This window comes from Aeromicrobium endophyticum (assembly GCF_003586285.1).
In the GTDB taxonomy this organism is placed as follows: Bacteria; Actinomycetota; Actinomycetes; order Propionibacteriales; family Nocardioidaceae; genus Aeromicrobium; species Aeromicrobium endophyticum.
Genome location: NZ_QUBR01000003.1, coordinates 113,818 through 168,562, shown reverse-complemented (window position 1 = coordinate 168,562; position 54,745 = coordinate 113,818). Strand labels below are relative to the sequence as shown.

The window sequence follows — 54,745 nt, the reverse complement described above, 5'->3', positions numbered from 1 at the left end:
GCCCGGCGGACGCCGGTGGATCGTCGACCCGATCGACGGCACCTCCAACTTCGTCCGCGGCGTCCCGGTATGGGCCACCTTGATCGCGCTCGAGGAGGACGGCGAGATCGTGGCGGGCTGCGTGTCGGCGCCGGCACTCGGACGCCGTTGGTGGGCCAGCAAGGGCACCGGCGCGCACACCGGCAAGTCGCTGCTGTCGTCGCGGCAGATCCGCGTGTCGCAGGTGAGCGACCTCGAGGCCGCCTCGCTGTCGTACGCCTCGCTCGGCGGGTGGGACGCCATCGGACGCGGTCAGGCGTTCGCGGCGCTGATGCGACGCTGCTGGCGCACGCGCGCCTACGGCGACTTCTGGTCGTACATGCTGCTGGCCGAGGGCGCGGTCGACATCGCCACCGAGCCCGAGCTCAACCTGTGGGACATGGCGGCGCTCGACGTCATCGTGCGCGAGGCCGGTGGCACGTTCACGAGCCTGGCGGGAGCGCCGGGACCCTGGGGCGACAACGCCCTGGCCACCAACACGCGCCTGCACGACGCCGTCATGGCGTACGTCGGTCACTTCCCCGACGACGGCCCGCTCGACCTGTCGTGGACCGACGAGCCGGAGGACGACGGGGCGACCGCGCCCGAGCGCGACAACGTCCGTGCCTTCGACTTCACGCGCGAGCCGGCCGACGAGGCTCCCTGACCCTCGCCTCCGGAGTGTGACCGGGGTTACAGTGCGAGGAGCCGACGAAGGAGCCCCGCATGCGCGTCCACGACGTCCTGGCCTCGAAGGGAAGCACCGAGGTGTTCACGATCGCGCCGACCGTGACGGTGCGTGAGCTGCTCGACGTGCTGGCCGAGCGCGACATCGGCGCACTGGTGGTCAGCGACGACGGCGCACAGATGCTCGGCATCGTCTCGGAGCGCGACGTCGTCCGCAAGCTGCGCGACGTCGAGAACGCGCGCGACACCCGGGTGGCCGACATCATGACCACCGACGTGCGGGTGTGCTCGCCCGACGACGCCTTCACCGACCTGATGGCGATCATGACGCAGCACCGTGTGCGGCACGTGCCGGTGCTCGACGACGGACGGCTCGTGGGCGTGCTCAGCATCGGCGACGCCGTCAAGCACCGCATGGAGCAGCTCGAGTTCGAGCGCGACCAGCTCTCCAGCTACGTCGCCGGCGGCTGACCCACGCCCCGCCCCCTTCCCGCGCCCCGAATCCGCGAGTGGCGCAGTCTCGCGTTTTCGGGACGGCGTGTCTCACGAGGTTGCGCCACTCGCGGGCGGTCTCGCGCCACTCGCGCGGGGAGAGGTTATGCGCACGAGACGCTGGAGTCGTCGACGCAGGGCCCGCTGACCCGCAGCCGAGACCGTGGCCGAGCTCGCTTCCGCACGCCACAGCCCGAGGCGTCCCGGGACGTGTGCCAGCCCCCGCGCCGTCTCGGCATCACGCACGACGAGCTCGGGCGAGTGGATGATCTCGGTGGCGGTGTAGCCGTACCGCTCGATGCCCTCGCGGGCCAAGGCCTTCTCGCGCCGCAGGTCGCGCTGGTGCCGCCCTCGTTCGCGATGGTCCGACCCGTCGTACTCGGCCAGCCGGTTGGTACCGGTGATGCGCAGGTCGCCGCGCGCGACCTCGATGCCTGCGATGTTGCGCACGACGTGCTGGGGCTCGACCTCGAACCCCGAGAGCACGTGGAGCAGGCGCAGCATCGTCTCCCACCACGACTCGCTGCGACCGTCGACGAGGTCGAGCGCCCGCCGGAGCACCCGGACTCCCCTGCGGCCCGGCACCATCGTGGCCCGGATCAGGTCGACCGAGGTGTGCCCGAGGTGCAGCGCCGAGTCGATCAGCGCGACGAGGTCGAGCAGCGCGAGGTGCTCGGCCAGCTCGACGATCGTCCACTCGGCGGAGGCGACCGGCACGCCGTCAAGTCGCTCGCGGTGACCCGGCGGGATGCCGCACCGCCGGACGTACACCCCGCGGCGGTCGGCGTGCGGCGCTTCACGCCAGCTGCAGGCGACGAGGGGCAGGTCGTCCAGCAGCGGCATCCACCACTCGCGCAGCCGCGCGCTCGTCACGTGCGTGAACACCACGTCGTCGGGCAGCACCATCGCGACGGCACGACACGTGGACGCGAGGTCGTCCGCCGTGGAGGCAAGCTGCGCGACCCCCGCGGCGGGGTGGACGAACCACGAGGTGCGCAGCAGGTGGGGGCTGAGGCCGCGCGCCTCGGCATCTCGGTGACGGACGGGATCCATCCCTCCACCGTCACCACGGGGAACGTCGCGCTCCACTGACATTCTCGGGGCTGTGGACACGTCGCCGCGTCCACAGCCCCGCGGTCGAGTGGCGCATTCCAGGCCGCGAGTGGCGCAGTCTCGCGCGACACGCCGTCCCAGAAACGCAGGATTGCGCCACTCGCGGGACGGGGGCGGGACGTGGGGTTGAATGTGATCTGTTTTCGATATATCGTTTAGGTATCGACAACGTGCCGATGACAGATGGAAAGTGGGTCACCCCATGCGAAGCACTGACTTCTCACAGCATCACCACCCGTCCGACCGCCGACGCGGCCGGCACAACCCCGACCGCGGGTTCGGCGGCGACCTCGGCTTCGGGCCGGGGTTCGGCGTCGGCGGCCCCGGCCGTCCCCGCGGACGTCGGCGCGGCGGACGTGGCGGCGACGTGCGCGCCGCCGCCCTGCTCCTGCTGGCCGAGGCACCCAAGCACGGCTACCAGCTGATCCAGGAGATCGGCGAGAGGAGCGAGGGGTCCTGGACCCCCAGCCCCGGCTCGATCTATCCCGTGCTGCAGCAGCTCGAGGACGAGGGCCTGATCTCGTTCGAGCGCGTCGACGGACGCAAGACCGCGACCCTCACCCCCGAGGGCACGACGTACGTCGACGAGCACCGCGACGAGCTCGGCACCCCCTGGGAGGCCGCCAAGGGCGACCAGTCCCACGAGATGCACGAGTTCGCCCACAACCTCAAGGGCTTCATCAACGCCTGGAAGCAGGTCGCGCAGGCCGGCACCCCCGAGCAGCGCGCGAAGGCCACCGCGGTCGTCGACGACGCCCGCAAGGCCATGTACCTGATCCTCGCGGACGCCGAGTCCGACCGACGATGACGCACGACGCGCCCCGGCCGTCGCCGGGCAGGCTCGCCCTGCCCGACGGCGAGCTGTCGTGGCGGTTCTCCCGCTCGTCGGGCGCCGGCGGCCAGCACGTCAACACGTCCGACACCCGCGTCGAGCTGATCTGGTCGCTCGACGACAGCACGGCCCTCTCCCCCGCCCAGAAGGAGCTCGCCGCGAGCCGCCTGGCCGGACGACTGGTCGACGGGACCATCACGGTGGTGTCGTCGCAGTACCGCTCGCAGCACCGCAACCGCGAGGCTGCTCGCGTGCGTCTCGAGGAGCTGCTGGCCCGGGCCGTCGTCCCACCACGCCATCGCCGCGCCACCAAGCCGACCCGTGGGTCGAAGCAGCGTCGCCTGGACGCCAAAAAGCGCCGCGGATCGATCAAGCAGGGCCGCGGCAACCGCGACTGGGAATAGTCTCCAGATGACAACGGTTGTCATGTGTGCCGGTACGTCCCCGGCCCGAGAGGACAGTCATGAAGGTCCGCAACTCCCTCGCCTCGCTGAAGAACCAGCCCGGCTCCCAGGTCGTGCGCCGAGGCGGACGCACGTTCGTCATCAACAAGAACAACCCTCGCCTGAAGGCCCGCCAGGGCTGACGCCGGCGATTGGCGGGGCGACGGCCGGGGTACGGCACCACGACACCGACCACCGGAGGAATCATGACCGTTGCCCCGCCCGAGCCCGCCAACCCCGCCGCCCCCGGCGAGGATGCTCCCCAGACCGACGAGCCGCAGACCGACGAGCCCCAGGCTCCCGCGCTGCCCGATCCCGCCTTCCCCGAGGTGCTTCCCGACGCCGAGCCCGGCACGGAGCCCGACCGGGAGCCGGCGACCGAGCCCGACCCCACCGACGCCTGACCGGCACCGGGTCAGAGCAGCGGCGCGAGCCGCTCGCGGTGCCACGCCAGGCGCCCAACGTCGTCGAACGCGAGGCCGAGGCGTGCGCACGTCAGCAACACCACGACCGCCGCCGCCGAGACGTCGTGCTGACGGGCCAGCGGACGACCTGACCTCGTCGAGCGTGCCGCCACGCCGACCGCGGCGCGACAGAGCTCGATGTCGGAGCGCTCGCTCTCGGTCGTCGCACCGTCGTCGAGCCTGTCGAGGGCAGCCAGCAGGCCGAACACGGTCAGTCGCTCGCGCAGCGCAGCTCCTGCGTCGGCCGAGTGAGCGACCCGTCGCTCGGCCACCTCGACGTCGGCGAACCGGACCTCGGCCGTGCCGGCCCGGTGCCGCACCTCGACGCCGGACGTCTCGGTGGCGACGAGCGCGACCACCGCGTTGTCGCCCTCGTCGACGCCGAGCACCAGCAGCGAACGGGGCACGGGCGACCACGGGGTGCACGACGCGATGCCCGTCAGGTGCCACCCAGGACGCGAGCGCTCCACGCGCAGCGGAGGAGCGCCCCCCTCAGCCGTCACCGGCGCGACCGGGCCGGCCGCGGCCTCACCGAGCTCGTCGCGGACGACCTGCTCGGCCAGCCGGGACGACGACGCCGGCCAGGACGGCACCACCCGGCTGCGTGCGCCCCTTCCGCGCGCGAGCGACGTCGCGGCGTGGATCCAGGCGTGGCGGTCGACCATGTCGGCCCGTCGCTCACCGTCCGACCACGACTCCGGCCACTCCTGCAGCCACCGGGAGCGCTGGAGGGCGACCTCGCCGACCGCCACCTCGTCCACACGGCACCTCCCCTGTCGTCCAGGCCACGGTAGCCACCGGAGCATGCCCCGAGACCTGCGGTGTCGTGACGCCCGGGACAGCAGGTCGTTGGACCTGAGCGGGGCGTCGCCCCGTCCGCACGGTCGTCACCACCTCGTCGCAGGAGCGCCACATGCGCATCAGCCGCCTTCACCGCCTCGTCGCCGCAGCCGTCGTGGCCACGGTCGCCGCTTCGACCGTCGTCGCCTTCTCGCGGGACGACGCCCCCGAGCGTCCCGCGGCAGCGGCACAGGTGCCGTCCAGCAGCCCGGGCGGTCCTGCCTCCATCGACCCGACCCGGCCCGCCGCCCCGGCGCCCAGGAGCGGGACGACCGACGCCTCTGCCCCGCAGGAGCCTGCCGCGACGGTCCGCCCTTCCACCGTCCCGCGCCCCCGGACGTCGCCGACGCGTGCGGCCCGACCGCTCCCCAGCGCGTCCCCCACGCGGCGCCCGTCCACGACCGCCGCGCCGGCGGCCGAGTCGCCCGCGGCCCCCTCCACCCCCGCGGCTCCCGTGCCGTCCTCGACCCCCAGGAACCTGCTCGAGGAACTGCTCGGGCTGTAGCCCTGGACATTTCACATACTCGCGGTACGCTATTGTTCATCGTCGATGTCACATACGTGATGTCATATATCTCCGGAGGCCACGATGACGATCACCGCCGATGAGTTCCGCACCTCGATCGACCCCGACGACGAGCTGGCACGCCTGCTCGTGTCGTCGCAGAAGCTCTCGTACGACCCGCAGACCGAGGTCGACTGGGACACGCCCCTCGACCCGTCCCACTACGGGCTCAACCCCGAGTGGTCGACGCTCTACGGCACTCCCCTCTGGGACGAGATGAGCGAGGAGCAGCGGGTCGTCCTCACCCGCCACGAGGTCGGCTCGATCATGAGCACCGGCATCTGGTTCGAGATGATCCTGCAGCAGATGCTGCTGCGCGAGCAGTACACCGCCGACGTCACGAACTCGTCCTTCCAGTTCGCGCTCACCGAGATCGCCGACGAGTGCCGCCACTCGCTGATGTTCGCCCGTGCCTGCCAGGCCATGGACGTGCCGCACTACACGCCGGCCCGCCCGATCGTCGAGGCAGCGCGCGCGCTCAAGTCCGTCGCCGCCAACGAGGTCGCCTACGGCTCGATCCTGGTGGCCGAGGAGATCCTCGACGTCATGCAGCGCGACTGGATGCGCGGCGAGAACGTGCTGCCCATCGTGCGCACGACCAGCAAGATCCACGTGGTCGAGGAGGCGCGGCACATGAAGTTCGCGCGTCACGAGATCCGCGAGCACCTGGAGGGCGTCAGCGCCCTGCGCCGGCGCCAGAGCGCGTGGGTCATCTCCAGCGCCGCGCTCATCATCGTCCGCAGCATGGTCAACCACGACGTCTACGAGGCCGCCGGTCTCGACCGCAAGCGAGCCGTCGCCGCCGCCAAGGCCAACGAGCACCACCACAACCTGATGCGCCTCAGCTGCGTCCACCTCATGGACTTCCTGTCCGAGGCCGGCCTGCTCACACCTGCCGCGATGCGTCGCTACCGCGCCGCTCACATGCTCTGAGCACGGCCCACCCCGAACGGACGCCCCCCATGACCTACGTCGTCACCCAGGCCTGCTGCGCCGATGCCTCGTGCATGTCGGTGTGCCCGGTCAACTGCATCCACCCCGCACCGGGCGAGCCCGACTTCGGGCACACCGAGATGGTCTACGTCGACCCCAAGAGCTGCATCGACTGCGGCGCCTGCGCCGACGCGTGCCCCGTCTCGGCGATCAAGCCGCTCGAGCTGCTGACCGGCGACGAGCAGGTCTTCGGCGACATCAACGCCGCCTTCTACGACGACCGGACGGTGGATGCGACCTGGTCGGCTCCGACGTTCCCCGTGGTGGAGGCACCGCGCGAGCGGCCGCTGCGGATCGCGGTCGTCGGCACGGGCCCCGCTGCCTCGTACACCGCGCGCGAGCTGCTGACGACGTCCTCGGCCCACGTCTCGATGATCGACCGCCTGCCCGTCGCGGGCGGCCTGGTGCGTGCCGGCGTCGCCCCCGACCACCCCGACACCAAGCGCCTCGCCGAGATGTTCGGCTGGACGTACGACCACCCGCGCACCCGCATGTTCCTCAACGTCGAGGTCGGACGCGACGTCGACCACGACGACCTGCTCGCGCACCACGACGCCGTCGTCTACGCCGTGGGCGCCCGCCTCGACCGGCCGCTCGACGTGCCCGGTGAGCACCTGCGCGGCGTGCACGGATCGCCCGAGGTCGTCGGCTGGTACAACAGCCACACCGACGTCGACCCCGCAGCCGTCGACGTCTCGACCGATCGGGTCGTCGTGGTCGGCAACGGCAACGTCGCCCTCGACGTCGCGCGCATCCTGCTGGGCGACGTCGAGACGCTCGGGCGCACCGACATCGCCGACCACGCCCTCGCGGCACTGCGCGACGCCCCCGTGCGCGAGGTCGTCGTGGTGGGCCGCCGCGGCCCCGACCAGGCGGCGTTCACGCGGCCCGAGCTGCTGATGATGCCGCGCGGCATCGACGTCGTGATCGAGGCCGACGGCCAGGTGGCCGACGAGATCGCCGCCGCGACACCGGGGTCGAAGGCGGCCCTGCTCGGCGCGCTGCCGCTGGTGGACGTCGACTGGTCGAGCCCGCCGCCGCAGGGGCGCCGGCTCGTGCTGTCGTTCCACCGCACGGTCGACGAGGTCACGGGAGCCGAGTGCGTCGAGGGCGTCCGGCTCGGTCGGGCCGGCACCGACCGCCGCGTCGACGTGAGCACCCGGCTGGTGGTGCGGTCGACCGGCCACCGCGGGTCACCCGTCGCGGGTCTGCCGTTCGACGAGGTGACGTCCACGGTCCCCCACGAGGGCGGCCGCGTGGTCGACCTCGCCACCGGTCAGCCCGTGCCCGGCGCCTACGTCGTCGGATGGATCAAGCGAGGCGCGTACGGCGGCATCGGCACCAACCGCACCGATGCGCAGGAGACCGTCTCGACGCTCCTGCAGGACGCCCGTGACCACCGCCTGCCCGAGCCGTCCCGGCCGTCCGCCGGACGCTCGTTCGCCAAGATGCTGCGATCGCGCGGCCTCGACGTCGTCGGTCGCCGCCGCATGAAGAAGATCGACGAGCTCGAGCGCGCGCGGGGCACGACCGCCGGGCGTCCGCGGGTCAAGTTCGCGACGGTCGACGAGATGCTCGAGGGCCGCCGCTGAGCGCCCCGTAGGCTCGGCGGCATGGCCACAGTCATCCTGGTGCGGCACGGCCGCACCACCGCCAACGCCTCGGGCGTCCTCGCCGGCCGCACCGCCGGCGTCAAGCTCGACGAGACCGGGCGCCGGCAGGCCGATCGCACGGGCGAGCGGCTCGCGGTCGTCCCGCTCGTGGGACTGGTGTCGAGCCCGCTCGAGCGGTGCCGCCAGACGTCCCGCGCGATCCTGGCCCACCAGGACGCCTCGCCTGCCACGACCGTCGACAAGGGCATCACCGAGTGCGACTACGGCGACTGGCAGGGTCGCACGCTCAGCGACCTCGCGACCGAGGACCTCTGGAAGGTCGTCCAGGCGCAGCCGTCGGCCGCGGTGTTCCCGGGCGGCGAGTCGATGCAGGCGATGCAGGCGCGAGCCGTCGCGGCGATCCGTCGTCACGACGCCGCCTTCGAGGCCGAGCACGGTCCCGGCGCGGTCTGGGTCGCGGTCAGCCACGGCGACGTCATCAAGTCGATCCTGGCCGATGCCCTCGGCATGCACCTCGACCTGTTCCAGCGCATCGGCGTCAACCCCGCCTCGGTCTCGATCGTGCGCTACGGAGCGAGCCGCCCCGACGTCGTCTCGACCAACACCGATGCCGGCGACCTGTCGTGGCTGCGCGCCGCACCAGCCGCGGGCGACGCCCAGGTCGGCGGCGGAGCAGGCCACGAGGCCACCACACCTGACGCTCCTGGCGTGCGCGACTAAGGTGGATCGCATGCCACCGATCGTCCATGGATTCGACTGGCCCGACCGCGTGGTCGTCGGCACGGTCGGCCAGCCCGGGGCTCGCACCTTCTACCTCCAGGCCCAGCAGGGCTCGCGCCTGGTCAGCGTCTCGCTCGAGAAGGAGCAGGCCGTCGCCCTCGCCGAGCGCATCGAGGAGGTGCTCGACGAGCTGATGGGCGAGCAGGGCAATCCCTACAGCGTGCCCGCTCTGACGCCCGAGGGCCTCGTCGACAACGACCCCCTCGCGCAGCCCGTCGAGGAGGAGTTCAGGGCCGGTGCGATGAGCCTCGGCTGGGACCCGCAGACGCTCCAGATCGTGATCGACGCCTACCCGCTCCTGGTGGTCGACGTCGACGACCTCGACTCGGGCCAGGAGGTCGAGATCGAGATCGAGCCCGACGAGGTGCTGCGCGTGCGCATCCCCGTCGGCACGGCACGCGCCTTCGCCAAGCGCACCCGCGAGGTCGCCGGCGCCGGCCGTCCCCTGTGCGTGCTGTGCGGCGTGCCGATGGACGGCGACGACCACGTGTGCGAGCTGCCCGAAGGGTTCCGGTGACGATCGAGGCCGATCTCGCCAGCGGCGACATCGAGCTCGAGGGACGCCTCATGTCGGCGTCCAACGCCACGTTCGTCGGCACGATCGGCGACGTGAGCGTCGTCTACAAGCCCATGGCCGGCGAACAGCCCCTCTGGGACTTCCCCGACGGGCAGCTCGCACACCGCGAGATCGCCGCCTACCTGGTGTCGGAGACCCTGGGGTGGGACGTCGTGCCGCGCACCTGGCTGCGCGACGGGCCGCTCGGCCCGGGCATGGTGCAGCTGTGGCAGGAGGTCGACCCGGCCCAGGACGCCGTCGACCTGGTGGCGTCGTCCGAGGTGCCCGAGCGCGGATGGCGCCACGTCTTCGACGGCTACGACGCCCAGGACCGTCCGGTGTCGCTGATCCACGAGGACTCCGCCCAGCTGCGCCGCATGGCCGTCTTCGACGTCATCACCAACAACGCCGACCGCAAGGGCGGCCACGTGCTGGAGATGCCCGGCGGCCACCGCTTCGGCATCGACCACGGCCTGACGTTCCACGCCGAGCACAAGCTGCGCACCGTCCTGTGGGGATGGGTCGGCGAGCCGCTCGACCCGTCCGAGGTCGACGGCGTCGAGCGCGTGCGTGGGGCCCTGGCCGACGACCTCGGCGCGTCCCTGGCCCCGCTGCTGACCGGCCGCGAGCTCCACGCGCTCGCTGCGCGATGCGACCGCCTGCTGGCAGCCGGACAGTTCCCGCGACCACGGGGCGAGATGCCCGCGATCCCCTGGCCGCCGTTCTGATGGCCGCCGACACGCTGCTCGTCGGCTGCGGCGACCTGGGCGCCGACATCGGCCTGCGGCTCGCCGCCCTCGGCCACGACGTCGTCGCGATCCGACGGCGCGCCGAGCTGGTCCCCGCTCCCCTGCACGGGCTGTCGGCCGACCTCACGCGCGACCGGCCCGTGCTGCCCCCGCTCGACCTCGAGCACCTGGTGGTCGCCCTGACGGCCCGACCGCGCAGCGAAGAGTCGTACCGCGCCACCTACGTCGACGGCATGGCCCGCGCGCTCGACGCCCTCGACGCCGACGGGCAGGTGCCCCGGCGCGCCGTGCTGATCTCGTCCACCGCGGTGTTCGGCGACTCCGAGCCCGGCGAGCTGCTCGACGAGTCGAGCCCGTGCCGCCCGGGCGACGGTCCGGGCCGGATGCTGCTCGAGGCCGAGCGGGTGTTCGCCGAACGAGTGCCGGGCGGCACGGTGCTGCGCCTCTCGGGCCTGTACGGGCACGGCGAGCCGCGGCTCGTCGACCAGGTGCGTCGCGGCGAGGTCACCGATCCCCACCGCTGGACCAATCGCATCCACCGCGACGACGCGGCGGCCGCGGCCGTCCACCTGCTCACCCGGGCCGAGGCCCCGTCGGGGCTCTACCTCGGCACCGACGACGAGCCGTCGCTGCTCGGCGACGTGGCGGCCTTCGTGGCCGCCCGCCTCGGCCCCGACGCGCCACCCTCGCCACCTCCTGCCAATCCCGCGCAGGGACACGGCAAGCGGCTCGACAACGGCCGTTTGCGCGCCAGTGGCTGGGTGCCGCAGTACCCGACATACCGCGAGGGCTACGGCTCGCAACTCTGAACGGTGTCCGGTTCGCCACACGGCCGTCCGGGAATGGGTCGGCGTGCGCGGTGTTGACCTGTGAGGCACGCGTCCACCGACGGTGCCTCCGCAACGTTCAGGAGCAGTCATGTCAGATGTGTTCGAGCCGATCAAGGTCGGTGCCTGGGACCTCCCGCAGCGCTTCGTGATGGCGCCGCTGACCCGCAACCGCGCCGGCGAGAAGCAGGTGCCGCGCGACATCGCCGTCACCTACTACGGCCAGCGGGCCGGTGCGGGGCTCATCATCACCGAGGGCACCCAGCCCAGCGCAGTGGGCCAGGGCTACCTGAACACGCCCGGCATCCACTCCCCCGAGCAGATCGAGGGCTGGCGGGCCGTCGCCGACGAGGTGCACGCCCGCGGCGGACGCATCGTCGTCCAGCTCATGCACGTCGGACGCATCGCGCACCCCGACAACAAGCACGGCCTCGAGACCGTGGCGCCCAGCGCCATCCAGCTCGAGGGCCAGATCGTCACCGCTGACGGTCAGCTCGACCACGCCGTGCCGCGCGCGCTCGAGACCGACGAGATCCCCGGCATCGTCGAGGAGTTCGTGCACGCCTCGCGCAGCGCGATCGAGGCCGGCCTCGACGGCGTCGAGCTGCACGCGGCCAACGGCTACCTGCTGCACCAGTTCCTCGGCCCGAAGTCGAACGTCCGCACCGACCAGTACGGCGGCTCGCCCGAGAACCGCGCGCGCCTCGTGCTCGAGGTCGCCCGGGCCGTGTCCGAGGCGATCGGCGCCGACAAGGTCGGCATCCGCATCTCGCCCGCCCACAACGTGCAGGGTGTCGTCGAGGACGACGCCGCCGACGTGGCCGCGACCTACGGACGCCTGGTCGACGGCCTCGCGCCCCTGGGACTGGCCTACCTCAGCGTGCTGGCCGATCCGACCACCGAGCTGTTCGCCGATCTGCGCACCCGCTTCGGCGGCATCGTGATCGCCAACTCCGGCTTCGCCAGCGTCACGACGCTCGACGAGGTCGAGCAGATCGTCGACGGCGGACTCGCCGACCTGGTCGCCGTCGGACGCGAGTACATCGCCAACCCCGACCTCGAGACGCGCTGGCGCACGGGTGCCGAGCTGAACGAGCCCAACTCGAAGACGTTCTACGGCGGCGGGGCCGAGGGCTACATCGACTACCCGACGCTCGACGACGCGTCGAAGTAGCGACTGTCCGCGGGCGCGGCCGCATGGCGCCGCGCCCGCGGGGTACCTGCCCGGCATGAAGCTCTCACGAGGGATCGTCGCTGTCGGGGTCGCCAAGAAGGTCTACACCGAGGCGCGCAAGCCCGAGAACCAGGCCCGCATCAGGTCGGCCGTGCAGAAGGTCCGCGACCGCCGACGCTGAGCCGCGCGGCTCACGCCACCAGCACGCCTGACGAGGGATCGGCCAGCAGCTCGAGCAGGATGTCCTGCACGACCGCCAGCACGTCGGCCTCCGGGGCGACGCTGGCCGCGAAGCCGGCCAGGTAGAGCAGGTTCTTGAAGAACAGCACCAGGTCCTTCGGCATCCTGAAGCCGTGGCGCGCCAGCACCTGCAGCAGGCGTCCGAGCGTGGCGCCCAGCTGGTCGAACGTCACGTCGCCGTTGGCCCGCGCCGCCAGCTCGTCGAGCTCGCGCTGCAGCTCGCCCACCAGCGGCTCGATGCTCGCGGCGCGACCGATCGCCCCGAATGCCTGCATGGCCTCGATCTGGCCGCGCGCGTCACCGCCCGCCCAAGCGCCCAGGTAGTGCACGAGCCCGGCGCGCTGGTCGGCCGTCAGACGCCCGGCGATACCGAAGTCGACGAGCGAGAACCTGCCCGTCGCCGGGTCGACCAGCACGTTGCCGGCGTGCAGGTCGCCGTGGAAGACGCCGTGCTTGAGCGTCGCCTCGACGACCCCTCGGATGCCGGTCCGCAGCAGGCGGTCGCCGTCGAGGCCGGCCGCGGGGTCGAGACGTGTGTAGGCGACGCCGGGCAACAGCTCCATGACGAGCACCTGCTCGGTGACCATGCCGGGGATCGGGCGCGGGGCCAGCATCTCGTCCGCGCCCATCGCCTCGAGCACCGCGCTGGAGTCGACCAGGTTGGCAGCCTCGAGGCGGAAGTCGAGCTCTTCGAGCGCCAGCTGCGCGAACAGCTCGACGAATCCGGTCAGATTCGCCGAGCGGGCACCGGCGTTGACCTTCTCGGCCGCGGCGGCCGCCAGCGCGAGCGTCTCGATGTCGGTGCGGAACCGCTTGCGCAGCCCGGGTCGCAGCACCTTCACCACGACGTCGGTGCCGTCGGTCAGGCGTCCGCGATGGACCTGGCCGATCGACCCCGCCGCGAGCGGCTCGTCGTCGAGCCACGCCAGGCGCTGCCGCTCGGGGCCGAGCTCGCGGTCGACGACCTGCTGCGCGACCCCCGTCTCGAGCGGCGGCGCCTCGTCGCGGCACCAGGCGAAGGCCGTGACCCACTCGTCGGGCACCAGACCGTCGCCGGTCGCGATGAACTGGCCGAGCTTGACGTAGGCCGGCCCACTGGCCCGTACCAATCGCTGCACCCGGGCCAGGGTTGCGGCGCTGGCCCGTGGCGGCTCGACCCGGAGCCCGACGGCGGCCGCGGCGACCGCGAGCAGCTGGAACGGAGCGGCCGGGGCGGCCACGCCGACGACGCGCCAGGCCGTGCTCGCGAGGGACGAGACGGTGTCGGGCCACAACCGCGGAGTCGCGAGCCGCTGCGCCTCACGCGCCACGACGGCTCGCCGGTCGACGGCGTCGTGGTGCCAGCGGAGCGCCTGCTCGGCGAGGCCGGGGATCTCGGCCAGCCGGCGCGACTCGCGGATCAGCACGTCGACCCGCGGCAGGGGTGGGACCTCGGAGGGGTTCATACCGTGAGAATCTCACATACTGTGAGTATGGGCGAGCATTCCGCCGAGTGCGTCCCGTCACCTCGCTCACGAAACACGGCGAGATGCACGTCACAGATACTATGCATCGAGTTGCACCCTTGGCCTAGCATGGTCCCGACCGACCGACGACCACCAGAGGACGCCCCATGGCACTGCCCCCGATCCTGACCCAGCCGCTCGCCCTGCCCGTGGTGGCGTCGCCGATGTTCATCGCGTCCGGCCCCGAGCTCGTGATCGCCCAGTGCCAGGCCGGCGTCATCGGCTCGTTCCCGGCACTCAACGCGCGTCCCGCCTCCGAGCTGACGACGTGGCTGACCCGCATCGAGCAGGAGCTGGCCGCCTTCACGGCCGAGCACCCCGACCGGCCCGCCGCCCCCTTCGCCGTCAACCAGATCGTGCACCGCTCCAACGATCGGCTCGAGGCCGACATGGAGGTCGTCGTCGAGCACCAGGTGCCGATCGTCATCACGTCGCTCGGCGCCCGCACCGACATCAACGACGCGGTGCACTCGTACGGCGGCATCGTGCTGCACGACGTCATCAACGACACCTTCGCGCGCAAGGCGATCGACAAGGGCGCGGACGGCCTCATCGCCGTCGCGACAGGCGCCGGCGGCCACGCCGGGACGCAGTCGCCGTTCGCGCTCCTGCAGGAGATCCGCAGCTGGTTCGACGGGCCGCTCCTGCTGTCGGGCGCCATCGCCCACGGCAACTCGGTCCTGGCCGCCCAGGCCGCCGGTGCCGACTTCGCCTACGTGGGCTCGGCGTTCCTCGCCACCACCGAGGCCAACAACCAGCCCGAGTACAAGCAGATGATCGCCGACAGCACCGCGTCCGACATCGTCTACAGCAACCTGTTCACCGGCATCCACGGCAACTACCTGCGAGGCAGCATCGCGGCGGCCGGGCTCGACCCCGACGACCTGCCGGTCTCCGACCCCAGCGCGATGAACTTCGGCTCGGGCAGCACCGGCGACGCCAAGGCCTGGAAGGACATCTGGGGCGCCGGACAGGGCGTCGGAGCCATCAACCACGTCGTCCCGGTCGCCGATCTCGTCGCCCAGATGACGGCCGAGTACGAGCAGGCCCGGGCGCGACTGAGCCTCTGAGGGCCTCGTGAACGCTCCAGAGGCGGTATTTCGGCCCCGTTCGGCGCAATTGCAGGCGCAAAACACCCTCCGTGCCGCCCTCTGGACGTTCAGAGCCGCTAGTGTCGAGTCGGTGCCGTCAGGCACGACAAGACCTACCCTTCAGGAGAAGTTGTGAACAAGAACGAGCTCATCGCCCACGTCGCTGACAAGACCGGCTCGTCGAAGACCGACGCGTCCGCCGCCCTCGACGCCGTGCTCGACGGAATCGCCGACCAGCTCGCCGACGGCAACCAGGTCGTCCTGTCCGGTTTCGGCACGTTCGAGACCCGCGAGCGCGCCGCCCGCACGGGCCGCAACCCCCAGACCGGCGAGTCGATCGACATCGCCGCGTCGACGTCGGCCGCGTTCAAGCCGGCTGCTGCCCTCAAGCGTCGCGTCGCCGGCAACTGAGTCACCCAGCACCACCCGCGACAGGCGGCACCCCTCCGGGGGTGCCGCCTGTCGCACGTCCGGGCCTCATCCGCTGTACGGCACCTCGGTGCGCCAGGCCGACGGGTCCTGCCGAGCCGCAGCGACGATCGCCGCAGCCACGCGGTCGGGCGTGAAGGCCCCCTCGGCGGACAGCACGCCCCGCACCGTCACCGAGACCGCACGGATGCCGTCGGCCGAGAGGCGGGCGTCGACGCTGTGCACGAGGTTGCGGACCCCGGCCTTCTGGACGCCGAGCGACGCGGCACCCGCTGACGGCTCGTCGGCGGCCATGCTGCCCGTGACGGTGATACGCGCACCGTCCGACATGAACGGCCGCGCGGCCTGCACCGACGTCAGCAGCGCCCCGACCCCGACGGCCACGTCGGCGAGCAGCTCGTCGACCGTCAGCTGCAAGGGATCGCTCCCCCGGTAGGCACTGGGGTTGAAGTGCAGCAGGTCGATGCGCCCGAAGCCGTCGGCCAGCCGCGTCACGGCCGCCCGCGCCGCAGGCTCGTCGGTGACGTCGGCCACGGCCCATCGCACGCCGTCGTCGGCGGACGGGATGCTGTCGGCGAGCTCACGCACCGCACCCTCGTCGGACCCGAGCAGCCCCACGCGCCAACCCTGGCTCGCGAGCAGCCGGGCGACCGACCCGCTGACTCCTGGACCCGCTGCGACGACGATGACGACCGGAGAGCTCATGACAGCACCCTAGGTGCGACGAAGACCGCCCGACCGGCGCACGGCCACCAGTACCGCCAACAGGACGACGGCGGCCACGACCGCCGCGACGAGCACCTCGTCGGTGCCGTTCGAGCGGCCCGTCACGGCGATGCCGATCATGGCCCACGTGCCGGCCAGCGCGAAGGCGGTGTTGCCGCGGGTCATCACGATGAATGTCATCAGCGTGGCCACGGCGACCACCACGACCACGAGCTGCCAGCCGACGTCGGCCGCCTCGACCAGGCCCGCATCGACCGACGCGGTCGACGCGTTGAGGAAGAACGCGGCGGTCACCCATCCGGCGTACAGCCCGACGGACACCTGGGTGAGCACCGACAACCAGTGCGGCGCAAGAGACACGTGGCGCACCGTCAGGACGGCGTCGACGGCGGCGACGAGCATCAGCAGCAGGGCGCCTGCGGTCGCGGCACTGCTGTCGAGGCCCGCCAGCGCGATCCACAGGGCGCCACCCAGGTAGAGCACGACCAGGTCGACCTGCAGCCGCGTCGGCACGTCGGCACGCGTGACGAGCGCTGCCACGGCCTGCACGATCGCGAGCGCGTAGATGACGCCCCAGATCGAGAACGCCCAGCCGACGGGCGTGATGAGCAGCTCGGGGCCGGACCCGCTGCCCGGCGAGCTGCCGGGGCCGTTGATCGTCACGACGGGCGCCACGACCTCGATCACGGCGGCCGCGAGCACGGCCCACGCGAGCGTCCGCCCGCTCGTGTCGTGCGTCTTGCTCGTGGTGCTGCTCGTGCTCGTCATGCGACCGCTGTACCCCTCGCCGAACCGTCCATGCCCGCCCGCTCAGCGCGTCTGCCGCAGCAGCTGCGTGAGGCGATGGGCACGGTCGAGCAGCAGCCGTCCGAGCTCGGGCCGCCGCTCGTCGCGGAAGCGCGACTCGACCCCGGTCAGCGACAGCGCCCACGCCGGCGACCCCGCACCGTCGAACACGGCCGCACCCATCCCCCAGCTGCCCTCGACCACGAGACCGGGATTGGTCGCGAAGCCGGCGTCGCGGGTCTCGCGGATCCGCCCGGCCAGCGCCGACCGCGCATGCTGCTCGCCCCACTCGGGCACGAGGTCGGCGCCGTCCAGGAAGGTCGCCAGCTCACGCTCGTTGAGGTGCGCCAGGATGACCAGCCCCGCGGACGCGACGCCCAAGGGGAACCGGATGCCTTCGTGCAGCACGTGCGAGCGCAGCGGGAAGCTGCCGTCCTCGCGGAGCAGGCACACCGTCTCGTCGCCTCGGCGCGCCGACAGGAACGCGCTCTCGCCGGTCGTCTCGGCCAGCTCGTGGACGATCGCGCGCGCGTGACGGCTGATGTCGTAGCGGGCCGCAGCCGATGTGCCCAGCAGGTACAGCTCGGGCCCGAGGTGCCAGCGACCCGTGCGCTCGTCGCGATCGACCAGGCCCTCGCGGGCCAGCGAGCCCAGCAGCCGATGGGCGGTCGGCCTGGCCATGCCGACGGAGCGGGCGACCTCGGTCGTCGAGGCGCCGGACGGCTCGTGGGCGGAGATGCCGCGCAGCAACGCACCGACGCGCGACACCACCTCGATGCCTTCTCCTGCCATGTGCCGATCGTAGCGTCCACTCAGCGGACGCGGAACGCGAATACGTCCAGCCGGTGAGCAGTGGCCGCCAGTCCTCCCGCTGATCGTTGACCCCGCAGCACACCCTGGCTACGTTCGCCTGATGAACGAGATCAGCCAGCTCGTCCGCAACGGCATGACGATCGCCGTCGGCGGCTTCGGGCTCAGTGGCATCCCCTCCGACCTCATCGAGGCCGTGCGCGACTCCGGCGCCACCGACCTGACGATCGTGTCCAACAACATGGGCGTGGACGGCAAGGGCCTCGGCCTCCTGCTCGAGAACCAGCAGGTCGCCAAGGTCATCGCGTCGTACGTGGGCGAGAACAAGCTGTTCGCCCGCCAGTACCTCGACGGCGTCCTCGACGTCGAGTTCAACCCGCAGGGCACCCTGGCCGAGCGGATGCGCGCCGGCGGGGCGGGCATCCCCGCCTTCTACACGCGCACCGGCGTCGGCACGCAGGTCGCCGAGGGCAAGCCCACGGCCGAGTTCGACGGCGTGACCTACGTTCAGGAGCGCGGCATCGTCGCCGACCTGTCGCTCGTGCACGCGCACACGGGCGACCAGCACGGCAACCTGCGCTACCGCCTCGCGGCGCGCAACTTCAACCCCGTCGTGGCGACCTGCGGGCGCGTCACGGTCGCCGAGGTCGAGCACCTGGTCGACGCCGTCGACCCCGAGCTGGTGCACACGCCGGGTGTCTACGTGACCCGCGTCGTGCAGGCGTCCGACCGGGTCAAGGACATCGAGCAGCGCACCACCCGGCCACGTCCGGACGCCTCGGCCGCCTCCACGCAAGGAGCACCCGCATGAGCTGGACGCGCGACGAGATGGCCGCGATCGCGGCCGGCGAGCTGTCCGACGGCGACTACGTCAACCTCGGGATCGGCATCCCGACCCTGGTCGCCAACCACGTGCCCGACGACATCCGGGTCACGCTGCAGTCGGAGAACGGCATCCTCGGCATGGGGCCGTTCCCGTACGAGGGCGAGGAGGACCCCGACCTCATCAACGCCGGCAAGCAGACCGTCACGGTCAACCCGGGCGCCAGCTTCTTCGACTCGGCCGAGTCGTTCGCCATGATCCGCGGCGGCAAGATCGACATCGCCGTGCTGGGCGCGCTGCAGGTCGCTGCCAACGGCGACCTGGCCAACTGGGCCGTGCCGGGTGCCCTCGTGAAGGGCATGGGTGGGGCGATGGACCTCGTGGCCGGCACCAAGCGCATCGTCGTGCTGACCGATCACGTGGCCAAGGACGGCAGCCCGAAGATCGTCGAGCACTGCTCGCTGCCGCTGACCGGCCTGGGCGTCGTCGACCGCATCATCACCGATCGCGCCGTCTTCGACGTCACCCCGGACGGGCTGGTGCTCGTCGATGTCGCGCCCGGCGACGACGTCGAGTCGATCCGCGCCATCACGGGGGCAGCCTTCAGCACGCACGGCTGACGCCGGCGGGAGACGTCCGACACGGGTTCGGCTTCGGGAGCGCGGGTACCGTCCACGCCATGACCTCGACGCATCCCCCGTCCCCCGCCCGCGCGCTCGTCGTCGGTGCCACCGGCATCATCGGCCAGGCCCTGAGCACCCAGCTGGTCGAGGCCGGTTGGACGACGTTCGGCCTGTCGCGCAGCGGTGGCGCGGCCGACGGCGTGACGCCGGTCGTGGCCGACCTCAGCGACCTCGATGGGTTGCGGACGGCGCTCGAGGGCGTCGACCCCGAGCTGGTCGCCATCACCGCGTGGACGCGCCAGGAGACCGAGGCCGAGAACATCGCCGTCAACGGCGCGGCCGTGCGACACGTGCTGGCGGCGCTCGAGCCGTCGCGCAGCGTCCGGCACGTCGCCCTGATGACAGGGCTCAAGCACTACCTCGGCCCCTTCGAGGCGTATGGGACGGGCGACATGCCCGACACCCCGTTCCGCGAGGAGGAGCCGCGCCTCGACCACCCCAACTTCTACTACGCGCAGGAGGACGAGCTGTTCGACTCCGCGCGGCGCACCGGGCACACCTGGAGCGTGCACCGCTCGCACACGGTCTTCGGCTTCGCGACGGGCAACGCCATGAACATGGTGCTGACGATCTCGGCCTACGCCACGATCTGCCGCGAGCTGGGCCGGCCGCTGGTGTTCCCGGGATCGGAGCTGCAGTGGAACGGCGTCACCGACGTCACCGACGCCGACCTGCTCGCCGAGCAGATCATCTGGGCGGCCGAGCACGAGGCCGGGCACGACCAGGCCTTCAACATCGCCAACGGTGACGTCTTCCGCTGGCGCTCGCTGTGGCCCCGCATCGCCGAGCACTTCGGCGTCGAGTGGGAGGGCTTCGAGGGTGCGCCGCGCCCGCTCGAGACGGCGATGGCCGACTCGGCCGAGACGTGGCGCCGCATCGCCGAGCAGCACGGTCTCGTCGAGCCCGACATCGACCGCGTCGCGTCGTGGTGGCACACCGACGGCGACCTGGGGCGGACGGTCGAGAGCCTGACCGACATGAACAAGAGCCGCGCCGCGGGCTTCCTCGGCTTCCGTGACTCGCGCGAGAGCTTCTTCCACCACGTCGAGCGCTACCGGGCCGCGCGGGTGCTGCCGTGACCGACCGACGGCGCGTCCTGGTCACCGGCGCGAGCGTGGCCGGCCCCGCCGCCGCCTATTGGCTCGACCGCGCGGGCCTCGACGTGACGGTCGTCGAGAAGGCGCCCGAGCTGCGACCGGGCGGGCAGAACATCGACGTGCGGGCCACGGGCCGCGAGGTGCTGCAGAAGATGGGCCTGGTCGACGCCGTCCGCGCCCGCAACACCGGCGAGATCGGCACCCGGTTCGTCGCCGAGGACGGAACGGTCGTGTCGGAGTTCCCGGTGCGCACCAGCGAGGGCGGCGAGGGGCGCGACGGTCCGACCGCCGAGCTCGAGATCCTGCGCGGTGCGCTGTCGCAGGTGCTGGTCGACGCGTGCCCCGACACGGTCACGTGGCGGTTCGGGGCGAGCATCGTCGCGGTCGACGACGATCCCGACGGTGTCGAGGTCGAGCTGTCCGACGGCACGCGCGAGCGGTTCGACGTGCTGGTCGTCGCCGAGGGCGTCGGCTCCCGCACCCGGGGGCTCGTCTTCGGCGACGAGCCGCACGAGAAGGCGATCGGCATGTACTGCTCGTACGCCACGATCGACCGGACGCCCGACGACGACGCGTGGTGGAACTGGCTGGTCGTGCCCGGCGGGCGGCAGGCCGGCCTGCGTCCCGACGACGAGGGAACCACCCGAGCGATGCTGAACTTCACGACCGACTCCCCCGTGCTCGACGGCCTGGACGACCGGCAGCTCCGCTCCGCGCTGCGGGAGCGGTTCGCGGACGTCGGCTGGCAGGTGCCGCGCATCCTCGACGGGCTCGACGACTCCGACGACCTCTACGTCGACTACCTGCGCCAGGTGGTCTGCCCGACCTGGCAGCGCGGACGCGTCGTGCTGCTCGGCGACGCCGCGTGGTGCGTGACGCCGCTCGGCGGCGGCGGGACGTCGTTGGCCATCACGGGCGCGTACGTGCTGGCGGCGGCCCTCTCGCGCGCGGCGGCCGGCGACCACGAGCAGGCGTTCGCCGAGTACGACGAGTGGATGCGTCCCCTGGTCGAGGACGCCCAGGACCTGCCGCCGGGCGTGCCCCGCCTCGCCGCCCCGAAGACCAGCGCGGGCGCCCAGCTGCTGAAGTGGGGCACCAAGGTCGCGGCTGCACCGATCGTCCAGACCGTGGCGTCGCGCCTGACGTCGGGCCCCGAGGCGTCCCGCGAGCTGCCCGAGCTGGTCGACGCCGACGGGCGGTGACGGACGCCGACAGGCACCGACGGCGAGGCATCGGCATCATGGGGACATGATCATCATCAACGTCCGATTCCACGTGCTGCCCGAGCACGCCGAGCAGTTCCCCGAGCTCACCCGCGAGTTCACCGAGGCGACCCGCGCCGAGCCGGGCAACCGGTGGTTCATGTGGTCGCGCAGCCTCGACGACCCGAACGAGTACGTGCTGCTCGAGGCCTTCGACGAGGACGCCGCCGAGGCCCACGTGGGCTCCGACCACTTCAAGAAGGCCACCGCCGAGATGCCGCAGTGGCTCGCCTCGACGCCTCAGATCATCAACACCGTCGTGCCCGACGACGACTGGGGGCTCATGGGCGAGATGCAGGTGGAGCCGCGGGGCTGAGCCCGAGCATCCGCTGGGCGGTCTCGCGCATCTCGACCTTGCGCACCTTGCCGGTCACCGTCATCGGAAACTCGTCGACGACCTGCACGTAGCGCGGCACCTTGTAGTGAGCGAGGCGCCCGCGGCAGAACTCGCGGACGTCGTCGACCGCCAGCGGTGCGGCGTCACCGCGCATGCGGATCCAGGCCATGACCTCCTCGCCGTACCGCTCGTCGGGCACGCCGAACACCTGCACGTCGAGCACGTCGGGATGTCCCATCAGGAACTCCTCGACCTCGCGCGGGTAGATGTTCTCGCCGCCGCGGATCACGACGTCCTTGATGCGACCCGTGATGCTGACGTAGCCGTCGTCGTCCATCACGGCGAGGTCGCCGGTGTGCATCCAGCCGTCGGCGTCGATGGCCTCGGCCGTGCGGTCCGGCTGGTCCCAGTAGCCGAGCATCACCAGGTAGCCGCGCGTGCACAGCTCGCCCGGCACCCCCCGCGGCACCGGTTCGCCGGTGATCGGGTCGATGACCTGGATCTCGACGTGCGGACCGGCTCGGCCCACCGTCGACACCCTCCGGTCGAGGCTGTCGTCGGTGCGGGTCTGGGTGGAGACCGGCGACGTCTCGGTCATGCCGTAGCAGATCGACACGTCCTCGGCGCCCATGCGATCGATGACCTGCTTCATCGTCTCGATGGGGCACGGCGAGCCGGCCATGATGCCGGTGCGCAGGTGCGTGAGGTCGTACGACGCGAAGTCGGGCTGGTCGAGCATCGCGATGAACATCGTCGGCACGCCGTACAGCGACGTGCACTGCTCGTCGGCGGCGGCCCGCAGCGTGGCGACGGGGTCGAAGGCCGGCGCCGGTATCACCATCGTCGCGCCGTGGGACGTCGCGGCGAGATTGCCCATCACCATGCCGAAGCAGTGGTAGAAGGGCACGGGGATGCAGATGCGGTCGTGCTGGGTGTAGTCGATCAGCTCCCCCACGAACCAGCCGTTGTTGAGGATGTTGCGGTGCGAGAGCGTCGCGCCCTTCGGGAACCCCGTGGTGCCCGACGTGTACTGGATGTTGATGGGGTCGTTGCCCGACAGCCCGCCGGCCACGTCGTCGAGCACCGCGGCGTCGGCCGCCCGTCCCGACGTCACGAGCGCGTCCCACGACGGCTCGCCGATCAGCACGACGTCGACCAGCGCGGGATGCTCGGCCCGAGCCTGGTCGATCATCGCGGCGTAGTCGGCTCCCTTGAACGACGAGGCCGCGATGATCGTGCGCATCCCCGACTGCCCGATGACGAACGACAGCTCGTGCGTGCGGTAGGCCGGGTTGACCGTCACCAGGACGGCACCGATGCGAGCCGTCGCGTACTGCGTCAGCACCCACTCGGCACAGTTGGGCGCCCACACGCCGACCCGGTCGCCAGGCCGCACGCCGAGGCCGAGCAGCCCCAGCGCGACGGCGTCGATGTCGGCCGCGAGCTCGGCGTACGTCCACCGCCGACCGGACGCGCACTCGACGAGCGCCTCGCGGTCGCCGTGCGCCGCGACCGTCGCGGCGAGATCGTCGCCGATCGTCGTCTCGAGCAGCTCGAGATCGGTGGGTCCTGCTTCACGGCTCGTCATGGGCGCCCCGTCTCCCGTCGTCGATGTGACCGCGGACACAGCCACTCGTCCATCGTGCCACCGCGGCCCAGCGTCGGACGAACCGACTCAGCGGTCGCGCGACCGAGCGGGCTCTGTCAAGGTGGAGGTGCCACCGCGGTTTTCCCACGGTCCATGACTCCCCGCCCGGTCAGCCAGGCCGGACGAACCGACGAAGGAATGACGTCGTGAGCACCTCGCACACGTCCGCCTCGCACGAGGACGACTCCTGCACCACGCTCAGCCTGCCGTTCGAGCCTCGCAGCGTCCGCGTGGCCCGCAAGACCATGGTCGCCGAGCTCGAGCGGCACGACCTTCCACAGCGCCTGATCGACGACGCCGAGCTCGTGATGGCCGAGCTGGCCACCAACGGCATCGACCACGGTCGCGCCAACTCGCACGGCCAGATCGACGTGTCGTGGTGCCTGGTCGACGACGTCCTGCGCATCAGCGTGTGCGACAGCGGTGAGGCGACGACGGTCGAGGCCATCTCGTTCAACGACTACTCGGTGCGTGGCCGGGGCCTGGCGATCGTCGAGCACCTGTGCGACTCGTGGCGGGTCGACACCGACGGCGGCCTGCGCGTCACCGCCGAGCTGCGATACCAGCGGTCGCTCGAGAACGCCTGACGCGGCACCGGGTCCGACGTCACTCGAGGTCCATGCCCCGGATCGTGCAGGCGGTGCGCAGCAGCTGGTGGTCCCACGGGCTGTCGAGGTCGCGCCCCGTGAGCTCGCGGGCCCGGCGCAGGCGGTAGCGCATGCTCTGCGCGTGCAGCCCCAGGGCGCGTCCGGCCTCGACCGACGACCCGGCCGACAGGTAGGCGTCCAGCCCCTGCAGGAGGTGCGCCTGGCCGCGGCCGAGCAGCGGATGCAGCGCGGCTGAGGCGAACGTGCGGGGATCGACGGCCGGCTCGCCCCGCAGGAGCGCCACCAGCAGGGCGTCCGCCTCGTCCAACGAGCGTCCGGCGAAGGCGGCAGCGGGCGCGTGCCTGACGGCGGTGGCCGCCAGGGTGCAGGTGGCCGGCAGGTCGGCGAGGGGCACGTCGGCCACCGTGCATGTGCGGCGCGCCGCCGTCTGCCCCGTCGCGGTCAGGTCGATCGGCCCGGAGTGCAGCAGCACGCCCTGGCCCGCGCGGCACGTCGACAGCACCAGCACCTCGTCCGACGACTCGGCGACCGCGGCTGCGAGCCCGTCGACCTCGCCGACCGTCACCTCGCCCGCGACGGATCCGACGACGGTGATCGACAGGGCCGCCGGCAGGGTGATGCCGAGCTGCGCCGACCGGTCCTTCAGCGCAGCGGCCGAGGTCTGGCGTCCTGTCACCAGGTCGTCGGCCAGGTCGCGCACGACCTGGGCGCGATCGGCCGCCAGCCTCTCGGTGGCCGAGGTGTAGCCGGCGAACAACGCCTCGGAGAGCTGGTCGAGGCTGGCGAGCATGACCCGGTTGAGCGACAGCGCGTCGTCGATCGTGAGGTCGGCCGCCGCCTCGCCGATCAGCCCACTCGTCTCGACCCCGGCGACCCGGTACGCCCTCAGCACCGCGAACAGCGGACGTCCGTCGGTGCCGCGCGCCGCCCCGATGCCACGGAAGCGCTGCAGGTCGGCCTCGTCGAGCGAGGTGTCGGTGACCCACAGCTCGAGCAGGCGACGGACGCCCCACGTGACGATGGCCTCGGTCTCTCGTCGCTGCGTCTCGCCGAGCGAGGCGTAGGCGGGGATCTGCTCGCGGATGGCGGCAGAGATGCGCTCGGTCACGACCTCGCGGTCGTCCGTCAGGCGTTGCTGCACCGCCGCACGCTCCAGGCGCCCCATGTCACGCCGCCTCCCTGTCACCGGCCGGCGAGCCCGTTGCTCACCTGCTGACAACTGATCTTGCCCCAGAGCCCGTCCGACCACATGCTGAATGACAGTCGCCGGGCACCTGACCCGGGCAGCAGGTCGAAGGAGAGTCACGTGGACGCAGACATCATCGTCGTCGGAGCCGGCATCGCCGGTCTCGCCGCCGCGGCCGAGGCCGCCGACGCCGGACGCTCGGTGGTGCTGGTCGACCAGGAAGGCGAGCAGAACCTCGGCGGCCAGGCGTTCTGGAGCCTCGGCGGGCTGTTCTTCGTCGACTCCCCCGAGCAGCGGCGCATGGGCATCAAGGACTCGCGGGCGCTCGCCGAGCAGGACTGGATGGGCAGCGCGCAGTTCGACCGGCCCGAGGACGTCTGGCCGCGCCGCTGGGCCGAGGCGTACCTCGACTTCGCGGCCGGCGAGAAGCGTGCCTGGCTCCGCTCGATGGACCTGAAGGTGTTCCCCGTCGTCGGATGGGCCGAGCGCGGCGACGGTCGCGCGGAGGGCCACGGCAACTCGGTGCCCCGCTTCCACATCACGTGGGGCACCGGCCCGGGGGTCGTCGCGCCGTTCGAGCGCCGGGTGCGCGCGCACGTCGAGTCCGGACGCATCACGTTCGCGCTCAGGCACCGTGTCGACTCGCTGATCGTCGAGGACGGCACGGTCGTGGGGGTCGCCGGCGCCCTGCTCGAGCCGACCGACGTCGTGCGCGGCGCCGCGTCCAGCCGGGTCGAGGTCGGCGACTTCGCGCTGCGGGCCCAGGCCGTGATCGTGACGTCCGGCGGCATCGGCGGCGACCACGACCTCGTGCGCAAGGTGTGGCCGGAGCGTCTCGGCACTCCTCCCGCGACGATGGTCGCCGGCGTGCCCGCCCACGTCGACGGGCGCATGCTGTCGATCAGCGAGCAGGCCGGCGCCCGGATCATCAACCCCGACCGCCTGTGGGCGTACGTCGAGGGCCTGCGCAACTGGGACCCCATCTGGGCCAACCACGGCATCCGCATCCTGCCCGGTCCGTCGTCGCTGTGGCTCGACGCCACGGGCCGGCGTCTGCCCGCCCCGAACTTCCCGGGGTTCGACACGCTCGGCACCCTCAAGCACCTGCGCGGCACCGGCCACGACTACTCGTGGTTCGTGCTGACCCAGAAGGTCATCGAGAAGGAGTTCGCGCTGTCGGGCTCGGAGCAGAACCCCGACCTGACCGGAAAGGACGTCAAGCTGCTGCTGTCGCGCGTCAAGCCGGGCGCGCCGGGACCGATCGAGGCCTTCAAGACCCACGGCGAGGACTTCGTCGTCGCCGACACGCTCACCGAGCTCGTGGCGGGCATGAACCGCGTCGGCGACACAGGCCACGTCGACGAGGGCGAGCTGCGGCACCTGCTCGAGGCGCGCGACCGCGAGATCGACAACGACTTCACCAAGGACGCGCAGATCACCGCGATCCGCGGCGCCCGCCGGTACCGCGGCGACAAGCTGATCCGCGTCGCGACACCCCACCGGTTCCTCGACCGGTCCAACGGACCCTTGATCGCGGTGCGGCTCAACATCCTGACCCGCAAGACCTTGGGCGGCCTCGAGACCGACTTGTCCGGACGCTGCCTCACGGCGGACGGCGAGCCTCTGCCGGGCCTGTACGCCGCGGGCGAGGTCAGCGGCTTCGGCGGCGGCGGGATGATGGGCTACAACGCGCTCGAGGGCACCTTCCTGGGCGGCTGCCTGTTCTCGGGCCGCGAGGCGGGGCGCGCCGCGGCCGCCGCCGTTGCCTGACCGCCCCCCCCCCTGCCCCCGCGAGTGGCGCAGTCCCGACCGCGAGTGGCGCAGTCCCGCGAGAATCGCCGTCTCAGATCCGCAGAACTGCGCCACTCGCGGGGCTAGACGGCTAGGAGGCTAGGGGCTAGGCGGCGAGGTGGAAGGTGGTCGCGAACCGCGCGAGCAGGTCGCCGCGGCCGTGCAGCACCTCGACGACGCCCGTCGAGATCGCGCGGTCGGGGGCCAGCTCGCCCGAGATGAGCCGGCGGATGCCCGGCCCGGCCGCGAACGACAGGTCGACCGGGCCGTCGCCGCGCGAGACGTCGAGGCGAGCGCCGTCCACGCGCACGAGCAGCTCGGCGGCCCCGAGCCGCGCCGCGTAGGACGTCGCCGGCAGCTCGGCGGCGACGGCGGGTCGAAACGCGGTGCGCAGGGCCATCGTCATCGAGTCGGGCGTCACGACCTGCTCGTCGCGGGGGTCGCCCATCGCCTTGAAGCCCCACGCGCCGAGCGCCAGCACGACGGGCTCCAGCTCGCGGCCGTAGGGCGTCAGCTCGTAGACGACGACGCGCGAGCGTGGCGCGCGCCGCAGGATGCCGGCGGCCTGCAGCTCCTTGAGCCGCGCGGCCAGGATGTTGCTGGGGATGCGCGGAAGCCCCTCGGCCAGCTCGCCGTAGCGACGGGGGCCGACGAGCAGGTCGCGGACGATCAGCAGCGCCCATCGCTCCCCCACCAGCTCGAGGGCCTGCGTGACACCGCAGTACTGCCCGTACTCGCGTGCGGCCACGGGCGTCAGGCCTGCTGACCTGCCACGGCGTCCGGGCCCTGCTCGGCCGCGACGGGGTCCATCCAGCCGAGCTCGAGGAAGTTGCCGTCGGGGTCCAGCAGCTGGCGCTGGTACATGAAGCCGTAGTCGGAGGCCTCCCTCGGCTCCGAGCCGCCGGCCGCGAGGCCGCGCTCGGCCATCGCGTCGACCTCGTCGCGAGTGTCGGAGAACAGGGCCACCGCCACCGTCGGGCCGGTCCTCGGGTCGCCGATCGGCACGTCCGTGAAGGTCTGGAAGAACTCGCGCACGAGGATCATGAAGTAGCTGTGCCCGTCCTCGACCACGACGCAGGCGGCGTTGTGATCGGTGAACTGGGGATTGATCGTGAAGCCGAGCGCCTCGTAGAACGCCTTGGCGCGGTCGAGGTCGGTGACGGGCAGGTTGACGAACATCTGAGGCATGACGGGCTCCGTATCGCGCGTGAGGTGGTGCGCATCACACTTGCAAAAAACAAGTGCGGCGTCAAGAGCCGGTCAGGACGATCGCGGCGACAAGGCCCGTGCGAGCCCGTCGACGTCCTGCACCGTCAGCGTCGCCCCGGGATGGCGGATGCGGCGGGTCGGGTCGATGCCCGGCACCGGGTCGCGGAACGACACGCAGAGGCCGCGCTCGCCGTTGGTCGCGAACGTGATGCCTCGATCGCTGAACGACAGGTGCGGCGGGCCGGCGGTCTTGACGAAGGCGTAGGGGCCGGTGACGTCGGTGCCCGTGACGTTGTCGAGCGCCGACGACAGCGTCCAGGGTCCGAAGCGGACGGTCAGCTGCACGTCGCCCACCTCCACCCAGGCGCGGCGGGGTGTGATGCCGAAAGGCCACGCGGCGCGCCGGTAGCTCGGCTGCCAGTCGAAGTCGAAGCGCAGGGTGAGGGCTGGGGTGTCGGTCATGCCACCGACGTACCCGACCTATCGCGTCGCAACCCGCCGCCGCGCACTCACCACAGCACCTCGTCGACGGGGGCCACGGCCTCGGGCGTCTCGGCGCCGATCATCTCGAGCAGGTCGATCTCGATGGACCGGCAGATCGCCGTCATCGGCACGTCGTGCACGCGGTCGAGGAAGGGATCGGCGAGGTCCCGTCCGACCTGCACCGCGAGCAGGAACATCATGCCGACCAGCCCCGAGCCGACGGGCGTCCACCACTGGAGGTCCTGGTAGACCGCGAACGGCAGGACGACGCAGAACGCGCGGGCGAAGAACGACGGCAGGAAGCGGTACTGCACGGGCAGCGGGGTCTTCTTGATGCGCTCGAGCCCGCCCTGTGCGTCGGTCAGCACGCTCAGCGTCGACTCGACCTGCACGCGCGCGATGTCGCTGACCATGCCGCGGCGGTAGGCCTCGGCCAGCAGGCGACCCGCGTGCGACAGCACCGCGGTGGGTGCGTTGGTGGCGGCTCGGACGGTCGTCACGGCGGTCTCGTCGAGGTAGACGTCGACCTCCGGCGGCAGGGGCTGCTCGCGCAGGGACGTGCGCAACGCCTGGACGTACGCGATCTGCGCGCGCACCATCTGGTCGACGATCTCCGGTCGTGCGCCGGGCCCCGTGGTGTCGAGCAGCGTCGTGGTCTGGCGGGCCAGGTTGCGCGAGTGGTTGACGACGCTGCCCCACAGGGTCCGGGCCTCCCACCAGCGCGCGTAGGAGGCGTTGACCATGAACCCGAGGAACAGCGCGATCGCCGTGCCGTAGAGCGTGTACTGGATCTCGATGCCGCGGAACTCGACGAGGCCGACCTTGAAGGCGATCGTCACGCCGACGTCCCACGTCAGCAGCACCGCGAGCGGGACGAGCAGCGGCGCCCATGCCGTGGAGGTCCTCGGGAGGCGCGACGTGATCATGTGTCCAGTCTGCGTGCCACGTGCTCCGATGTCCGCGCGAGAAGGCTCACACCCCGGCGCGCTGCTGGGCCGTGCGGTTGACTGGACGCATGAGCAGCGACGAATCGGTGCTGCCGCTCCCCGGCGGCGGTCATCCCGATCCTCCCAAGGAGCTCAGCGCCTTCCAGCAGCACGTCGTCTCCGTCGTCGCCGCGCTCGAGCCGGGCGAGCTCGTGACCTACGGGGAGGTCGCGCTCGAGGCAGGCCACCCCGGTGCCGGCCAGGCCGTCGCGAACGTCCTGCGCCGCGTGCCCGGGCTGCCCTGGTGGCGCGTGCTGCCCGCCAGCGGACGTCTGTACCGCCAACACCGCGAGGTCGCGACGCCGCTGCTGCTGGCCGAGGGCCACCGGATCGACGAGTCGGGACGCGTCCAGCCCGGCGAGCCCGTCTAGCGGGACGCCTCGCGCCGCTCGGCCTCGTACAGCGCGTACGGGTCGTGGAGCTCACGCCCCAGGACGTCCTGCATCCACGCCGCGTCGCGGGCGGCTGCGCGCCGCGACGCGTCGGAGCGACCCTCCCCCGTCAGGTTGGAGGCGAAGATGCCGGCCGCCGACTTGGGCAGGAAGTCCTCGTAGACGATCGGCGTCAGGCCTCCGTCGGCACCGCGCACGTAGTAGGCGAGGTCGCGTGCGTCGAGCTCGGCCTCGTCGTCGGGCAGGCTGCCGATGCCCTCGGCGTCGTAGAGTTCGCGGCCCTCGGGGGTGAGGGCCACGCCGCGCTGCTCGACCTCGCCGAACCGGACGCTCAGGTCGCCCGTGACGACGCTGCCGTCGGGCTCGCGGAACCGGCGCGGCTCGGCCAGGGCGCGGAACGACGTCTGGCGCAGCAGCACGTCGGGGTGCCCCGGGTCGGTGCGCGGCGGGCCCTGGATGCGGTCGATCATCTCGATGCCGCGCTGCTGCATGCGCGTGTAGAGCTCGTCGATGTCGAGGACCCGCGGGGTGAGGTGGTTGATGTGCGTCGAGGCGACGCCACCGATGTCGGCGGCGACGCTCGAGATCGCCTCGAGCCTCTGGTACCACTCGCGGTCGACGGGCTCGGGTGACAGCTCGAACGCGGCCGTGGCCAGCGCGAGGAAGCGGTCGGCGTCGCCCGACGTCAGCGTGCCGTCGCGCTCCATGCGGTCGGCCAGCTCGAGCAGCTCGGGCGCGAACAGGGTGCGCGCGCCGAGGAACTCGCGGAGCTCGGCCTCGGTGCCCTCGTCGAAGAAGCGACGGTCGTCGACCACCAGCACCGAGGTGAAGACCCGGAACGGGTTGCTGGCCAGCTCGGCACGGTCGACCGGGCGGAAGGCCGTCGAGACGACCGGGATGGCCGGCCTGGCCTCGCGCAGGTCGTAGAAGCCGACCGGGTACATGCCGCACGCCCCGAAGACCCGGGCGACCTGCGCGAGCTCGTGGGCGCTGCCCACGCGGATGGCCCCGTGGCGCTCGGCCGTGACGCGCTCGATCGAGCCGAGCCGCTCGGCGTCGTGACCGCCACGGGCCAGCACCTCGGCGTTGACCTCCTGCGACACCTCGACCAACGTCGTGTACGCCGGCACCTCGCGGCCGTACAGCGTCGACAACGCCTCTGCGAAGCGCGCCCGCAGCTCGGTGGGCGAGACCTGCTCAGACAAATTCGACCCCCTGGGCGAGGGGCAGCTCGGTGGAGTAGTTGACCGTGTTGGTCGTGCGGCGCATGTAGGCGCGCCAGGCGTCCGACCCCGACTCGCGACCGCCGCCGGTCTCCTTCTCGCCGCCGAACGCGCCACCGATCTCGGCACCCGACGGGCCGATGTTGACGTTGGCGATGCCGCAGTCGGAGCCGACGACCGACATGAACGTCTCGGCCTCGCGGACGTCGAGGGTGAAGATCGACGACGACAGCCCCTGGGCGACCTCGTTGTGCAGGGCCAGCGCCTCGTCGAGCTCGCGGTACGTCAGGACGTACATCAGCGGTGCGAAGGTCTCGGTCTTGACGATCTGGCTCTGGCGCGGCATGTCGACGATCGCGGGGTGGACGTAGAAGCCGTCGCCGTCGACCTCGGCGCGCGTGCCACCGGTGACCAGGTCGCCACCGTCGGCGCGAGCGGTCTCGATCGCGGCGCCGAACGCGTCGAAGGCGGCCTCGTCGACCAGCGGGCCGACCAGCGTGGACGAATCGAGCGGCGAGCCGATCGGCAGCGTCTCGTAGGCGGCCTTCAGCCGGGCCACGAGGTCGTCCTTGATCGACTCGTGCACGATGATGCGCCGCAGCGAGGTGCAGCGCTGGCCCGCCGTGCCGACCGCCGAGAACACGATGCCCCGCACCGCCAGGTCGAGGTCGGCCGACGGCGCCACGATCGCGGCGTTGTTGCCGCCGAGCTCGAGCAGCGAGCGGCCGAGACGGGCGGCGACGCGAGGGGCGACCTCCTTGCCCATGCGGGTCGAGCCGGTCGCCGAGACCAGCGGTACGCGCGGGTCGTCGACCATGACCTCGCCGACGGTGCGGTCGCCGACCAGCACGGCCGACAGGCCCTCGGGCACACCGGCGCGGCGGCCGGCCTCGAGGGCGAGGGCCTGGCAGGCCAGCGCCGTCAGCAGCGTCTTCTCGGACGGCTTCCAGACGACCGCGTCACCGGCGACGAAGGCGAGCGCGGCGTTCCACGACCACACCGCGACCGGGAAGTTGAACGCCGAGATGACGCCGACCACGCCGAGCGGCAGCCACTGCTCCATCATGCGGTGGCCCGGGCGCTCGGTGGCGATCGTCAGGCCGTGCAGCTGCCGCGACAGCCCGACCGCGAGGTCGCAGATGTCGATCATCTCCTGCACCTCGCCCAGGCCCTCCGACACGATCTTGCCGGCCTCGATCGACACCAGGGCGCCGAGATCGTCCTTGTGCTCGCGCAGCAGCTCGCCCAGCTCGCGGACGAACTGCCCGCGCACCGGCGCCGGCACGGTCCGCCACTGGACGAAGGCCTCGTGGGCGCGGCCGATGACGTCGGACGCCTCGTCGGCCGTGTGCGAGCGCAGCCGCCCGAGTTCGCTGCCGTCGATCGGCGAGCGGCAGATCAGGTCGCCGTCGGTGACGAAGGGATCACCCGCGCCAAGACGGTCGAGGATGGCTGCGGCCTGCTGGGCGATGTCACTCATGTAGGGAACTCCTGGGTGGCGGGTAGTCGTTCCATCCTCGCGGTCGTGAACGCTGGAGGCCAGCAAGTTAAGTCGTGCTTAAGGGTAGGGTCGCGGCATGACCACCTCGCCGGCCGACGGAGTCCGCCTCGCCACCTTCGTGCAGGTCGCGCGGCACGGCAGCATCAGCGCCGCCGCCCGGGTGCTCGGGATGACCGCCTCGGCGGTGTCGCAGCAGATGTCGCAGCTCGAGCGGCAGTGCGGCGTGCCGCTGCTCGAGCGCCGGCCCCGCGGGGTCACGCTGACGGGAGCGGGTGAGGCTCTGCTCACCCAGGCCGAGGACGTCGTCCGCGCCCTCGAGGAGACCGAGACGACCATGGCGCAGCTCAGCGGCAAGGTCGCCGGACGGGTGCGCGTCGGCTCGATCGCCTCGGCCGCCGCGGCGGTGATCCTGCCGGCCATCACGGTGCTGGCGCGCAGCGCACCCGACCTGCGGATGACGGTGCAGACGGTCGAGCCGGCGCACAGCGTCGAGGCCGTGCTCGGCGGCCAGCTCGACCTCGCCGTCATCGACGTCTACGACCACGTGCCGCTGCCCCTGCCCTCGCACCTCCTGGTCGAGGAGGTCGCGTCGGAGCCGCTGGTGCTGGTGACCGCTCGGGGTGCCGACCTGCCCGAGCGTCCGTCCCTGTCGACGCTGAAGGACCAGACCTGGGTGCTGCCGCCTGCTGGGGCCGCGTGCGGCGCGGCCACCCGCTACGCGTGCCGCGCGGCGGGGTTCGAGCCCCGCGTCGGCTGGGAGACCGACGACCTGCTGCTGCTCGTGGTGGCGGTCTCGCGGGGTGAGGGGGTGGCCCTGCTCCCCCGCCGCGCCGTGGCCGACTCGGTGGCCCCCGTCGACGTCCGGCAGCTCAGCACGCCGCGCCTGAGCCGTCGTCTGCTGACCGTCTCGCGGCGCGAGGCCGCCAATCGGCCGACCGTGCGGGCCTGCCTCGACGCCATCCAGCACGTCTCGCGGCACGCGCCCGCCAGGGACTAGGCCGGAACCGGACGTCGAGCGGTGTCAGGCACCGGGAACGATGCGCAGGTCACGCACCACGCCGTCACCCAGGGCCTCGAGCGCAGCTTGGTACGCCTCGCTGTCGTGGGCGGCGACCGCCGCCTCGACCGACGGGAACTCGATGAGGACCGACCGCTGCTGGCGCCCCTGCTCGTAGACCTTCTCCGGAAGCCCCCGGGCGAGGAACGTGCCGCCCGCGCCGGTCAGGGCCGGCCCGGCCAGCTCGGCATACGCCTTCAGCTTGGTCTCGTCGCGGATCTCGAGGTACGTGCTGATCCAGTAAGCAGTCATGCCGCCATCGTGTCAGAGGTCGTGCGCCGGCCGGCGACTCGTGACCTTCGTCCGGTTACGACAGGGTGTCCCGCCGGGCTACATTCTCGGGGGCCGTCGGTGACCGAGGCCGCCGATCCGAGGGACTCCCATGACACGCCACCCGCACCTCTTCCATCGTTGCGCCGCGGCGCTCGTGCTCTCGGTCGGCCTGGCGACCGTCTCGATGCCGCCGGCGTCCGCCGCAGCGGCGACCGGCACGATCTCCGGCACCCTCACCGGCACGGACGGCACGGCGATCGCGGGCGCCACGGTGAGCGCGCGCATCCCCGAGAACGTGACGCAGCCGTCGTCGACCGCCACCTCCAGCAGCAACGGCGCGTACTCCCTCACGGTGCCCGCCGGCACGGACGTGCAGGTGTGCGCCACGGCACCCGGCCGTCTTCCCGTCTGCTTCGACGCGCAGCGCGGCTACGTCATCGACCGCACGCCCTCGTCCACCCCGTGGGCCGGGGTCGGCACCCCGGTGCGGGTCGCTGCTGGCGGCAAGCGTGCGGGCACGAGCTTCCCGGTGCCGTCACCGGCACACTTCCGCGGCCGGCTCACCGATGCCCAGGGACGCCCCGCGGCCGGCGTGCGGGTGACCGCCCACACCGACGACGTCCGCGGCCACGACGACAGCGCCAGCACGGTGTCGGACGGCGCAGGACGCTACGACCTCCCGTTGACCGGACAGCTCGACTCCCCAGCCGAGTACTGCCTCGACGTCGCGGCGCCGGCCGGCGACGGCTACGCCCACGTCCGGCGCTTCCAGACCACCCAGGGCGACGGCGTGTGGTTCGGTTGCACGAAGTCGGTCAGCGCCGGCGCCCAGCTGACCGAGAACGTGACGCTCGCGTCCGACGGCAGCGCGGCCAAGAACGTCACCACCCCGTACTTCGTCGGCACACCGAAGGTGGGCTACAGGCTCGCGGCCCGCCCCGGGCGATGGGACCCGGCCACCGCCACCTTGACGTACGCCTGGTTCGACGGCACACGCCCGCTCGGCACCGGCCCCACCTACGTCGTCAGGGCCGCCGAGCTGGGTCACACGATCACGATCACGGCGACGGCCACGTCTCCGGGTCGCGCTTCGGCCTCCGCGTCGTGGACCTCGCCGAGCGGCGTCGTCCGCGGCACGTTCTGGATCAAGAGCAGCCCCACCATCGACGGTCGCGCCAAGGTCGGGCGACGCCTGAAGGCGAGGTCGTCCGCCACCGAGCCCAACGGCCGGCGCACGTACCGCTGGCTGCGTGACGGCAAGGCGATCCGCGGAGCCAACGGCCCGTCGTACCGCGTCAAGAAGGCTGACCGCCGCCACCGCCTGACGGTGCGCGTGAGCTACAAGGCTGCGGCCTACGACGCCGCGACGCGCACGTCCCGGCCCACCCACCGCGTCCGGTAGGTCTCGGGCTCAGACGTCGGGGCTGCGTTCGCGCCGAGCGGTCGCGCGAGTCAGCACTACGCCAACGGCCAGCCCCGCCACCAGCGCGACGCCGACGAGGATCGCCACCTGCGGCCAGAAGGCGAGGTCCCGCGTCACGAACAGCGCCACGACGACGGCAGCGACCATGACCCAGCTCAACGCGCGCTCGGCGCCGGTGCGGGTGGTGCCGGGCTCGTGGCGCAGACCGAGGTACTCGAGAATCCTGTGGCCGGTCACAGCGCGAGTCTCGCACGGGCCTCAGTGACGAAGCGGTGAACGTCGCCCCGCACGGCCCTTTGATCCGACACACGCCCTCGCGGCGAGGCCGACGACGTCTCGGCCGACGGTGAAGCCCGGCCTCTGGGATCGCCTCATGCCGATCATCGGACAGTCACCCGATGCCGGCGCCCTGCCCGTGCTGCACGCCGCGACCGCCGAGCTGCCCAGCGGCACCTTCACCGGCCCACGACACCTGTTCCACATGCGCGGCGGAGCACAGGTCATCAACCGGTCGGCGCGCGCCCGTGACCTCGACCTGGCGGCGCGGCTGTGGGCAACGACGGAGGGACTCGCGGCGACGAACCGACCTCGTCCGGCACCAGTGCACCGGTCCTGGTCGCGCTGGTCGCAGCGGCGACCAGCGGGGGCCGCGTCGGCAGCGGCGCCGTGCTGCTGCCACATCACTCGCCCCTCGAGCTCGCCGAGCAGCTCACGATGCACGAGACCCGCGACCCCTGACGGATCGATCTGGGTGTGGGCCGTGCAGGCGGCGCCGACTCCTCGACACGCCCGTCGCACGGCGTCGGAGACCGGTCGGGGGCGTCATCGGCCCGCTTCGTCGATGCTGATGCGATCACGCAGTCGGCTACACCCAGTCGTCGATCGTGATCTTGAGCGCGTCCAGGTGCGTGACGTGGAGGTCGTGGCCTGCACCAGGGACGACTCGAATCTCGTACCCGCCTGCGCCCAGTCGGTCGGCGAGCGCGGGCGGCACGAGGTCGGTGGGGTCGGCGAGAGCGACGAGGGAAGGCACGACCGGCTTCTCGCACGGGACCAGGTCGGGCAGGGGCCACCACGGATCGGTGAGCATCGTCGCGTCGAACAGGGCCTGCGATCGCAGGGAGCTGCGAAGATGGGCGGCACTGAGGGGCCAGCCTGCCGGTGCCCAGCCTGAAGCCTCGCCCAGGCTCATGACCGAGCCGTCCTCCCGCAGAGGGCGGCTGATGACGAGGTCGCGAGGCACGGTCCACGCGGGATCCAGGTAGATGGTCTTCCGGGGCCGGAGACTCTCGACCGCTGACACCAGCGCGCGCCCGCCCAGGGAGTGCCCGGCGATCAGATCCATCCCTGTCGGGAGGGTGTCCACGAGGTCGTCACCGAGGTCGGACGCGCGGTAGCTGCTTGCTCGTGGACTGAGACCGTGCCCACGCAGGTCGACCAGGGTCACGGTGTAGCCGAGTCCCACCAGCCACGGTGCGACCTCGAACCACGTCCCGCCGTCGCCGGTCATCCCGTGCACGAGCGCAGCCGTCTTGGGTCCGTCGCCCACGCTCACGCTGTGCAACCTCATTGATCGGAGGCTGCCGCCGCCAGTCGTGCCGCAGCTCTGCTCACCGCCTCGGCACGGCGTCGCTTGGCCGGACCGATCCGTGCCTGGTAGCCCGCGAGGACCTCCGGAGGCGCCGTGTGCGGAGACCCCGCGTCGAACGGCGGGTGCGGAACGTACTCGAGGCGAAGCTGGACGCCTTCGGCGGTGGCACGATCGAAGATCTCGGCGACGAGGGTCAGGGCGAAGTCGATGCCCGCCGTGACGCCGCCGCCTGTCACCCGGTTGCGGTCGATCACCACACGGTCCTGGACCGGGATCGCACCGAGGTCGCCGAGCACGTCCATCGCTGTCCAGTGAGTGACGGCCTCGTATCCGTCGAGCAGGCCTGCCGCGCCGAGGACGAGCGCCCCCGTGCACACCGATGTGATGTAGCGCGCGGAGGCGCCCTGCCGCGTCAGGAAGTCGAGGATGTCGCGATCGCCGAGAAGGGCGTCCGTGCCATAACCCCCGGGAACGCAGATGACGTCGAGCTGAGGGCAGCTCTCGATCGTCGTCGTCGGGTTGATCCTCATCACCGAATCGGTGCGGACAGGTTCGAGAGTCTTCCAGAGCAGGTGGATCTCGACGTCCGGGACCGCCGAGAACACTTGGAGGGGTCCCGTCATGTCGAGCTGGGTCATGTCGGGGAACACCAGCAAGCCGATGCGCAGTGGAGTGGTCATCTTCGGGCAGCCTTCACGTTGGAGGGTGGACGAGCGGAGGGTGGACGAGCGGGAGGCATCCGGCGGCGACCCGCATCGTCAGCGCAGTCGCCATCTCGGCCAGGCCGGTGAAGCAGATCGCGACTGTGCTGACGAGCGGTGACCGCGGGAATGGTTCACGTGGTGCCGAGGAGCTCGTCGCGTCGGGCGAGCACCCGCTCCACCACCCGGGGCGAAGCCGACTCGGGCGTACCGGATGCGTAGGGAGGTTCGGGCGAGTACTCGACGATCAGCTGGATCGCCTGGGCCACCTCGTCACCGGCGATCAGACCGGCGAGCGTCAAGGCCAGGTCGATGCCGGCGGACACGCCGGCCGCTGTGGCGTACTTGCCGTCGATGACGACCCGGTCGCTCGTGCTCTTCGCCCCCAGCACCGCAAGCTGGCCCGTGGCCAACCAGTGCGTCGCGACCTCGCGATCGCCGAGCAGTCCGGCTGACGCCAGGATCAGCGACCCCGTGCTGACGGCGGACATCCACGTCGACGTCGGGTCGACCGCGCGAAGCCACCGATGCACGGGCCCGTCGGCCATCAGACCCGCCTGTCCCGGGCCGCCGCCGACCAGCACCACGTCGGGGCGGCTCACGTCGTCCAAGGCCATCGCGGAGACCAGCAGGCTCCCCGTCGCGTCCGCGACGTCACCCGGTTCGTGAGCCGCGAAGACGACCTCCGCCCCAGGGATCCGGCTCAGCACCTCGTACGGACCGATGACGTCGAGCGCCGTGAACTCGGGATACAGCACTATGGCGATCTGCACGTCTGGTCTCCTCGGTCCGGGGTTCGACCATGACATGCCGCCAGCACCGCCTGGTGGTCGTCCGTGACAATAATGCTGCGAAAAATGGTCGGATCCGACCAGCCTGCCGGAACCTGAAGGACCTAGCGTCGTAGCAGCGCCACCTGAACCGCGGCACGAGCGATATCGCTGGTCCCGGCTCCTGCAGATCCGGTCGTCGGCGAAGGACCGGATCGAGAAGTCCCTCGCCCGAGCAAGGAAGCCCCGATGAAGGTTGCCATCGTCCTCTACCCGGACTTCACCGCGCTCGACGTCGTCGGGCCCTATCACTTCTTGGCCGGCGTCCCCGGCGCCGAGGTGGTCTTCGTGGCCGACACCGCGGGCCCGGTCGTGAACGACATCGGTTCCCTGGCCATGCAGGCGACACGGGGACTCGACGACGTGCTCGATCCCGACGTGGTGGTGATCGGAGGAGGGCCGGGCTACGTGGCACAGACGACCAACACGCACCTCCACGAGTGGTTGCGCACCGTCGACCGGAGCAGCACGTGGACGACGTCGGCCTGCACCGGTTCGTTGATCCTGGCCTCCGCCGGGCTCCTGGAGGGCCGGCGAGCGACCACCCATTGGGGCGCGCTCGCGGAGCTGACTGACTTCGGCGCCCACCCGTCAGACGACCGAGTGGTCATCGACGGGAAGTACGCCACCGCGGCCGGGGTGTCCGCCGGCATCGACATGGCGTTGACGCTGATCGGACTGATGTCGGGCGACGAGGCTGCTCAGACGTCGCAGCTGTTGGCCGAGTACGCGCCCTCGCCGCCCTATCGATCCGGTTCACTCCACGCGGCGTCGCCCGAGGTGGTCGCGAGGGCCAAGGAGCTGCTGGCCTGACATGCCGGTCGACGCAGGTACGGCCAGTCCGAAGCGGGAGGCGGGAGATCGTGGGCGGCGTATGAACGTGCTGGTGGTGGGCGAGGCGTTGATCGACGTCGTCGTCGGTCGAGACGGTTCGACCGAGCACGTCGGAGGGTCTCCGCTCAACGTCGCGGTGGGTCTGTCGCGCCTGGGGGTCCCGACGACGTTCGGGACCCAGCTCGGCAGCGACGCGCGAGGAGCGCTGGTGCGCAAGCACCTTTCCGCATCAAGTGTCCGCCCGCTCCTGCTCGCCCCCACCCACGACGACACGTCAGTGGCGACCGCCGAGATCGCGGACGACGGCAGTGCCGTCTACGCCTTCGACGTCACCTGGGACGCGACGACACAGCTCGACGTCGCCGACTTCGACGCCGTGCACGTGGGCTCCCTCGGTGCGGTGCTCGAGCCTGGGGCGGCCGTCGTCGTCGGGCTCGCGGCCGCGGCGCGAGAACGAGGGATCCCGGTCAGCTTCGATCCCAACGTGCGCCTGCCTGTCGAGCCCGATGCGCGCGTCTGGCGCAACGCCTTCGCCCGGCTGATGCCCTACGTCACGTACCTCAAGATGAGCGATGAAGACGCGCAGGTCCTCTCCCCGGGCACCGCTCCCGCAGATCTCGCACGGGCCCTCGCCTCCGAGACCACGCTGGTGGCGATCACGTGCGGCCGGAACGGGTCCTACCTGGCCACCAGCTCGGGCGGGTGCTGGACGGATGTGGGCGCGACCGCTGTCGCGGATACCATCGGCGCCGGCGACTCCTACATGGCGGCCATGGTGACGTGGCTGGCGGACCGAGACTGGCGGGGGCCTGGATCGATCAGCCAGGCAGAGCTGCACCAGCTCGGTTCGTTCGCGTCGTCGTGCGCGGCGATCACCTGCTCACGACCGAGCGCAGATCCACCGTGGGCACGTGAGCTTGCCACCGACGACGAGCCGTGAGCCGTGCGACAGTTGTGCATGGCAGCACGTGCGATCACCCCCGGAGAAGAACGGTCACATGACTCCCACTGAGCGACAACGGCACATCCTGCAGATGGCACGCGACCGGGGTTCGGTCGCGGTGACTGACCTGTCGAAGCTGTTGGACGTGTCGCTCGAGACGGTTCGACGCGACCTGGCGATCCTCGACACGCGAGGGCTTCTGCGCCGTTCCTACGGTCAGGCCTTCCCCGTCGAGACAGCCGCCTACGAGTCCGACCTCGAGACGCGCGAGGTCACTCACCTGGAGGAGAAGCGACGCATCGCCACCGAGGCAGTACGCCACGTCGAGGACGCCGAGACGCTGTTCATCGACGAGGGCTTCACCCCTCAGCTGATCGCTCGCAGTCTGCCCCAACGACGGATGAGAGTGGTCACGGCATCGTTGCCGATCGCCTCGATGCTCGCTCGCCGCGACCTGTTCTCGGTCTACCTGCTCGGGGGCCGGGTACGCGGGACGACGCTCGGCACGGTGGACCACTGGGCCATCGACATGTTGAGCAACTTCGTCGTGGACGTCGCCTTCATCGGTTCGAACGCCATCTCGCAGGAGCGCGGGCTCACCACCCCCGATCCAGCGGTGGCCGAGGTCAAGAAGACCGCCGTTCGCGTGTCCCGGCGTCGAGTGTTCACGGGCGTGAGCGCCAAGTTCGCCGTCTCGAGCTTCTGCCACGTCGCGGACGTGAAGGATCTCGATCTCATCATCACCGACCGGAGGCTGTCGCCGTCCACGGCCCAGCGCTATGCCTCGTTGGGGCCGACGGTCGTACGCGTCTGAACCGGTCCTGACGTCTTCGCCGGTCGATCACGACATCGATCGTCAGCGGTCGACGTCGGACAGCGTGGTCTCGTCGAACAGGCCAGACTCCGCGCCCGATGTCGTACGATTCCACTACGACCCGACGGCCGACAGGGCGCCCCATGTCCGAAGATTCGCCACGTACCACCCTCGTCCGGATCCTCGACGAGCTCAGCGAGACCCTCCTGACCGTGCTCGAGGGAGCCCCGTCCGCCTCGGCAGAGCTGGGCGGCGTCGCGTTCCACGACCCGGTCGACGACGAGTACCTGCCTGCCGACGCGCTGGTGCTCGGTGTCGGCCTCCGTGAGCACGACGACATCGTCGAGCTGTTGCAGAGCCTCGGGCGCCGGCGTGCTCTCGGCCTGGTCGTGCGCCTGCCCCAAGAGATCGACGCATCCATCGAGCGCGCGGTGAAGGAGTCGGGCGTCCCCCTGATCGGCTTGGCCCGGGGCGCTTCCTGGGCACAGCTGGCCGCCATGATCCGGTCGCTGTCGACCGACGACCTGGTCGGCGGCGACGAGGCGGACAGCATCGGGAACATCGCCTCCGGCGATCTGTTCGCCGTGGCCAATGCCATCACGGCCCTCATCGACGCCCCGGTCACGATCCTCGACAGAAGCTCCCACGTGCTGGCCTTCTCCGGACGGCAGGACGAGGCGGACTCGTCGCGGATCGAGACGATCCTGGGGCGCCAGGTCCCTGACCGGTTCACGTCAGCCTGGTTGGAGCGCGGGATCTTCGACGAGCTCTACCGCAGCAGCAAGCCGGTCTGGATCGCCCCGGGCCCGCCGGGTACGGACCTTCCGAGGGTGGCGGTGGCTGTTCGCGCCGGCGACGAGGTTCTCGGATCGATCTGGGCCGTGGTCCGCGAGCCTCTGTCGGAGGCGCGGTCTCGCGGGCTGACCGAGGCCGCACAGCTCGTGGCCCTTCACATGATGCGCATCCGAGGAGGTTCCCACGGGGCGCAGCAGCTGCGTGCCGATCTGGTGAGCACCGCCCTGAGCGGTGGATCCGGCGCGAGGAACGCGTTGCGCCGCCTCGGACTGGCGGGCGAAGCCGTGACCATACTCGCCATGGGACTGGTCGAGCACGGGCCGGACACCGTCGAGGGACACGCGATCCGCAGAGCGGAGGGGCAGCGGCTCAGCGCAGGGTTGGCCCTGCATCTGACGGCCGTCCACCCTCGTAGTGCCACGGCGCTCATCGGGGACGTCTGCTACGCGCTGATGCCGGCCGGCCGGGACGGCGCCGAGGTGGCGGAGGAGCGCGCAGCGCGCGTGGCCACGCAGTTCCTCGAACGCGTCACCGGCGGCGACCGAGCGAACATCGGCATCGGCCCCGTCGCGCAGCATCCGTCGAACCTGGCCGACGCGCGTGCCAGCGCTGATCGGGTGCTTCGGGTGCTGCTCGACCAAGAGAGCGAGCACCGCCAGGTCGCACGCTTCGAGGACGTTCACGTCGAGACCCTGCTGCTCGAGCTCCGCGACATGGTCACGGCGCGTGGCGACCGTCCGACGGGTCCGCTCTCTCGCCTGCTGGCGCACGACGAGTCGAAGGGGTCCCAGCTCGTGGAGACCCTTCAGGCCTGGCTCGAGTCCTTCGGGGACGTCGCCAAGGCGTCTGCTGTGACCTTCATGCACCCGAACACGTTCAGATATCGGCTGAGACGTGTCGTGGACGTCAGCGGACTGGACCTCGACGACCCCGAGGCTCGCCTCGCGGCGATGCTGCAGCTCCGCGTCGTGCTGGACCGCGGGAGGCCACAGCGTTCGCCTGATCGCAGTCGGTAGCCGTTCTTCGCCACATCGGTGGCCTGAGCCATCCACACCAGCTCACCCCGTGCGCTCCCAGTCCAGGACCGCCGCGTGCTGGCGCAGGGCGACGAGCACCTGGTTGATCAGCGGATGCTGATCAGCTCCCGCTCTCACCGAGACGAAGACCCTGCGCGTAGGCGGCCTGGTGTCGAGCGGCAGGACCTTCATCCCGTGCATGTGGATGCCGCGCAGGGCCGAGCGAGGAGCCAGAGCCACTCCCGCACCGGAGGAGACCAGTGCGCAGATCGCGCGGAAGTCGTTGGAGACGCTCACGACGTCCGGTCTGAACCCGGCCTCCTCGCACGCGAGACCGATGAGGTCGCGGAGCGGGTTGCCCGGCCAGGGCATGATCCACGGGTCGCCGGCCAGCTGCGCCACGTCGATCGCGAGCGCCGAGGCCAGCGGGTGGCGACGTGGCACCAAGGCGTCGAATGGTTCGGTGTACAGAAAGGCTCGATGCTGGCCTGCCGCCGCACCGGACATGTCTTCCTGGTGCGCCACACCGATCGCGATGTCCACCTCTCCCGTGGCGAGAAGGTGCCGCCCTGCGGGACCTTCGGCGTCCTTGACGAGCACGCGGACTCGCGGAGACGTCTCTCGCAGGCTGGCCACTGCCGGCGCCACGACCTCGGTGATGGCCGACGTGAACGCTGCCACGGAGACCTCGCCGACCTGACCGTGCGCCGCCGCCGCCAGATCGGCCTCCGCCTCCTCCAGCAACGCCGAGAGGCGCCTCGCGTGCCGGACCATGATCTCGCCTGTGGCGGTGAGTCGGAGGCGGCGCCCGTAGCGCTCGAACATGTCGTGCCCGACCTCTCGCTCGAGGGCGGCCACCTGCTGGGACACCGCAGACGGCGACATGTGCAGCGCCGCGGCAGCGGCTGTGACCGAGCCGTGCAGCGCCACGGCCAGCAGCACCCGCAACCTGCGCGGATCGATCATGCCCGGCCCTCTCCTTGTGAAGAATTGCTTACCAAGTGTAAGCGGAATTTCGTGATGGACTTCACGGCTTTCCTGCCCGAAGGTTGCAGTCATGAAAGCGCTGATGAAGGCCCGTCCAGGTCGCGGCCTCTCCATGACAGAGGTACCTGCCCCCGAGGCCGCCTACGGGTCCGTGCTCATCAAGGTTCTGCGCACCGGCATCTGCGGGACGGACCTGCACATCGATCAGTGGGACTCCTGGGCGCAATCGGTCATCACGGCTCCCCTCGTACCCGGCCACGAGTTCGTCGGGGAGGTCGTCGACGTCGGCGACGGCGTGGACGTCGTCGGTGTGGGAGACATCGTCAGCGGCGAAGGACACCTGGTCTGCGGCAGGTGCCGCAACTGCAGGGCAGGGCGCCGGCACCTGTGCATCCGCACCGTCGGCATCGGCGTCAACATCGACGGCGCTTTCGCCGAGTACGTCGCGATCCCGCAGGAGAACGTGTGGATCCACCGCGAGGCGATCGATCTGGACGTGGCAGCCATCTTCGACCCCTTCGGCAACGCCGTGCACACAGCACTCTCATTCCCGGTGGTCAACGAGGACGTCCTGGTGACCGGAGCCGGCCCCATCGGCATCCTGGCGGCCGCGACGGCACGCCGCGCGGGCGCCCGCTGCGTGGTGGTCACCGACGTGAGCCCGTACCGGCTGGCCCTCGCCCGCCGGATGGGGGCCACCACCACGGTCGACGTCACGCGCGAGAGCCTTCGCGAGGCGATGGAGGCCAACGACATGGTCGAGGGCTTCGACGTCGCCCTGGAGATGTCCGGCCGGCCCGACGCCCTCGCCGACGCCATCTCGACCATGAGTCCCGGCGGCAAGATAGCGCTGCTGGGCCTCCCGAGCTCCGGTACCACGATCGACCTCGGGACCGTCGTCACCAAGATGCTGACGCTGCAGGGCATCTACGGCCGTCAGATGTTCGACACGTGGTACGCGATGTCCGGACTGCTGCGCAGCGGCCTCGACATCAGCCCTCTCGTCACTCACAGGTTCGGCTTCGAGGAGCACCGAGCCGCGTTCGACACGGCACGCTCCGGTCGGTGCGGCAAGGTCGTCATCGACTGGACGACGGCGCGTCTCGGCTGAGCTGTGACCATCCCCCACCCACTCCCCAGGAGGACACATGTTCGGATCCATGCGTGACGACCTGCGGCAGGAGCTCGATGCCATCCGTGCAGCCGGCCTCTACAAGCAACCACGGCCGATCAGCAGTGCTCAGGGGGCGACCATCACCGTCGGCGACGACAGGCTGCTGAACTTCTGCTCCAACAACTACCTCGGCCTCGCGGACCACCCGGTCGTCATCGACGCCGCGAAGGCCGCACTCGACGAGTGGGGCTTCGGGATGGCATCGGTGCGTTTCATCTCCGGGACGCAAGACCCTCACCACCACCTGGAGGAGCGCCTGTCGGCCTTCCTCCGAACGGAGGACACGATCCTGTACGGATCGTGCTTCGACGCGAACGGAGGGGTCTTCGAGTCGATCCTCGACGAGCGTGACGCGGTCATCTCCGACGAGCTGAACCACGCCAGCATCATCGACGGCATCCGACTCTGCAAGGCGGAGCGCCTGCGCTACCGCAACCGCGACGTGGCAGACCTCGAACGACAGCTGATTGCGGCGCGCGGCGCGCGACACCGCCTGATCGTCACGGACGGGGTCTTCTCGATGGACGGGTACCTCGCCCCCCTCGACGAGATCTGTGCGCTGGCCGACCAGCACGACGCCCTCGTGATGGTCGACGACTCGCACGCCGTCGGCATCGTGGGCCACGAAGGTCGCGGCACCCCTGAGCTGTTCGGGGTCGGTGACCGGGTCGACATCCTGACCGGAACACTCGGCAAGGCTCTGGGCGGAGCGAGCGGAGGCTACGTCGCTGCTCGCGCGGAGATCGTGGACACGCTGCGGCAGCGGTCCCGTCCCTACCTGTTCTCGAACTCCCTGGCGCCGTCCATCGTCGGCGCGTCGATCCGTGTCCTGGACCTGATGACCGAGGCGGACGACCTCCGGACGCAGCTGCGGTCCAACGCGTCCGCGTTCCGGACCCAGATCGTCGACGCGGGGTTCGACGTGCTGGAGGGATCGCACCCCATCGTGCCCGTCATGATGGGGGACGCCGCGACCGCCGAGGCGATGGCAGCGGCTCTCCTCGACCAGGGGGTGTACGTCTCTGCCTTCTCGCATCCGGTCGTGCCCCTGGGACGGGCGCGCATACGAGTCCAGCTGTCGGCGGCCCACCGCGCCGAGGACGTCGACGCAGCCGTGAAAGCCTTCGTGAGGGCCCGCGAGCAGACGACCGACTGAACCAGCCCGCGCCACCGTCAGCTCTCCCCCTCCCCCATCACAGATCTGAGGCAACACCGATGAGCCATCCGTCAACCGTCAGCGGCCTCCTCACCGACGTGCGCCAGGTCGGGCGGGACGCCCGCCGCGGCGGGTACTCGCGCTTCACCTACTCGGACGCCGATCTCGAGCTCCGCGAGTGGTTCGTGGCCGAGGCGTCGCGGAGGTCGCTGGACGTGGACGTCGATCGCAACGGCGCCATCTGGGCCTGGCGGCCCGGGCCGGGTGGTTCGCTCGAGGACGCCGTGGTGACCGGCAGCCACGTCGACTCCGTGCCGGGCGGGGGCGAGTTCGACGGCCCGCTCGGCATCGCGTCCGCGCTCGTGGCGGTCGATCACCTCGACGCCAGCGGTGCACGTCTCGACCGGCCTCTCGCCGTGGTGCTGTTCCCGGAGGAGGAAGGCGCGCGCTTCGGCCAAGCGTGCCTGGGTTCGCAGCTGATGACGGGTGCTTTCGACCCGGTTGCGGCGCTCGATCTCCGCGACGTCGACGGCGTGTCCCTGGCAGAAGCGCTCCGCCGAGGCGGGATCGACCCCACGCGCCTCGGGCGTGACGACCAGGCGCTCAGCCGCATCGGGGCCTTCGTCGAGCTCCATGTCGAGCAGGGACGAGGCCTCATCGACCTCGGGCAGCCCGTGGCCATCGCATCGTCGATCATCGGCCACGGCCTGTGGAGGCTGACCGTCTCCGGGGAGGGCAACCACGCCGGCGCGACCGCGATGGACCACCGGCGGGATCCACTCGTCGCGGCCGCCGCCGTCATCGCCTTGGTGCGCGACGCGGCGCGCGAGGTGCCCGGCGCGCGTGCGACCGTGGGCCGCGTCCAGCCCATCCCGGGCGGCACCAATGTCATCGCGTCGCGAGTCGACGTCTGGGTTGACGTCCGGCACGACGACGACCAGGTGGCCAGGTCCCTCGTGTCGACGATCTTCGACCGTGCTCGTCGCGCAGCCGCACTCGAGGGTTGCGACGTCACGTTGACGGAGCAGTCGTACGGCGGTTCGGTCGACTTCGATCCGACGCTGCGTGACCGCCTCGCCGCGGTGCTGCCGGAGGCCCCGATCCTGCGCAGCGGAGCCGGCCACGACGCAGGCGTCCTGGCGGACGTGGTCCCGACGGCGATGCTGTTCACCCGCAACCCCACCGGCATCTCCCACTCGCCTGAGGAGCAGATCGAGGAGGCGGACGCCGAGTCAGGTGCAGCTGCACTGGCCGACGTCTTGCGAGACCTCCTGACACTCGACGAGGCACCTCCTGCCTCGACGCCCGGCCGGCCGTGACGGGCCGATCACGGCGACGTCCCGGTAGCCGGTCGTCATGACTGGCCGCGCACCGGTCGACCGGGAAGGGCGTCGGTCAGCAGGAGCCCCTCGTTCACGACGAGCTCGCCGTTGACCATGACGTGCGTGAATCCCTGCGAAGGACGGGTCGAGTCCTGGTAGGTAGCGGCATCGGTGACCCGCGCGAGGTCGAACACGGAGATGTCGGCGTCGCACCCCACCTGGATCCTGCCCTTCTGCTTCATGGCTGGGGACGCTTCGCCAGCGATGTCAGCGGGATACAGGCTGCACCGCGCGACGGCTTCGCTCAGGGTCAAGGCTCCCAGCTCCTTCACGGCGATCCTCAGGGTCCGAGCGAAGGTGCCTGCGCTGCGCGGGTGCGTCCTGACGTGCGCCGGGAGCGGCCACTGGAGCGGGTCGTAGGTGTACCCCGCCTCGACGACGAACGGCACCGCGTCGGACGCCACTGCGGCGCCGGGGAGGGTGAGGATCTGTTCCAGTCGATCCGGCGACTGCTCCTCGTCGAATCCCTTGATGAAGGCGAGGGCCGACGGGTCGAGAGCGCGGAGCTCGAGGAGGCGCTCGCGCGAGGCGACGGTCTCCCCCGTCGCCGCGTAGATCACGTCCTGGGTCGTCCCGGTGCCGCCCAGGACGTGCAGGCGATCGGGATGGAAGTACTCCGAGCCGATGCCGGTCATCCCCGATCCGTAGGGATAGGCCTCGCTCGTGATCCGGCTGCCCTCGTCCCGCGCCGCCGTCACGACACCCTGGACGCGGTCGAGGTGTCGTGACGAGGTGGAGTTGATGTGGCAGAAGTGCATGTGGGCCCCGGTCTCTGCGGCGGTCCGGGCGATCTCGCTGGCACCGTCCACCACGACGTCGGGGTCCTGCTCGACGAGGGGACGTGCGTGCGTGAACACCGGCACGCCCCAGGAGGACGCCAGGCGAGCGACGGACAGGTACTCGGCTGGGTCGGTCCGTGGTGCGTACCCGAGCAGGACTCCGATGCCGAGCGCCCCGTCGGCGATCTCCCTGTGCAGCATGTCCATCATCTCGGCCTGCTGCGCGGGGCTGGCACCGGCGCGCCAGGCGTCGGCACCGAGGCCTTCCTGGAAGGCGTCGAGTCCGCCGGTGAGAGGTTCTCCTCCCACGACGTGCCGGCGTATCGCGGCCCAGGACGTCGAGTAGCCGAAGTTGATCGGCCGACCCTCCGTGCCGGCTCGCCTGTACGCAGCGTCGACGGGAGAGACTCCGGCCTCCAGCTCGAGTGCTGTGGTCACTCCGTCGAGAGCCTGCAGTCGCATCTCGCCGACGGCCTGGGCATGGCTGTGCAGGTCGACGAACCCCGGGACGACGACCAGACCGTGGGCGTCGATCCGGCGTCGCCCTTCGAGCTCGGACGTGGACACGGACACGATCTGGTCGCCGATGATGCCGACATCGCGCACGTCGTCGAGTCCGCTCTCAGGGTCGACGACTCGGCCGCGCGCTATCACCACGTCATGCATGACGGGGTGACTCGGAACCGATGTGGCCGGCGTGCCGGACGTTGCCATGAATGTGCCCTCCATGCTGGACGAGGTGCTCAGACTAGGGCGGACCGCAGCGGTCGTTCCGGTCCAGAAACACAAGGTTCTCGCCGGCTGTGTGTCGCGTCGGACAGGTTCTGACCGTCCGGTCCCAGACGGCGAGGTCGATGTGGGAGCACCACGTGCGGACGACGATGAGCTCCTCGTCCACGGAGGGAGGAGGAGCTCAACGTCGGGGCCGCGAGGCGGCTCCCACTCGCGCTATCGCTTGCGGAAGATCCGCTCCCTGCGCAGGTGGTCGATGGCGACCGCACCGACCAGGATGGCGCCGACCACGATGGTGTTGTACTGCGGGGGGATGTTGCTCAGCACCAGAGCATTGTCGATCAGTGACAGCAGGACCGCGCCGATCGCGATCCCTTGGATCGAACCCAGGCCGCCCAGGAGGCTGACCCCGCCGATCAGCACAGCGGTCACGACGATGAGTGTCGTGCTGCTGCCACCCGCCGTCACCTGGGCCGAGCCCACGCGCGCCGAGTAGATGACGCCGGCCAGGCCGGCCGTCACCGCTGACAGGACGTAGAGCGCCAGGTCCACACGCGTCGCGCGTACTCCGTTGGCGACCGCGGCAGCGCGGTTCCCGCCCAGCGCCCTCACGTTCACGCCGAAACGAGTCCGTTCGAGCAGCACCCAGAACCACAACCCCACGACGATGGCGATCAGGACGATGTTGGGAACACCGAGGATGCTGCCCTGTCCGATGTCCTGCACGACCTGCGGCAAACCGATGACGTCGTTTCCGCCGGTCACCAGGTTGTCCACCCCGGTCAGCATGTAGAACATGCCCAGCGTCGCGATGATCGGCGGAACGTGCCAGTACGTGATGACGACGTGGTTGATCGCTCCGACGAGTGCCGCCAGAGCCAGGCCGCCGAGGATCGCGATCGGCCACGGGACGGACGAGACCAGCATCTTGCTGGCCATCAGCGCAGAGAGCGTGAAGATCGCGCCTGCCGCGAAGTCCAGTCCGCCCCCGATGATCAGCAGCCCGGCGCCGCAGCCCATCACGAAGTAGATGACACTGCTGCGCAGGATCTCCAGGAGGTTGTCGCTGTCGAGGAACAGGTCCGACTTCATGGCAGCCAAGACACCGACCACCACCACGACGATGGCGAGGGTCGTCTCCTGCCGGCTCATCACTCGACGCACCCATTCGGCTGCGCTCGTACCCTCCTCCACGGTCACGGGCTCCTTCTGCTCGGGCGACGGTCCCCGACGCGTGCGCCGGCTCAGCAACGTAGTCATCATGCGACCTCGGCTGTTCGGGTGTCGCCGGGGATCGCTCCCGTGATGAGGCCGACGACCTCGTCGCGGGAGACGTCGGCGACCGTGCGGGTGCCGACGCTGCGACCCAGGCGGAGGACGGTGACCTTGTCCGCATGCTTGAAGGCGAAGTCCAGGTCGTGCGTCACGCAGATCACGGCCTTGCCGGCGGCCTTCAGCTCGTCGATGATCTCGCCCACGTGCGCAGTCTCCTGCACGCCGAGGGCCGCCGTCGGCTCGTCGAGAAGGATGATGGGCTTGTCCATGCGCACGGCTCGAGCGATCGCGACCACCTGGCGCTGGCCACCTGACAACAAGCCGACCGGCGTGCGTACGTTGCCCACACGGACCTTCAGCTCCTTGAGGACGACCGCGGCCTCGCGTTCCATCTTCCGCCGGTCGAGGATCACCCCGTACTTGCGGGGAAGATTGCCCAGCGCCATGTTGTGCGCGATGTCGAGGCACTCGACCAAGGCGAGATCCTGGTACACCACCGAGACGCCGTGCTCGTGAGCGTCAGCTGCCGACCGACGCGACGCCATGCGTTCGCCCTGCACCATCACGTCGCCCTCGTCGGCGCTGTGGATGCCCGTGATGATCTTGATCGTGGTGGACTTGCCGGCCCCGTTGTCCCCGACGATCGCGTGCACCTCTCCGGCGTACGCATCGAGAGCCACGTCCTCGAGCGCGGAGACCGAGCCGAAGAACTTCTTCACCCCTCGCAGCTGCAGAGCGGGCGTCGCGCGGTCGGCAGCCATCAGCTCCAGCCCTTGTCGAGGTAGCTCTGGAGGTCTTCCTTGCCCACCACGCCGACGGGGACCGGGATCGGCTTGACCTCCTTGCCCTCGGCCTTGTCGATGACACCGTCGGCGATCGACGTGCCGAGCGAGCAGATGTCCTGGAGGAAGATCTGGTTGACGTATCCGTCGTCCAACGCTTCACGGCCGCCGTTGTCGATCCCGACCGCTGTCAGGAATACCTTGCCCTTCAGGTTCTTGGCCTTGATGGCCGCGACCGCGCCGGGCGTCGTCGTGCCCATGTTGGTGACGATGTCGGTGATGTCGGGGTGCGCCGTGAGGAGCGCCGTCACCTGGGCGAGCCCCTTGGCAGGGTCGTCGCCCGTGTAGACCGCTCCCGCGATCGTCACGTTGTCGGTCTTCGACACCGCGTTCTTGACGCCGTCCATCCACTGCTTGCCGAGGCCCGTGTCGGCCGGTGCCACCATGCCGACGACGTGCTTGCCGGGCCGCGCGTTGACGGCCTTGATGTCCGTCTCGCCGATGAAGTTCCAGTCGGGTCCGGCGTTGACGTCGGCGCCGGTGTCGTCGCCGTCGGGGCCGTAAATGGTGCCGGTGACGATGTTCTTGGCCTGCGCCTGCTTCAGGACCGACCCGAAGCCGTCGCCGACCGGAGTCGTGATGATGGCGCCGACCTTGTTCGAGATGGCCTGCTGGGTCAGCTGGGTCATCGCCGTCGCGTCCATCGCCGTGCCCGTGGGACCGCTCTCGCTGTAGGTGACGTCCCGCGCCTCGGTCGCCTTCTTGACGCACGTGGCCATCTGCTTCCACGTCGGGTAGTTGGGCAGCGGGTTGATGAACCGCAGCGACTCGAGCTTGCCGTCCTTGACGCCCGAGGCGGAACCGGCGTCGCTGTCGCTGCCGGTGGAGCACGCGGTCATCGTGGCGGCCGCCAGGGCGACGACCGGGACGATGGCAGCAAGTCGCGCCTGGGTGCGACGCCGGGATGGGGGTGTGTGTGACATGTTTCCTCCTAATTGACCCGCGACGTCAGGCCGGGGTGTGTTGACATACGTTAGGTCGTGGACGATTGATTGCTTCCGTGTCGTGCGACAATTCGCGGCACTGCTAGTTGGCGATCTCGACACGGACGACTGGTGTCTCGGTCGGCCTGTCCCGGGCGATGCGCCCGAGCAGGTCGGTGATGTGTCCCGTCAAGCGGTCGAACGCCCTGTCGGCGGCCGCGACCTTCGGCGCGAAGTCGACCCACCCGTGCACCAGGTCGTGGTCGAGCTGGACGACGACGGGAACTCCCGCTTCCTCCAGACGGCGCGAGTAGTCCTCCTCGGCGGACCGCAGGAGATCGTGCCCGGGGATGACCATCACTGCGGGAGGCAGCCCGACGAGCGACCTGGCGCGCCCTGGCATGGCATAGGGCGAGTCATGAGCAGCCGCAGGAGCCAGGTAGACCGTGAAGTAGTGGCTGATGTCGTCGCGGGTGATGTGGCCTCCCTCGCGGAATGCCAGCATGCTCGGCGTGTCCAGGTCATCGTCGATCGCCGGATAGATGAGGATCTGGCCGTCGATCCGGGGCCCCGACTCATCGCGCGCCCGCAGCGCCACGCACGCCGCGAGCGTCCCTCCAGCGCTGTCGCCCGCGACGAGGAACGGCAGCTCGGCATGGAGAGCGCTCGCCCGGACGACCGCGTCCCAGGCGTCGTCGAACGGCGCCGGGAACGGGTGCTCCGGCACCAGGCGGTAGTCGACCGACACCACGAGCGCGTCCGTGCGTGAGCCGATGCGTCGTGCCACGACGTCGTGGGTGTCGATGTCGCCGGCCGTCCACGCGCCGCCGTGCAGGTAGACGACGACGGCAGTCGGGAGCTCGGGACGATAGATCCGCACCGGGATCGTCGTTCCCCTTCCAGGCCACGACTCGTCGACGACCTCGTGCACGTCGATCGGTTCTGCGTCGCGCGTGAACGCGTCGATGGTCTCGCGCATCTCCTGCCGCATCGTCGCAGGACTCACGTCCGCCGCCCGAGCACGTGGGCCCGGACCACTCACGAGGTCGAAGACGTCCGGATCGATCGGCTGCTCGTTCACGATGCGCCTCCTGGCCGGATGGCGATCTTGAGACCCGTGCCGCCCCTGAAGGTGTCCACGGCCTGCGAGTACTCGTCCAGCGCGAACCCGTGGGTCACCAGCGGACCGAGCTTGTCGTCCCCCCAGGTCTGGGCCAGCCGGCTGGCGCGGTCAAAGCTGTTCTGGACCGCCATGCTGCCGACGATGGTGATCTCGTCGCGGTAGACGTCGAACGGACTCACCTTGATCGTCGCCGCCGGATCGGCCACCCCGAAGCACTGGAACGCGCCTCCCCGTCGCACACGGCCCAGCCCGTCCTCGATGGCGGCCACGGCCCCCGTGCAGTCGACGACCGTCTCCCACCGAGCATCCGGATCGATCTCGTCGGGAGACGCGACGGCTCGGAAGCCGAAGGATTCTGCCAGGGCCCGCCGGGCGGGATTGAGCTCCACGACGGTGACCTGCTCGTTGGTCAGGTCCGCGGCGAGCAGACTCATCATCAGCCCCATCGTGCCGGCGCCGTAGACGAGGTAACGGTCCTGCGGATGCCGGGGCAGCATGTCGACGCCGTGGATCGCGCAGGCCAGCGGCTCGGTCAGGAGTGCTCCCACGTCGGACACGTCCGGAGGGAGGACGTAGGCCAGCGTCGAAGGGACCCGCACGAGCTCCGCGGCCGCGCCGTCCGTCGTGACACCCAGAGCCTCGTACCGCTCGCACAGGTTCGCTCGTCCGCGACGACACTCCGGGCACGCGCGGCACGGCATGTTCGGGTCGACCGTCACGATCCGGTTGAGCCAGGCGGGATCCACGTCCGCACCCGTCGCGACGACCTCGCCGTAGAACTCATGGCCCGGCACGATCGGGTAGCTGTCGTACGGGAGCTCTCCGTCGAGCAGGTGGATGTCGGTGCCGCAGATCCCGGCCGCTCGCACTGCCACGACGACGTCGCCCGGACCAGGCGTCGGGTCCGGCAGCTCGTGCACCGCGATCGATCCCGGCCCTTCGATCACTACTGCTCGCATCGCAGCTCCTCTAGGTAGACCCGGCTTCGACCGGTTGGCTCATCCTGATCCGCCTTCCGTGGCCAGGCAACGAAAAAACCCCTCTCCGACCTGCCCGCTTTCTGACCGTTGTACGAGGGCAGTGCCTCCGCGCGCTCAGCGGACGAAGGCTCTACAAGCCCGGTTCAGTACTTC

Annotated in this window: 61 protein-coding genes (1 of these 61 cut by a window edge); 35 read left to right on the top strand and 26 right to left on the bottom strand. The window is 71.0% G+C overall.

Translation table 11 applies throughout. The features are described from left to right. Together DX116_RS19010 and DX116_RS19005 are read left to right on the top strand one after the other, a co-directional pair. Positions 1 to 685, top strand: partial view of an inositol monophosphatase family protein gene (locus DX116_RS19010; RefSeq protein WP_119705875.1) — the 3' portion only. Its footprint begins 239 nt before the window's first position; only the last 685 of its 924 coding nucleotides appear in the window; its start codon lies off the left edge, out of view; its stop codon occupies positions 683 to 685. A gap of 59 nt (positions 686 to 744) precedes the next feature. Then, positions 745 to 1,176 (top strand): CBS domain-containing protein, encoded by a 432-nt coding sequence (locus tag DX116_RS19005; RefSeq protein ID WP_119705874.1) that lies wholly within the window; start codon positions 745 to 747, stop codon positions 1,174 to 1,176. A 72-nt stretch (positions 1,177 to 1,248) separates the two neighbouring features. Here the strand turns inward: DX116_RS19005 and DX116_RS19000 are convergent, their stop codons facing one another. Beyond that, positions 1,249 to 2,250 (bottom strand): hypothetical protein, encoded by a 1,002-nt coding sequence (locus DX116_RS19000; protein WP_119705873.1) that lies wholly within the window; start codon positions 2,248 to 2,250, stop codon positions 1,249 to 1,251. A gap of 262 nt (positions 2,251 to 2,512) precedes the next feature. On the opposite strand from DX116_RS19000, the gene DX116_RS18995 reads away from it, so the two are divergent. From DX116_RS18995 to DX116_RS18980, 4 genes are all read left to right on the top strand, one after another. Beyond that, the gene (locus tag DX116_RS18995; protein ID WP_119705872.1) at positions 2,513 to 3,118 is read left to right on the top strand and encodes a PadR family transcriptional regulator; all 606 of its coding nucleotides are present in this window, start codon (positions 2,513 to 2,515) and stop codon (positions 3,116 to 3,118) included. Further along, on the top strand, positions 3,115 to 3,546 hold the full coding sequence (gene arfB / locus DX116_RS18990; protein ID WP_119705871.1) for an alternative ribosome rescue aminoacyl-tRNA hydrolase ArfB: 432 nt from the start codon (positions 3,115 to 3,117) through the stop codon (positions 3,544 to 3,546). The genes DX116_RS18995 and arfB overlap by 4 nt, the downstream gene beginning before the upstream one ends. A gap of 59 nt (positions 3,547 to 3,605) precedes the next feature. Further along, a complete protein-coding gene (gene ykgO / locus DX116_RS18985; protein WP_119705870.1) occupies positions 3,606 to 3,728 on the top strand; it encodes a type B 50S ribosomal protein L36 in 123 nt (40 codons plus the stop codon). A 63-nt stretch (positions 3,729 to 3,791) separates the two neighbouring features. Continuing rightward, positions 3,792 to 3,989: a hypothetical protein gene (locus DX116_RS18980; RefSeq protein ID WP_119705869.1), complete on the top strand. Its 198-nt coding sequence runs from the start codon at positions 3,792 to 3,794 to the stop codon at positions 3,987 to 3,989. An 11-nt stretch (positions 3,990 to 4,000) separates the two neighbouring features. On the opposite strand, the gene DX116_RS18975 is transcribed toward DX116_RS18980, so the two are convergent. Then, a complete protein-coding gene (locus tag DX116_RS18975) occupies positions 4,001 to 4,810 on the bottom strand; it encodes a hypothetical protein (RefSeq protein WP_147393727.1) in 810 nt (269 codons plus the stop codon). A 152-nt stretch (positions 4,811 to 4,962) separates the two neighbouring features. Between DX116_RS18975 and DX116_RS19800 the strand changes: the two genes are divergently transcribed. The 9 genes from DX116_RS19800 to DX116_RS20440 all read left to right on the top strand — a co-directional run bounded on the left by DX116_RS19800 (position 4,963) and on the right by DX116_RS20440 (position 12,327). Beyond that, a complete protein-coding gene (locus DX116_RS19800; protein ID WP_147393726.1) occupies positions 4,963 to 5,394 on the top strand; it encodes a hypothetical protein in 432 nt (143 codons plus the stop codon). Between the two features lie 84 nt (positions 5,395 to 5,478). After that, on the top strand, positions 5,479 to 6,387 hold the full coding sequence (locus tag DX116_RS18965) for an AurF N-oxygenase family protein (protein ID WP_119705866.1): 909 nt from the start codon (positions 5,479 to 5,481) through the stop codon (positions 6,385 to 6,387). Between the two features lie 29 nt (positions 6,388 to 6,416). After that, a complete protein-coding gene (locus DX116_RS18960; protein WP_119705865.1) occupies positions 6,417 to 8,039 on the top strand; it encodes an FAD-dependent oxidoreductase in 1,623 nt (540 codons plus the stop codon). Positions 8,040 to 8,060: 21 nt separating this feature from the next. Beyond that, entirely contained in the window at positions 8,061 to 8,780 is a 720-nt protein-coding gene (locus tag DX116_RS18955) for a histidine phosphatase family protein (protein WP_119705864.1), read from the top strand. Between the two features lie 10 nt (positions 8,781 to 8,790). Further along, on the top strand, positions 8,791 to 9,357 hold the full coding sequence (locus tag DX116_RS18950; protein WP_119706000.1) for a DUF3090 domain-containing protein: 567 nt from the start codon (positions 8,791 to 8,793) through the stop codon (positions 9,355 to 9,357). Beyond that, positions 9,354 to 10,124, top strand: coding sequence for an SCO1664 family protein (locus tag DX116_RS18945; RefSeq protein WP_119705863.1), 771 nt, complete (start codon positions 9,354 to 9,356; stop codon positions 10,122 to 10,124). The genes DX116_RS18950 and DX116_RS18945 overlap by 4 nt, the downstream gene beginning before the upstream one ends. Beyond that, positions 10,124 to 10,954, top strand: coding sequence for an NAD-dependent epimerase/dehydratase family protein (locus DX116_RS18940; protein ID WP_119705862.1), 831 nt, complete (start codon positions 10,124 to 10,126; stop codon positions 10,952 to 10,954). Before DX116_RS18945 ends, DX116_RS18940 begins: the two co-directional genes overlap by 1 nt. A 109-nt stretch (positions 10,955 to 11,063) precedes the next feature. Next, positions 11,064 to 12,146 carry an alkene reductase gene (locus tag DX116_RS18935; protein ID WP_119705861.1) on the top strand — a complete coding sequence of 361 codons (1,083 nt, stop codon included), beginning with the start codon at positions 11,064 to 11,066 and terminating at the stop codon, positions 12,144 to 12,146. Between the two features lie 55 nt (positions 12,147 to 12,201). Beyond that, a complete protein-coding gene (locus DX116_RS20440; protein ID WP_267897704.1) occupies positions 12,202 to 12,327 on the top strand; it encodes a hypothetical protein in 126 nt (41 codons plus the stop codon). 10 nt (positions 12,328 to 12,337) lie between these two features. On the opposite strand, the gene DX116_RS18930 is transcribed toward DX116_RS20440, so the two are convergent. Further along, entirely contained in the window at positions 12,338 to 13,831 is a 1,494-nt protein-coding gene (locus tag DX116_RS18930; protein ID WP_119705860.1) for an ABC1 kinase family protein, read from the bottom strand. Positions 13,832 to 13,998: 167 nt separating this feature from the next. On the opposite strand from DX116_RS18930, the gene DX116_RS18925 reads away from it, so the two are divergent. Next, a complete protein-coding gene (locus tag DX116_RS18925; RefSeq protein ID WP_119705859.1) occupies positions 13,999 to 14,961 on the top strand; it encodes an NAD(P)H-dependent flavin oxidoreductase in 963 nt (320 codons plus the stop codon). 153 nt (positions 14,962 to 15,114) lie between these two features. Then, entirely contained in the window at positions 15,115 to 15,393 is a 279-nt protein-coding gene (locus DX116_RS18920; RefSeq protein WP_119705858.1) for an HU family DNA-binding protein, read from the top strand. 66 nt (positions 15,394 to 15,459) lie between these two features. Here the strand turns inward: DX116_RS18920 and DX116_RS18915 are convergent, their stop codons facing one another. The 3 genes from DX116_RS18915 to DX116_RS18905 are packed head-to-tail and all read right to left on the bottom strand — an operon-like array spanning position 15,460 to position 17,715. Beyond that, the gene (locus DX116_RS18915) at positions 15,460 to 16,116 is read right to left on the bottom strand and encodes an SDR family oxidoreductase (RefSeq protein WP_119705857.1); all 657 of its coding nucleotides are present in this window, start codon (positions 16,114 to 16,116) and stop codon (positions 15,460 to 15,462) included. A gap of 9 nt (positions 16,117 to 16,125) precedes the next feature. Further along, positions 16,126 to 16,905: a hypothetical protein gene (locus tag DX116_RS18910; RefSeq protein WP_119705856.1), complete on the bottom strand. Its 780-nt coding sequence runs from the start codon at positions 16,903 to 16,905 to the stop codon at positions 16,126 to 16,128. Positions 16,906 to 16,947: 42 nt separating this feature from the next. Next, a complete protein-coding gene (locus DX116_RS18905) occupies positions 16,948 to 17,715 on the bottom strand; it encodes an IclR family transcriptional regulator (protein WP_119705855.1) in 768 nt (255 codons plus the stop codon). Positions 17,716 to 17,836: 121 nt separating this feature from the next. Here DX116_RS18905 and DX116_RS18900 point away from each other — a divergent pair, with 121 nt between their 5' ends. Genes DX116_RS18900 through DX116_RS18880 form a run of 5 tightly spaced genes read left to right on the top strand, consistent with a single transcriptional unit; the run spans position 17,837 to position 21,914 of the window. Beyond that, entirely contained in the window at positions 17,837 to 18,544 is a 708-nt protein-coding gene (locus DX116_RS18900) for a CoA transferase subunit A (protein WP_119705854.1), read from the top strand. Continuing rightward, positions 18,541 to 19,176, top strand: a complete 636-nt coding sequence (locus tag DX116_RS18895; protein ID WP_119705853.1) for a CoA transferase subunit B — start codon at positions 18,541 to 18,543, stop codon at positions 19,174 to 19,176. The genes DX116_RS18900 and DX116_RS18895 overlap by 4 nt, the downstream gene beginning before the upstream one ends. A 59-nt stretch (positions 19,177 to 19,235) precedes the next feature. Continuing rightward, complete coding sequence (locus DX116_RS18890; protein WP_119705852.1) at positions 19,236 to 20,318, top strand: SDR family oxidoreductase; 1,083 nt, start codon at positions 19,236 to 19,238, stop codon at positions 20,316 to 20,318. Beyond that, positions 20,315 to 21,538 (top strand): FAD-dependent monooxygenase, encoded by a 1,224-nt coding sequence (locus tag DX116_RS18885; protein ID WP_119705851.1) that lies wholly within the window; start codon positions 20,315 to 20,317, stop codon positions 21,536 to 21,538. The genes DX116_RS18890 and DX116_RS18885 overlap by 4 nt, the downstream gene beginning before the upstream one ends. Positions 21,539 to 21,584: 46 nt before the next feature. Further along, complete coding sequence (locus DX116_RS18880; RefSeq protein ID WP_119705850.1) at positions 21,585 to 21,914, top strand: putative quinol monooxygenase; 330 nt, start codon at positions 21,585 to 21,587, stop codon at positions 21,912 to 21,914. On the opposite strand, the gene DX116_RS18875 is transcribed toward DX116_RS18880, so the two are convergent. After that, the gene (locus DX116_RS18875) at positions 21,880 to 23,523 is read right to left on the bottom strand and encodes an AMP-binding protein (RefSeq protein WP_119705849.1); all 1,644 of its coding nucleotides are present in this window, start codon (positions 23,521 to 23,523) and stop codon (positions 21,880 to 21,882) included. The two genes, DX116_RS18880 and DX116_RS18875, sit on opposite strands and share 35 nt — an antisense overlap. A gap of 206 nt (positions 23,524 to 23,729) precedes the next feature. Here DX116_RS18875 and DX116_RS18870 point away from each other — a divergent pair, with 206 nt between their 5' ends. Beyond that, positions 23,730 to 24,170: an ATP-binding protein gene (locus DX116_RS18870; RefSeq protein ID WP_119705848.1), complete on the top strand. Its 441-nt coding sequence runs from the start codon at positions 23,730 to 23,732 to the stop codon at positions 24,168 to 24,170. A 19-nt stretch (positions 24,171 to 24,189) separates the two neighbouring features. Here DX116_RS18870 and DX116_RS18865 read toward each other — a convergent pair whose 3' ends face one another. After that, positions 24,190 to 25,356 carry a helix-turn-helix domain-containing protein gene (locus DX116_RS18865; RefSeq protein WP_119705847.1) on the bottom strand — a complete coding sequence of 389 codons (1,167 nt, stop codon included), beginning with the start codon at positions 25,354 to 25,356 and terminating at the stop codon, positions 24,190 to 24,192. A gap of 141 nt (positions 25,357 to 25,497) precedes the next feature. Between DX116_RS18865 and DX116_RS18860 the strand changes: the two genes are divergently transcribed. Then, positions 25,498 to 27,147 carry an FAD-binding dehydrogenase gene (locus DX116_RS18860; protein WP_119705846.1) on the top strand — a complete coding sequence of 550 codons (1,650 nt, stop codon included), beginning with the start codon at positions 25,498 to 25,500 and terminating at the stop codon, positions 27,145 to 27,147. Between the two features lie 127 nt (positions 27,148 to 27,274). Here the strand turns inward: DX116_RS18860 and DX116_RS18855 are convergent, their stop codons facing one another. The 4 genes from DX116_RS18855 to DX116_RS18840 all read right to left on the bottom strand — a co-directional run bounded on the left by DX116_RS18855 (position 27,275) and on the right by DX116_RS18840 (position 29,786). Further along, positions 27,275 to 27,916: a winged helix-turn-helix transcriptional regulator gene (locus DX116_RS18855; RefSeq protein WP_119705845.1), complete on the bottom strand. Its 642-nt coding sequence runs from the start codon at positions 27,914 to 27,916 to the stop codon at positions 27,275 to 27,277. A gap of 5 nt (positions 27,917 to 27,921) precedes the next feature. Next, complete coding sequence (locus DX116_RS18850; RefSeq protein ID WP_119705844.1) at positions 27,922 to 28,356, bottom strand: VOC family protein; 435 nt, start codon at positions 28,354 to 28,356, stop codon at positions 27,922 to 27,924. 72 nt (positions 28,357 to 28,428) lie between these two features. Continuing rightward, positions 28,429 to 28,839, bottom strand: a complete 411-nt coding sequence (locus DX116_RS18845; protein ID WP_119705843.1) for a hypothetical protein — start codon at positions 28,837 to 28,839, stop codon at positions 28,429 to 28,431. A gap of 47 nt (positions 28,840 to 28,886) precedes the next feature. Then, positions 28,887 to 29,786 (bottom strand): bestrophin family protein, encoded by a 900-nt coding sequence (locus tag DX116_RS18840; protein ID WP_119705842.1) that lies wholly within the window; start codon positions 29,784 to 29,786, stop codon positions 28,887 to 28,889. Positions 29,787 to 29,875: 89 nt separating this feature from the next. On the opposite strand from DX116_RS18840, the gene DX116_RS18835 reads away from it, so the two are divergent. Beyond that, complete coding sequence (locus tag DX116_RS18835) at positions 29,876 to 30,217, top strand: MGMT family protein (protein ID WP_119705841.1); 342 nt, start codon at positions 29,876 to 29,878, stop codon at positions 30,215 to 30,217. Here DX116_RS18835 and hglS read toward each other — a convergent pair. Beyond that, a complete protein-coding gene (hglS, locus tag DX116_RS18830) occupies positions 30,214 to 31,443 on the bottom strand; it encodes a 2-oxoadipate dioxygenase/decarboxylase (protein WP_119705840.1) in 1,230 nt (409 codons plus the stop codon). The two genes, DX116_RS18835 and hglS, sit on opposite strands and share 4 nt — an antisense overlap. Further along, on the bottom strand, positions 31,436 to 32,941 hold the full coding sequence (gene amaB, locus DX116_RS18825; protein WP_119705839.1) for an L-piperidine-6-carboxylate dehydrogenase: 1,506 nt from the start codon (positions 32,939 to 32,941) through the stop codon (positions 31,436 to 31,438). Before amaB ends, hglS begins: the two co-directional genes overlap by 8 nt. Positions 32,942 to 33,038: 97 nt before the next feature. Here amaB and DX116_RS18820 point away from each other — a divergent pair, with 97 nt between their 5' ends. Beyond that, positions 33,039 to 33,959, top strand: a complete 921-nt coding sequence (locus DX116_RS18820) for a LysR family transcriptional regulator (protein ID WP_119705838.1) — start codon at positions 33,039 to 33,041, stop codon at positions 33,957 to 33,959. 24 nt (positions 33,960 to 33,983) lie between these two features. Here the strand turns inward: DX116_RS18820 and DX116_RS18815 are convergent, their stop codons facing one another. Beyond that, a complete protein-coding gene (locus DX116_RS18815) occupies positions 33,984 to 34,271 on the bottom strand; it encodes a DUF1330 domain-containing protein (protein WP_119705837.1) in 288 nt (95 codons plus the stop codon). A gap of 130 nt (positions 34,272 to 34,401) precedes the next feature. Between DX116_RS18815 and DX116_RS18810 the strand changes: the two genes are divergently transcribed. Next, positions 34,402 to 35,694 carry a carboxypeptidase-like regulatory domain-containing protein gene (locus tag DX116_RS18810; protein ID WP_119705836.1) on the top strand — a complete coding sequence of 431 codons (1,293 nt, stop codon included), beginning with the start codon at positions 34,402 to 34,404 and terminating at the stop codon, positions 35,692 to 35,694. Between the two features lie 9 nt (positions 35,695 to 35,703). Here the strand turns inward: DX116_RS18810 and DX116_RS18805 are convergent, their stop codons facing one another. Then, positions 35,704 to 35,952, bottom strand: coding sequence for a hypothetical protein (locus tag DX116_RS18805; RefSeq protein ID WP_119705835.1), 249 nt, complete (start codon positions 35,950 to 35,952; stop codon positions 35,704 to 35,706). Between the two features lie 312 nt (positions 35,953 to 36,264). Here DX116_RS18805 and DX116_RS18800 point away from each other — a divergent pair, with 312 nt between their 5' ends. After that, complete coding sequence (locus tag DX116_RS18800; protein ID WP_119705834.1) at positions 36,265 to 36,453, top strand: LLM class flavin-dependent oxidoreductase; 189 nt, start codon at positions 36,265 to 36,267, stop codon at positions 36,451 to 36,453. 127 nt (positions 36,454 to 36,580) lie between these two features. Here the strand turns inward: DX116_RS18800 and DX116_RS18795 are convergent, their stop codons facing one another. The 3 genes from DX116_RS18795 to DX116_RS18785 form a co-directional block, all read right to left on the bottom strand. Then, a complete protein-coding gene (locus DX116_RS18795) occupies positions 36,581 to 37,270 on the bottom strand; it encodes an alpha/beta fold hydrolase (RefSeq protein ID WP_158592044.1) in 690 nt (229 codons plus the stop codon). An 11-nt stretch (positions 37,271 to 37,281) separates the two neighbouring features. Further along, on the bottom strand, positions 37,282 to 37,986 hold the full coding sequence (locus tag DX116_RS18790; RefSeq protein ID WP_119705832.1) for a DJ-1/PfpI family protein: 705 nt from the start codon (positions 37,984 to 37,986) through the stop codon (positions 37,282 to 37,284). 155 nt (positions 37,987 to 38,141) lie between these two features. Next, on the bottom strand, positions 38,142 to 38,780 hold the full coding sequence (locus DX116_RS18785; RefSeq protein ID WP_119705831.1) for a DJ-1/PfpI family protein: 639 nt from the start codon (positions 38,778 to 38,780) through the stop codon (positions 38,142 to 38,144). Between the two features lie 246 nt (positions 38,781 to 39,026). Between DX116_RS18785 and DX116_RS18780 the strand changes: the two genes are divergently transcribed. From DX116_RS18780 to DX116_RS18765, 4 genes are all read left to right on the top strand, one after another. Continuing rightward, positions 39,027 to 39,650 carry a DJ-1/PfpI family protein gene (locus DX116_RS18780; RefSeq protein ID WP_119705830.1) on the top strand — a complete coding sequence of 208 codons (624 nt, stop codon included), beginning with the start codon at positions 39,027 to 39,029 and terminating at the stop codon, positions 39,648 to 39,650. Between the two features lie 61 nt (positions 39,651 to 39,711). Beyond that, a complete protein-coding gene (locus tag DX116_RS18775) occupies positions 39,712 to 40,611 on the top strand; it encodes a PfkB family carbohydrate kinase (protein WP_158592043.1) in 900 nt (299 codons plus the stop codon). 58 nt (positions 40,612 to 40,669) lie between these two features. Then, complete coding sequence (locus tag DX116_RS18770; protein WP_119705828.1) at positions 40,670 to 41,428, top strand: DeoR/GlpR family DNA-binding transcription regulator; 759 nt, start codon at positions 40,670 to 40,672, stop codon at positions 41,426 to 41,428. Positions 41,429 to 41,859: 431 nt separating this feature from the next. Further along, the gene (locus DX116_RS18765) at positions 41,860 to 43,239 is read left to right on the top strand and encodes a PucR family transcriptional regulator (protein WP_233556952.1); all 1,380 of its coding nucleotides are present in this window, start codon (positions 41,860 to 41,862) and stop codon (positions 43,237 to 43,239) included. Between the two features lie 42 nt (positions 43,240 to 43,281). Here DX116_RS18765 and DX116_RS18760 read toward each other — a convergent pair whose 3' ends face one another. Beyond that, entirely contained in the window at positions 43,282 to 44,298 is a 1,017-nt protein-coding gene (locus DX116_RS18760; protein WP_233556950.1) for a LysR family transcriptional regulator, read from the bottom strand. On the opposite strand from DX116_RS18760, the gene tdh reads away from it, so the two are divergent. The 3 genes from tdh to DX116_RS18745 are packed head-to-tail and all read left to right on the top strand — an operon-like array spanning position 44,297 to position 47,875. Then, positions 44,297 to 45,337: an L-threonine 3-dehydrogenase gene (tdh, locus tag DX116_RS18755; protein WP_119705825.1), complete on the top strand. Its 1,041-nt coding sequence runs from the start codon at positions 44,297 to 44,299 to the stop codon at positions 45,335 to 45,337. The two genes, DX116_RS18760 and tdh, sit on opposite strands and share 2 nt — an antisense overlap. 49 nt (positions 45,338 to 45,386) lie before the next feature. Beyond that, positions 45,387 to 46,556, top strand: coding sequence for a glycine C-acetyltransferase (locus tag DX116_RS18750; RefSeq protein ID WP_199716200.1), 1,170 nt, complete (start codon positions 45,387 to 45,389; stop codon positions 46,554 to 46,556). 59 nt (positions 46,557 to 46,615) lie between these two features. Next, positions 46,616 to 47,875, top strand: coding sequence for an allantoate amidohydrolase (locus tag DX116_RS18745; protein ID WP_119705823.1), 1,260 nt, complete (start codon positions 46,616 to 46,618; stop codon positions 47,873 to 47,875). 35 nt (positions 47,876 to 47,910) lie between these two features. Here DX116_RS18745 and DX116_RS18740 read toward each other — a convergent pair whose 3' ends face one another. From DX116_RS18740 to DX116_RS18715, 6 genes are all read right to left on the bottom strand, one after another. Next, positions 47,911 to 49,431, bottom strand: a complete 1,521-nt coding sequence (locus tag DX116_RS18740) for an amidohydrolase family protein (RefSeq protein WP_267897703.1) — start codon at positions 49,429 to 49,431, stop codon at positions 47,911 to 47,913. 234 nt (positions 49,432 to 49,665) lie between these two features. Continuing rightward, the gene (locus tag DX116_RS18735; protein ID WP_158592042.1) at positions 49,666 to 50,649 is read right to left on the bottom strand and encodes an ABC transporter permease; all 984 of its coding nucleotides are present in this window, start codon (positions 50,647 to 50,649) and stop codon (positions 49,666 to 49,668) included. A 59-nt stretch (positions 50,650 to 50,708) separates the two neighbouring features. Then, positions 50,709 to 51,485, bottom strand: coding sequence for an ATP-binding cassette domain-containing protein (locus DX116_RS18730; RefSeq protein WP_119705820.1), 777 nt, complete (start codon positions 51,483 to 51,485; stop codon positions 50,709 to 50,711). Continuing rightward, the gene (locus tag DX116_RS18725) at positions 51,485 to 52,489 is read right to left on the bottom strand and encodes a sugar ABC transporter substrate-binding protein (RefSeq protein WP_119705819.1); all 1,005 of its coding nucleotides are present in this window, start codon (positions 52,487 to 52,489) and stop codon (positions 51,485 to 51,487) included. Before DX116_RS18725 ends, DX116_RS18730 begins: the two co-directional genes overlap by 1 nt. A 103-nt stretch (positions 52,490 to 52,592) precedes the next feature. Continuing rightward, on the bottom strand, positions 52,593 to 53,570 hold the full coding sequence (locus DX116_RS18720; RefSeq protein ID WP_119705818.1) for an alpha/beta hydrolase: 978 nt from the start codon (positions 53,568 to 53,570) through the stop codon (positions 52,593 to 52,595). Next, positions 53,567 to 54,571 (bottom strand): alcohol dehydrogenase catalytic domain-containing protein, encoded by a 1,005-nt coding sequence (locus DX116_RS18715; RefSeq protein WP_119705817.1) that lies wholly within the window; start codon positions 54,569 to 54,571, stop codon positions 53,567 to 53,569. The genes DX116_RS18720 and DX116_RS18715 overlap by 4 nt, the downstream gene beginning before the upstream one ends. Between the last annotated feature and the right edge of the window lie 174 nt (positions 54,572 to 54,745).

Bases quoted from the DNA above. Each gene is read 5' to 3' on its own strand.
- ykgO (WP_119705870.1), top strand. From the start codon at position 3,606: ATGAAGGTCCGCAACTCCCTCGCCTCGCTGAAGAACCAGCCCGGCTCC.
- DX116_RS18815 (WP_119705837.1), bottom strand. From the start codon at position 34,271: ATGACTGCTTACTGGATCAGCACGTACCTCGAGATCCGCGACGAGACC.
- amaB (WP_119705839.1), bottom strand. From the start codon at position 32,941: ATGAGTGACATCGCCCAGCAGGCCGCAGCCATCCTCGACCGTCTTGGC.
- DX116_RS18910 (WP_119705856.1), bottom strand. From the start codon at position 16,905: ATGACGAGCACGAGCAGCACCACGAGCAAGACGCACGACACGAGCGGG.
- DX116_RS18730 (WP_119705820.1), bottom strand. From the start codon at position 51,485: ATGGCTGCCGACCGCGCGACGCCCGCTCTGCAGCTGCGAGGGGTGAAG.
- DX116_RS18850 (WP_119705844.1), bottom strand. From the start codon at position 28,356: ATGCCTCAGATGTTCGTCAACCTGCCCGTCACCGACCTCGACCGCGCC.
- DX116_RS18935 (WP_119705861.1), top strand. From the start codon at position 11,064: ATGTCAGATGTGTTCGAGCCGATCAAGGTCGGTGCCTGGGACCTCCCG.
- DX116_RS18740 (WP_267897703.1), bottom strand. From the start codon at position 49,431: ATGGCAACGTCCGGCACGCCGGCCACATCGGTTCCGAGTCACCCCGTC.
- DX116_RS18940 (WP_119705862.1), top strand. From the start codon at position 10,124: ATGGCCGCCGACACGCTGCTCGTCGGCTGCGGCGACCTGGGCGCCGAC.
- DX116_RS18715 (WP_119705817.1), bottom strand. From the start codon at position 54,571: ATGCGAGCAGTAGTGATCGAAGGGCCGGGATCGATCGCGGTGCACGAG.
- DX116_RS19800 (WP_147393726.1), top strand. From the start codon at position 4,963: ATGCGCATCAGCCGCCTTCACCGCCTCGTCGCCGCAGCCGTCGTGGCC.
- DX116_RS18845 (WP_119705843.1), bottom strand. From the start codon at position 28,839: ATGACCGACACCCCAGCCCTCACCCTGCGCTTCGACTTCGACTGGCAG.
- DX116_RS20440 (WP_267897704.1), top strand. From the start codon at position 12,202: ATGAAGCTCTCACGAGGGATCGTCGCTGTCGGGGTCGCCAAGAAGGTC.
- DX116_RS18760 (WP_233556950.1), bottom strand. From the start codon at position 44,298: ATGACTGCAACCTTCGGGCAGGAAAGCCGTGAAGTCCATCACGAAATT.
- DX116_RS18745 (WP_119705823.1), top strand. From the start codon at position 46,616: ATGAGCCATCCGTCAACCGTCAGCGGCCTCCTCACCGACGTGCGCCAG.
- DX116_RS18915 (WP_119705857.1), bottom strand. From the start codon at position 16,116: ATGAGCTCTCCGGTCGTCATCGTCGTCGCAGCGGGTCCAGGAGTCAGC.
- DX116_RS18770 (WP_119705828.1), top strand. From the start codon at position 40,670: ATGACTCCCACTGAGCGACAACGGCACATCCTGCAGATGGCACGCGAC.
- DX116_RS18965 (WP_119705866.1), top strand. From the start codon at position 5,479: ATGACGATCACCGCCGATGAGTTCCGCACCTCGATCGACCCCGACGAC.
- DX116_RS18950 (WP_119706000.1), top strand. From the start codon at position 8,791: ATGCCACCGATCGTCCATGGATTCGACTGGCCCGACCGCGTGGTCGTC.
- DX116_RS18995 (WP_119705872.1), top strand. From the start codon at position 2,513: ATGCGAAGCACTGACTTCTCACAGCATCACCACCCGTCCGACCGCCGA.
- DX116_RS18810 (WP_119705836.1), top strand. From the start codon at position 34,402: ATGACACGCCACCCGCACCTCTTCCATCGTTGCGCCGCGGCGCTCGTG.
- DX116_RS18875 (WP_119705849.1), bottom strand. From the start codon at position 23,523: ATGACGAGCCGTGAAGCAGGACCCACCGATCTCGAGCTGCTCGAGACG.
- DX116_RS18925 (WP_119705859.1), top strand. From the start codon at position 13,999: ATGGCACTGCCCCCGATCCTGACCCAGCCGCTCGCCCTGCCCGTGGTG.
- DX116_RS18750 (WP_199716200.1), top strand. From the start codon at position 45,387: ATGCGTGACGACCTGCGGCAGGAGCTCGATGCCATCCGTGCAGCCGGC.
- tdh (WP_119705825.1), top strand. From the start codon at position 44,297: ATGAAAGCGCTGATGAAGGCCCGTCCAGGTCGCGGCCTCTCCATGACA.
- DX116_RS18930 (WP_119705860.1), bottom strand. From the start codon at position 13,831: ATGAACCCCTCCGAGGTCCCACCCCTGCCGCGGGTCGACGTGCTGATC.
- DX116_RS18835 (WP_119705841.1), top strand. From the start codon at position 29,876: ATGAGCAGCGACGAATCGGTGCTGCCGCTCCCCGGCGGCGGTCATCCC.
- DX116_RS18725 (WP_119705819.1), bottom strand. From the start codon at position 52,489: ATGTCACACACACCCCCATCCCGGCGTCGCACCCAGGCGCGACTTGCT.
- DX116_RS18905 (WP_119705855.1), bottom strand. From the start codon at position 17,715: ATGGCAGGAGAAGGCATCGAGGTGGTGTCGCGCGTCGGTGCGTTGCTG.
- DX116_RS18900 (WP_119705854.1), top strand. From the start codon at position 17,837: ATGAACGAGATCAGCCAGCTCGTCCGCAACGGCATGACGATCGCCGTC.
- DX116_RS18880 (WP_119705850.1), top strand. From the start codon at position 21,585: ATGATCATCATCAACGTCCGATTCCACGTGCTGCCCGAGCACGCCGAG.
- DX116_RS18790 (WP_119705832.1), bottom strand. From the start codon at position 37,986: ATGACCACTCCACTGCGCATCGGCTTGCTGGTGTTCCCCGACATGACC.
- DX116_RS18775 (WP_158592043.1), top strand. From the start codon at position 39,712: ATGAACGTGCTGGTGGTGGGCGAGGCGTTGATCGACGTCGTCGTCGGT.
- DX116_RS18780 (WP_119705830.1), top strand. From the start codon at position 39,027: ATGAAGGTTGCCATCGTCCTCTACCCGGACTTCACCGCGCTCGACGTC.
- DX116_RS18865 (WP_119705847.1), bottom strand. From the start codon at position 25,356: ATGGGGCGCCTGGAGCGTGCGGCGGTGCAGCAACGCCTGACGGACGAC.
- DX116_RS18895 (WP_119705853.1), top strand. From the start codon at position 18,541: ATGAGCTGGACGCGCGACGAGATGGCCGCGATCGCGGCCGGCGAGCTG.
- DX116_RS18820 (WP_119705838.1), top strand. From the start codon at position 33,039: ATGACCACCTCGCCGGCCGACGGAGTCCGCCTCGCCACCTTCGTGCAG.
- DX116_RS19005 (WP_119705874.1), top strand. From the start codon at position 745: ATGCGCGTCCACGACGTCCTGGCCTCGAAGGGAAGCACCGAGGTGTTC.
- DX116_RS18840 (WP_119705842.1), bottom strand. From the start codon at position 29,786: ATGATCACGTCGCGCCTCCCGAGGACCTCCACGGCATGGGCGCCGCTG.
- DX116_RS18960 (WP_119705865.1), top strand. From the start codon at position 6,417: ATGACCTACGTCGTCACCCAGGCCTGCTGCGCCGATGCCTCGTGCATG.
- arfB (WP_119705871.1), top strand. From the start codon at position 3,115: ATGACGCACGACGCGCCCCGGCCGTCGCCGGGCAGGCTCGCCCTGCCC.
- DX116_RS19000 (WP_119705873.1), bottom strand. From the start codon at position 2,250: ATGGATCCCGTCCGTCACCGAGATGCCGAGGCGCGCGGCCTCAGCCCC.
- DX116_RS18890 (WP_119705852.1), top strand. From the start codon at position 19,236: ATGACCTCGACGCATCCCCCGTCCCCCGCCCGCGCGCTCGTCGTCGGT.
- DX116_RS18955 (WP_119705864.1), top strand. From the start codon at position 8,061: ATGGCCACAGTCATCCTGGTGCGGCACGGCCGCACCACCGCCAACGCC.
- DX116_RS18980 (WP_119705869.1), top strand. From the start codon at position 3,792: ATGACCGTTGCCCCGCCCGAGCCCGCCAACCCCGCCGCCCCCGGCGAG.